50 protein-coding genes (1 of these 50 running past the window's edge) are annotated in these 57,671 nt (G+C 43.1%); 39 read left to right on the top strand and 11 right to left on the bottom strand.

Annotated features, from left to right (window positions below; translation table 11 throughout):
* Nucleotides 1–260: the 3' portion of a UTP--glucose-1-phosphate uridylyltransferase GalU gene (gene galU, locus ABGU93_RS08890; protein ID WP_347413113.1), read on the top strand. Its footprint begins 616 nt before the window's first position; 260 of the gene's 876 nt are visible here — the last part of the coding sequence; the start codon falls outside the window, past its left edge; it ends in the stop codon at nucleotides 258–260.
* 74 nt (nucleotides 261–334) lie between these two features.
* Nucleotides 335–2,032 carry a phospho-sugar mutase gene (locus ABGU93_RS08885; RefSeq protein WP_347413112.1) on the top strand — a complete coding sequence of 566 codons (1,698 nt, stop codon included), beginning with the start codon at nucleotides 335–337 and terminating at the stop codon, nucleotides 2,030–2,032.
* A gap of 112 nt (nucleotides 2,033–2,144) precedes the next feature.
* Here ABGU93_RS08885 and ABGU93_RS08880 read toward each other — a convergent pair whose 3' ends face one another.
* Entirely contained in the window at nucleotides 2,145–3,656 is a 1,512-nt protein-coding gene (locus ABGU93_RS08880) for an LCP family protein (RefSeq protein ID WP_347413111.1), read from the bottom strand.
* Nucleotides 3,657–3,937: 281 nt separating this feature from the next.
* Between ABGU93_RS08880 and rfbD the strand changes: the two genes are divergently transcribed.
* The 20 genes from rfbD to ABGU93_RS08780 all read left to right on the top strand — a co-directional run bounded on the left by rfbD (nucleotide 3,938) and on the right by ABGU93_RS08780 (nucleotide 30,098).
* On the top strand, nucleotides 3,938–4,795 hold the full coding sequence (rfbD, locus tag ABGU93_RS08875; protein WP_347413110.1) for a dTDP-4-dehydrorhamnose reductase: 858 nt from the start codon (nucleotides 3,938–3,940) through the stop codon (nucleotides 4,793–4,795).
* Nucleotides 4,796–4,903: 108 nt separating this feature from the next.
* Nucleotides 4,904–5,773: a glucose-1-phosphate thymidylyltransferase RfbA gene (gene rfbA, locus ABGU93_RS08870; RefSeq protein WP_347413109.1), complete on the top strand. Its 870-nt coding sequence runs from the start codon at nucleotides 4,904–4,906 to the stop codon at nucleotides 5,771–5,773.
* A gap of 8 nt (nucleotides 5,774–5,781) precedes the next feature.
* On the top strand, nucleotides 5,782–6,348 hold the full coding sequence (gene rfbC / locus ABGU93_RS08865; RefSeq protein ID WP_347413108.1) for a dTDP-4-dehydrorhamnose 3,5-epimerase: 567 nt from the start codon (nucleotides 5,782–5,784) through the stop codon (nucleotides 6,346–6,348).
* Nucleotides 6,349–6,377: 29 nt separating this feature from the next.
* Entirely contained in the window at nucleotides 6,378–7,481 is a 1,104-nt protein-coding gene (gene rfbB, locus ABGU93_RS08860; RefSeq protein WP_347413107.1) for a dTDP-glucose 4,6-dehydratase, read from the top strand.
* Between the two features lie 106 nt (nucleotides 7,482–7,587).
* The gene (locus ABGU93_RS08855) at nucleotides 7,588–8,376 is read left to right on the top strand and encodes an ABC transporter permease (RefSeq protein WP_347413106.1); all 789 of its coding nucleotides are present in this window, start codon (nucleotides 7,588–7,590) and stop codon (nucleotides 8,374–8,376) included.
* A 33-nt stretch (nucleotides 8,377–8,409) separates the two neighbouring features.
* Complete coding sequence (locus tag ABGU93_RS08850; protein WP_347413105.1) at nucleotides 8,410–9,606, top strand: ABC transporter ATP-binding protein; 1,197 nt, start codon at nucleotides 8,410–8,412, stop codon at nucleotides 9,604–9,606.
* Nucleotides 9,607–9,630: 24 nt separating this feature from the next.
* Nucleotides 9,631–11,841 carry a glycosyltransferase family 2 protein gene (locus ABGU93_RS08845; RefSeq protein WP_347413104.1) on the top strand — a complete coding sequence of 737 codons (2,211 nt, stop codon included), beginning with the start codon at nucleotides 9,631–9,633 and terminating at the stop codon, nucleotides 11,839–11,841.
* 117 nt (nucleotides 11,842–11,958) lie between these two features.
* Nucleotides 11,959–14,781: a GBS Bsp-like repeat-containing protein gene (locus tag ABGU93_RS08840; protein WP_347413103.1), complete on the top strand. Its 2,823-nt coding sequence runs from the start codon at nucleotides 11,959–11,961 to the stop codon at nucleotides 14,779–14,781.
* A 121-nt stretch (nucleotides 14,782–14,902) separates the two neighbouring features.
* Complete coding sequence (locus ABGU93_RS08835) at nucleotides 14,903–16,909, top strand: GBS Bsp-like repeat-containing protein (protein WP_347413102.1); 2,007 nt, start codon at nucleotides 14,903–14,905, stop codon at nucleotides 16,907–16,909.
* A gap of 114 nt (nucleotides 16,910–17,023) precedes the next feature.
* Nucleotides 17,024–18,007, top strand: coding sequence for a glycosyltransferase family 2 protein (locus tag ABGU93_RS08830; protein WP_347413101.1), 984 nt, complete (start codon nucleotides 17,024–17,026; stop codon nucleotides 18,005–18,007).
* Between the two features lie 93 nt (nucleotides 18,008–18,100).
* Nucleotides 18,101–18,967, top strand: coding sequence for a glycosyltransferase family 2 protein (locus ABGU93_RS08825; RefSeq protein ID WP_347413100.1), 867 nt, complete (start codon nucleotides 18,101–18,103; stop codon nucleotides 18,965–18,967).
* A gap of 23 nt (nucleotides 18,968–18,990) precedes the next feature.
* Nucleotides 18,991–20,388, top strand: coding sequence for an undecaprenyl-phosphate glucose phosphotransferase (locus tag ABGU93_RS08820; protein ID WP_347413099.1), 1,398 nt, complete (start codon nucleotides 18,991–18,993; stop codon nucleotides 20,386–20,388).
* A 95-nt stretch (nucleotides 20,389–20,483) separates the two neighbouring features.
* Nucleotides 20,484–22,556, top strand: coding sequence for a hypothetical protein (locus tag ABGU93_RS08815; RefSeq protein ID WP_347413098.1), 2,073 nt, complete (start codon nucleotides 20,484–20,486; stop codon nucleotides 22,554–22,556).
* A 10-nt stretch (nucleotides 22,557–22,566) separates the two neighbouring features.
* On the top strand, nucleotides 22,567–23,511 hold the full coding sequence (locus ABGU93_RS08810) for a glycosyltransferase family 2 protein (protein WP_347413097.1): 945 nt from the start codon (nucleotides 22,567–22,569) through the stop codon (nucleotides 23,509–23,511).
* A 72-nt stretch (nucleotides 23,512–23,583) separates the two neighbouring features.
* Entirely contained in the window at nucleotides 23,584–24,744 is a 1,161-nt protein-coding gene (locus tag ABGU93_RS08805) for a glycosyltransferase family 2 protein (protein WP_347413096.1), read from the top strand.
* 78 nt (nucleotides 24,745–24,822) lie between these two features.
* Nucleotides 24,823–26,529, top strand: coding sequence for a hypothetical protein (locus ABGU93_RS08800; RefSeq protein WP_347413095.1), 1,707 nt, complete (start codon nucleotides 24,823–24,825; stop codon nucleotides 26,527–26,529).
* A gap of 26 nt (nucleotides 26,530–26,555) precedes the next feature.
* The gene (locus ABGU93_RS08795; RefSeq protein WP_347413094.1) at nucleotides 26,556–26,894 is read left to right on the top strand and encodes a transporter; all 339 of its coding nucleotides are present in this window, start codon (nucleotides 26,556–26,558) and stop codon (nucleotides 26,892–26,894) included.
* On the top strand, nucleotides 26,884–27,234 hold the full coding sequence (locus tag ABGU93_RS08790; protein ID WP_347413093.1) for an EamA family transporter: 351 nt from the start codon (nucleotides 26,884–26,886) through the stop codon (nucleotides 27,232–27,234). The genes ABGU93_RS08795 and ABGU93_RS08790 overlap by 11 nt, the downstream gene beginning before the upstream one ends.
* Nucleotides 27,235–27,306: 72 nt before the next feature.
* Nucleotides 27,307–28,716, top strand: a complete 1,410-nt coding sequence (locus tag ABGU93_RS08785) for a DUF6056 family protein (protein ID WP_347413092.1) — start codon at nucleotides 27,307–27,309, stop codon at nucleotides 28,714–28,716.
* 17 nt (nucleotides 28,717–28,733) lie between these two features.
* Nucleotides 28,734–30,098, top strand: a complete 1,365-nt coding sequence (locus ABGU93_RS08780; RefSeq protein ID WP_347413091.1) for a DUF6056 family protein — start codon at nucleotides 28,734–28,736, stop codon at nucleotides 30,096–30,098.
* A gap of 47 nt (nucleotides 30,099–30,145) precedes the next feature.
* Here the strand turns inward: ABGU93_RS08780 and ABGU93_RS08775 are convergent, their stop codons facing one another.
* On the bottom strand, nucleotides 30,146–31,198 hold the full coding sequence (locus ABGU93_RS08775) for an LCP family protein (RefSeq protein WP_347413090.1): 1,053 nt from the start codon (nucleotides 31,196–31,198) through the stop codon (nucleotides 30,146–30,148).
* A gap of 484 nt (nucleotides 31,199–31,682) precedes the next feature.
* On the opposite strand from ABGU93_RS08775, the gene ABGU93_RS08770 reads away from it, so the two are divergent.
* The 6 genes from ABGU93_RS08770 (at nucleotide 31,683) to ABGU93_RS08745 (ending at nucleotide 37,649) form a co-directional block, all read left to right on the top strand.
* Nucleotides 31,683–32,249 carry a hypothetical protein gene (locus ABGU93_RS08770; protein ID WP_347413089.1) on the top strand — a complete coding sequence of 189 codons (567 nt, stop codon included), beginning with the start codon at nucleotides 31,683–31,685 and terminating at the stop codon, nucleotides 32,247–32,249.
* A gap of 4 nt (nucleotides 32,250–32,253) precedes the next feature.
* A complete protein-coding gene (locus ABGU93_RS08765; RefSeq protein WP_347413088.1) occupies nucleotides 32,254–33,840 on the top strand; it encodes a hypothetical protein in 1,587 nt (528 codons plus the stop codon).
* Between the two features lie 256 nt (nucleotides 33,841–34,096).
* Nucleotides 34,097–34,870 (top strand): transporter substrate-binding domain-containing protein, encoded by a 774-nt coding sequence (locus ABGU93_RS08760; RefSeq protein WP_347413087.1) that lies wholly within the window; start codon nucleotides 34,097–34,099, stop codon nucleotides 34,868–34,870.
* A 164-nt stretch (nucleotides 34,871–35,034) separates the two neighbouring features.
* Nucleotides 35,035–35,700 carry an amino acid ABC transporter permease gene (locus tag ABGU93_RS08755; RefSeq protein WP_347413086.1) on the top strand — a complete coding sequence of 222 codons (666 nt, stop codon included), beginning with the start codon at nucleotides 35,035–35,037 and terminating at the stop codon, nucleotides 35,698–35,700.
* Entirely contained in the window at nucleotides 35,681–36,409 is a 729-nt protein-coding gene (locus ABGU93_RS08750) for an amino acid ABC transporter ATP-binding protein (protein WP_026393444.1), read from the top strand. Before ABGU93_RS08755 ends, ABGU93_RS08750 begins: the two co-directional genes overlap by 20 nt.
* A 193-nt stretch (nucleotides 36,410–36,602) precedes the next feature.
* A complete protein-coding gene (locus ABGU93_RS08745) occupies nucleotides 36,603–37,649 on the top strand; it encodes a hypothetical protein (protein WP_347413085.1) in 1,047 nt (348 codons plus the stop codon).
* Between the two features lie 82 nt (nucleotides 37,650–37,731).
* Here ABGU93_RS08745 and ABGU93_RS08740 read toward each other — a convergent pair whose 3' ends face one another.
* Nucleotides 37,732–38,970 (bottom strand): glycosyltransferase family 2 protein, encoded by a 1,239-nt coding sequence (locus ABGU93_RS08740; RefSeq protein WP_347413084.1) that lies wholly within the window; start codon nucleotides 38,968–38,970, stop codon nucleotides 37,732–37,734.
* Between the two features lie 290 nt (nucleotides 38,971–39,260).
* Complete coding sequence (locus ABGU93_RS08735) at nucleotides 39,261–39,473, bottom strand: hypothetical protein (RefSeq protein WP_347413083.1); 213 nt, start codon at nucleotides 39,471–39,473, stop codon at nucleotides 39,261–39,263.
* Between the two features lie 160 nt (nucleotides 39,474–39,633).
* Here ABGU93_RS08735 and ABGU93_RS08730 point away from each other — a divergent pair, with 160 nt between their 5' ends.
* Genes ABGU93_RS08730 through ABGU93_RS08710 form a run of 5 tightly spaced genes read left to right on the top strand, consistent with a single transcriptional unit; the run spans nucleotide 39,634 to nucleotide 44,388 of the window.
* The gene (locus ABGU93_RS08730; RefSeq protein WP_347413082.1) at nucleotides 39,634–40,509 is read left to right on the top strand and encodes an HlyD family efflux transporter periplasmic adaptor subunit; all 876 of its coding nucleotides are present in this window, start codon (nucleotides 39,634–39,636) and stop codon (nucleotides 40,507–40,509) included.
* Nucleotides 40,509–41,198 (top strand): ABC transporter ATP-binding protein, encoded by a 690-nt coding sequence (locus tag ABGU93_RS08725; RefSeq protein ID WP_347413081.1) that lies wholly within the window; start codon nucleotides 40,509–40,511, stop codon nucleotides 41,196–41,198. The genes ABGU93_RS08730 and ABGU93_RS08725 overlap by 1 nt, the downstream gene beginning before the upstream one ends.
* The gene (locus ABGU93_RS08720) at nucleotides 41,191–42,363 is read left to right on the top strand and encodes an ABC transporter permease (protein WP_347413080.1); all 1,173 of its coding nucleotides are present in this window, start codon (nucleotides 41,191–41,193) and stop codon (nucleotides 42,361–42,363) included. Before ABGU93_RS08725 ends, ABGU93_RS08720 begins: the two co-directional genes overlap by 8 nt.
* Nucleotides 42,364–42,384: 21 nt before the next feature.
* Nucleotides 42,385–43,056 (top strand): response regulator transcription factor, encoded by a 672-nt coding sequence (locus ABGU93_RS08715; RefSeq protein WP_347413079.1) that lies wholly within the window; start codon nucleotides 42,385–42,387, stop codon nucleotides 43,054–43,056.
* Between the two features lie 18 nt (nucleotides 43,057–43,074).
* Complete coding sequence (locus ABGU93_RS08710) at nucleotides 43,075–44,388, top strand: HAMP domain-containing sensor histidine kinase (protein WP_347413078.1); 1,314 nt, start codon at nucleotides 43,075–43,077, stop codon at nucleotides 44,386–44,388.
* 132 nt (nucleotides 44,389–44,520) lie between these two features.
* Here the strand turns inward: ABGU93_RS08710 and ABGU93_RS08705 are convergent, their stop codons facing one another.
* The 3 genes from ABGU93_RS08705 to ABGU93_RS08695 are packed head-to-tail and all read right to left on the bottom strand — an operon-like array spanning nucleotide 44,521 to nucleotide 49,159.
* Entirely contained in the window at nucleotides 44,521–46,404 is a 1,884-nt protein-coding gene (locus ABGU93_RS08705; RefSeq protein WP_347413077.1) for an ABC transporter ATP-binding protein, read from the bottom strand.
* Nucleotides 46,401–48,635: an ABC transporter ATP-binding protein gene (locus ABGU93_RS08700; protein WP_347413076.1), complete on the bottom strand. Its 2,235-nt coding sequence runs from the start codon at nucleotides 48,633–48,635 to the stop codon at nucleotides 46,401–46,403. The genes ABGU93_RS08705 and ABGU93_RS08700 overlap by 4 nt, the downstream gene beginning before the upstream one ends.
* Nucleotides 48,632–49,159: a MarR family winged helix-turn-helix transcriptional regulator gene (locus tag ABGU93_RS08695; RefSeq protein ID WP_347413075.1), complete on the bottom strand. Its 528-nt coding sequence runs from the start codon at nucleotides 49,157–49,159 to the stop codon at nucleotides 48,632–48,634. The genes ABGU93_RS08700 and ABGU93_RS08695 overlap by 4 nt, the downstream gene beginning before the upstream one ends.
* A 202-nt stretch (nucleotides 49,160–49,361) precedes the next feature.
* On the opposite strand from ABGU93_RS08695, the gene ABGU93_RS08690 reads away from it, so the two are divergent.
* The 3 genes from ABGU93_RS08690 to ABGU93_RS08680 are packed head-to-tail and all read left to right on the top strand — an operon-like array spanning nucleotide 49,362 to nucleotide 51,288.
* Nucleotides 49,362–50,084 carry an AzlC family ABC transporter permease gene (locus tag ABGU93_RS08690; RefSeq protein WP_347413074.1) on the top strand — a complete coding sequence of 241 codons (723 nt, stop codon included), beginning with the start codon at nucleotides 49,362–49,364 and terminating at the stop codon, nucleotides 50,082–50,084.
* Nucleotides 50,081–50,416 (top strand): AzlD domain-containing protein, encoded by a 336-nt coding sequence (locus tag ABGU93_RS08685; RefSeq protein WP_347413073.1) that lies wholly within the window; start codon nucleotides 50,081–50,083, stop codon nucleotides 50,414–50,416. The genes ABGU93_RS08690 and ABGU93_RS08685 overlap by 4 nt, the downstream gene beginning before the upstream one ends.
* A gap of 38 nt (nucleotides 50,417–50,454) precedes the next feature.
* The gene (locus ABGU93_RS08680) at nucleotides 50,455–51,288 is read left to right on the top strand and encodes a MerR family transcriptional regulator (protein WP_347413072.1); all 834 of its coding nucleotides are present in this window, start codon (nucleotides 50,455–50,457) and stop codon (nucleotides 51,286–51,288) included.
* Nucleotides 51,289–51,317: 29 nt separating this feature from the next.
* On the opposite strand, the gene ABGU93_RS08675 is transcribed toward ABGU93_RS08680, so the two are convergent.
* Nucleotides 51,318–51,674: a helix-turn-helix domain-containing protein gene (locus tag ABGU93_RS08675; protein ID WP_347413071.1), complete on the bottom strand. Its 357-nt coding sequence runs from the start codon at nucleotides 51,672–51,674 to the stop codon at nucleotides 51,318–51,320.
* 137 nt (nucleotides 51,675–51,811) lie between these two features.
* On the opposite strand from ABGU93_RS08675, the gene ABGU93_RS08670 reads away from it, so the two are divergent.
* Together ABGU93_RS08670 and tsaA are read left to right on the top strand one after the other, a co-directional pair.
* A complete protein-coding gene (locus ABGU93_RS08670) occupies nucleotides 51,812–52,120 on the top strand; it encodes a pyridoxamine 5'-phosphate oxidase family protein (protein ID WP_347413070.1) in 309 nt (102 codons plus the stop codon).
* 237 nt (nucleotides 52,121–52,357) lie between these two features.
* Nucleotides 52,358–52,834 carry a tRNA (N6-threonylcarbamoyladenosine(37)-N6)-methyltransferase TrmO gene (gene tsaA / locus ABGU93_RS08665; RefSeq protein ID WP_347413069.1) on the top strand — a complete coding sequence of 159 codons (477 nt, stop codon included), beginning with the start codon at nucleotides 52,358–52,360 and terminating at the stop codon, nucleotides 52,832–52,834.
* On the opposite strand, the gene trmB is transcribed toward tsaA, so the two are convergent.
* From trmB to ABGU93_RS08650, 3 genes are all read right to left on the bottom strand, one after another.
* Nucleotides 52,831–53,499: a tRNA (guanosine(46)-N7)-methyltransferase TrmB gene (trmB, locus tag ABGU93_RS08660; protein WP_347413068.1), complete on the bottom strand. Its 669-nt coding sequence runs from the start codon at nucleotides 53,497–53,499 to the stop codon at nucleotides 52,831–52,833. The genes tsaA and trmB overlap by 4 nt on opposite strands.
* 29 nt (nucleotides 53,500–53,528) lie before the next feature.
* A complete protein-coding gene (gene abc-f, locus ABGU93_RS08655; protein WP_347413067.1) occupies nucleotides 53,529–55,007 on the bottom strand; it encodes a ribosomal protection-like ABC-F family protein in 1,479 nt (492 codons plus the stop codon).
* A gap of 309 nt (nucleotides 55,008–55,316) precedes the next feature.
* A complete protein-coding gene (locus ABGU93_RS08650) occupies nucleotides 55,317–56,231 on the bottom strand; it encodes a radical SAM protein (RefSeq protein ID WP_347413066.1) in 915 nt (304 codons plus the stop codon).
* A 177-nt stretch (nucleotides 56,232–56,408) separates the two neighbouring features.
* On the opposite strand from ABGU93_RS08650, the gene ABGU93_RS08645 reads away from it, so the two are divergent.
* Nucleotides 56,409–57,554 carry a transglutaminase domain-containing protein gene (locus tag ABGU93_RS08645; protein WP_347413065.1) on the top strand — a complete coding sequence of 382 codons (1,146 nt, stop codon included), beginning with the start codon at nucleotides 56,409–56,411 and terminating at the stop codon, nucleotides 57,552–57,554.
* Nucleotides 57,555–57,671: the final 117 nt, after the last annotated feature.

Below are 57,671 nucleotides of genomic sequence, written 5' to 3'. Positions count from 1 at the left end.
GGCGATATATCATCACCCCGGGAATATTTGAGGTGCTTGAGCATACCGGCAAGGGTGCCGGCGGTGAAATTCAACTCACCGATGGCCTTAAAACCCTGGCGGCGATGGAAAAGATGGTTGCCTATGACTTTGTCGGTAAACGTTATGATGTCGGAGACAAGCTGGGCTTTCTTCAGGCTACCGTAGAATATGGCTTAAGGGACAATAAACTGGGCGCCGATTTTAAAAAATATTTAGAAACCTTATTGAATAATAAATAGATAAATCTGATTGATTTGAGCAAGGGACTAACAAGCCTGTGTGATCACCCGAAAGGATTGGAGAAAGGAATACAATGGACTATAAAAAAGCTTATCAAAACTGGTTAAATCAGCCGGAACTGGACGCCGAACTACGGCAGGAGCTGGTAGCCATCACTGACGAAAAAGAAATTGAAGACCGCTTTTATACCGACCTTGAGTTTGGCACCGGGGGCATGCGGGGGAAAATGGGCGCCGGTAACAACCGGATGAACATTTACACCGTGGCTAAGGTAACCTATGGCTTGGGAAAATACCTGCTGCGGCAGGATATTCAGAACTGGGAAAAGGGTGTGGTCATTGCTTATGACTCCCGCCATAACTCCAGAAAATTTGCTGAAACCGCGGCTGGGGTGCTGGGGAAAATGGGGGTTGCGGCCTACCTGTTTGAAGAGCTGCGGCCAACACCGGAACTGTCTTTTGCGGTGCGGGAGCTGAAAGCTGCCGGTGGTATTGTTATTACGGCATCCCACAATCCCAAAGAATACAATGGCTACAAGGTCTATGGACCGGATGGCGGCCAGATGGTGACGGCCGCGGCCGATGCCTTAATTGCCGAAATTGCCAAAATTCAGGATGTTTTTGATATCCCGATTATGACAGTAGCGGAAGGCCGCAATCAGAAAATCATTAAGACGGTCGGCGAAAAAATGGATAATGCCTTTACGGCGGCCGTAACAGCCATTTGCCTGCCCAATCCCAACAGTGACTTGAAAGTGGTTTATACGCCACTGCATGGTTCGGGTAATCAACCGGTGCGCCGGGTCCTGGCAGAATTGGGTTATCAGGATGTAATTGTGGTACCGGAGCAGGAGTTGCCGGATGGTGATTTTACCACAGCGCCCTATCCCAACCCGGAAGATCGTTCGGTCTTTACTCTGGCTATGACTCTGGCTGATGAATGCGGCGCCGATATTATTATTGGCACCGATCCGGATTGCGATCGGGTTGGGGTGGTTGGCCGCAATCAAACCGGTGAGTTTGAAGTCTTTACCGGCAATCAAACCGGTGCCTTGCTGGTTGATTATTACCTGAAAACCCGAACTGACCTGCCGGATAATAAGGTGGTTATCAAAACAATCGTCACCAGCGAACTGGGGGGGATTGTGGCCAAATCACATGGTGCGGCTGTGTTGGATGTGCTGACCGGTTTTAAATACATCGGCGAATGCATGACGGATTTTGAGCAAAGCGGCGATTATACCTTTGCCTTTGGCTACGAAGAGAGTTATGGTTACCTGGCGGGAAACTACGCCCGGGATAAGGATGCCGTCGTCGCATCAGCCCTGGTTTGTGAGATGACCGACTATTATAAAAAACAGGGGCTGAGTCTTTATGAAGCTCTGCTTGGCCTGTATGAAAAGCATGGTTATTTTATTGAAGACGTGGTCGCCTTGACCCTTGAAGGCATTGCGGGAAAAACCAAAATCACGGCCATTATGGAGAAATTCAGAACGGTCAGCTTCCCTGGTTTTGCCGATGCCAAACTGATTGGATTTAATGACTATGAAGCGGGTATCAGCAATGACATGGTTTCCGGAGCGAAATCAGAGATTGATCTGCCCAAATCAAATGTCCTGAAATTTATTTTTGATGACTATTCCTGGTTTGCCTTGCGTCCCTCCGGGACAGAACCCAAACTAAAGATTTATTTCTCGGTAACCGGAAAAACCCAGGCAGAAGCTACGGCGAAAAAAGAACTGCTGAAAAAGCAGGTAACAGATTTAATCTAGGCTTTGATTATGTTAAGATAGTTGCCAAAAAATAAAAAAAGCATTAATAAAAGGCGTTATCCCAATTCGCGGGATAACGCCTTTTGCTTGAATTGATTCGTAAAAGTAAAAACTAGTTAACCGTTTCTGTGGATGTACTGTCGCCGGAGCTGCTTTCTCCGGTCGAATCCGAATCAGTTGAGCCGGAATCAGATCCGGAACTGGAGTCAGAACCAGTATCTGAGTCAGTTGAGCCCGAACCGGAGTCAGAATCGGAAGAACTCCCGCCCGAACTGGAGGAATCTGAGTCTGACGAGCTGGAGCTATCAGAAGAATCCGATCCTGAAGATTCCGGGTTTGAATAGGTCGATCCCGAATTGCTGGAGTCGGAATAATCGCTGCTGCTGTCACTGTCGCTGGATTCGCTATATGAAGTGGATGAACCGGTGCCGGCGTAGTAGGCGATGGCATCACTGATTTCCTTGACTCGAGCTGAAGGGACATAAGCGGTATAGGTGCTTGAACCGGCAGTCGTTCCCGATGATACACTGGTGTTGGAACTGGTGGTCGGGCTGTTGACATTGGTGCGGTTGCCCGTGCTGGCAGAGGTGTTGTCGGTACTACTACTATCCGTTGCAGTTGATGAACTACCGCTGGCAGTGGTGGTATCGGTCGTGGTGGTCGTCTGGGCAGGCCCGTAGATAAAGGCATGAAGGGCAATCACATTATTGACCAGATTGTTCGGCACGACATAAGAAACGCTGTTGATCATGGCAGTGGTCGCGTAGGCATCGGTGGGCAGTCGGAACTCCATAAACTGTTTATCCGGCGATTCTAAAAACGCCTTGGCATAGGTGGTCAGCTCACTGATTGAAAGGGTGGTTTTGATGTAGGGATAAACCTTGCCCAACAGGCTAATGCCGGTGGCCATATCAATATTGAAGGCTTTATCGGCAATTTGACCGACAACCTCCCGCTGGCGTTCGGTACGATAGAAGTCGTCATCACTAAAACGGTTTCTGGCATAGGCCAGAGCCTGAACGCCAGTGATGGTTTGCACCCCGGTTGTTTGCAGATAAGGGTCAGATTTACCAACCTTGTCGTTGACATCATCAATATACTTATTGGTCCATTCCAGAACATCTTCATTTTTCACATTGACTTCAACCCCGCCCAGAGCGTCAACGGTATCGACCATAGCATCAAAATTGACGATCACATAATCTTTGATATTTAAATCGAAATTCTCATTCAGGGTTTTAACCGCCAGTTCAGGTCCGCCATAGGCATAGGCAGCATTTATTTTATCAAGACTTTCATAAGTGTCTTTGGTTTCGGGTATTTGTACCAGTAAGTCACGCATGACCGAGGTAACCTTGATGTTTCCATTTCTGAAATCCATCGAGACAATCATAATCGTATCGGTACGATCACCCTCAATGTCGCTACGTCCGTCCACTCCAAAAACGGCAATATTGATGGTATCAATATCCAGATCATTATTAACTTTTAAATCAGCCTCATCCATTTTTGGTTCGGCAACCATTTGATTTATCTGGCTGATGGTATTAAAGCCATATACTAGTCCGGTGCCTATTAGTGAGACGATCAGAAATAGGATGACTAAAATTATTTTCTTTTTCATAAAGGTTCCTTTCGATTTAACGAGCTATAATCATATCAACCAATAATAACATAAATATGCTTAAAAAAACATTGAATTATCGTTTATGATCAAATATTAAACTGAAAAAGACTTTTTTTGGTGTAGTCTATTATCTTAAAAACCTGAAAGAATCTAGAAAAAAATAGACTTTTTTAAGGATATACAGTATAATGACAATGAATTTTTATGGCTTGACAGCTTAAAAACAGCGAAAAACCAGAAAAGATAAACACAACAAGAACGATGAAATAAGGTGAAATATGAAAGTTTTATTAACCGGTTCAAACGGTCAGCTGGGTCGGGAATTAACCCGGCAACTGCAGAAAAAAAAGATTGACCATGTTGGATATGATATTCCCGAATTTGACATTACCGATAAAGACAAAATGACGGCAATTATTGCCAAAGAGCAACCAACCGTGATTATCAATTGCGGCGCTTTGACCAATGTCGATGGATGCGAAACCCAAAAAGATCTGGCCATGGCGATAAATGCCGCCGGTCCCAGATATTTAGCGGAAATCGCCCGCGATCAGGATATTGTTTTAGTTCAGGTATCCACTGATTATGTGTTTGATGGTGCGGGGATTACAATGGATGGCGCGTTGCGGCCTTATCTGGAAACTGATCCCATCGACCCCAAAACAGTATACGGGGAAAGCAAAGCCGCGGGAGAAAAAGCTGTTTCCGAAACGGCACCCAAGTATTTTATTGTCCGGACTGCCTGGCTGTATGGGGACGGTAATAACTTTGTTAAAACCATGCTGGAGCTGGCCTCAAAAAATCCCAAACTGACGGTTGTCAATGACCAGGTGGGTTCGCCAACCAGTACCGTTGACCTGGCAGCAGCGATTATTGATTTGATCCATACCGATCATTACGGACTTTACCACGGCACCTGTGAAGGACAATGCAGCTGGTATGATTTTGCCGTCGAAATTTTCAGACTATCAGGAATTGATATCCAGGTGGAACCGGTAACCTCAGAGCAATTTGTCCGACCGGCACCGCGCCCCAAATACTCAGTGCTTGAAAACAAAGCGTTAAATGATTTGCAGATGAACCATTTCAGACCCTGGCAGGCTTCCCTGGTAGAATATCTGGAAAATTTAAAATAAACAATGCAGGATTCGCAAGCGTGCCTGATTTAGCTGTCGCTGTAAATCGGCCTCAAAGCGGATGGCACGCCGGGAATGCGTAAACAATTTACAAGAGAAGAGGCAATTATGAAAGGTATTATATTAGCCGGAGGTTCCGGCACCCGACTTTATCCGATCACCCGGGCAGTGTCCAAACAATTACTGCCCATTTACGACAAACCGATGATTTACTACCCGCTGGCAACCTTGATGCTGGCCGGGATTAAAGATATTTTAATCATTTCCACACCCCACGATCTCCCCATGTTCGAACGACTATTTGGTTCCGGGGAAGAATTGGGGTTGAATTTTGTGTATGAGGTACAGGATGCCCCTAATGGTCTGGCAGAGGCATTCATTATTGGCGAGAAATTCATTGGCGATGACAATGTGGCTCTGGTATTGGGTGACAATATTTTTTATGGTCATGGTTTTACCGAGACCATCAGAAAAGCTGCTAAACTGCAAAGTGGGGCGGTGATCTTCGGATATCCGGTAACCGATCCGGAACGTTATGGGGTGGTTGAGTTCGCCAAAGATGGCACCGTGCTCTCCATTGAAGAAAAACCCGAAAATCCAAAATCCAACTTTGCGGTACCAGGACTGTATTTTTATGATAATGCGGTGGTGGAGATTGCCAAAAACATTAAACCTTCTGAACGCGGGGAACTGGAAATTACCACCGTTAATGAAACCTATCTGAAACAGGGGAATTTAAAGGTTGAATTATTCGGCCGGGGAATGGCCTGGCTTGATACCGGAACCCATGACAGCTTAATTGAAGCCTCCAATTTTGTGGAGACGATCCAAAAAAGACAGGGGCTTTATGTGTGCTGCGTCGAAGAAATTGCCTATTTGCGGGGTTTTATCGACAAAGATCAGCTTTTGAAACTAGCGGAACCGTTGAAGAAAACAGCTTATGGTCAGTATCTGATCCAATGTTCTAAAGGCAAGTAGGTGGTATTATGGCAAAGATAAATGTAATCAAAACGAAAATCGACGGCTTGGTGATAATTGAACCATCCGTTTTTGGCGATCATCGCGGCTATTTTATGGAAACCTACAACGAGGAAGAATTCCACAAAGCGGGTTTAACGATGCGCTTTGTGCAGGATAATGAGTCCAAATCCTGCAAGGGCGTTTTACGAGGGCTTCATTTCCAGACTAAGTTTTCCCAGGGAAAACTGGTTCGGGTGACCAAGGGCGAGGTTTATGATGTTGCCGTGGATCTGCGAAACGGCTCGCCCACCTACGGACAATGGGCCGGGGTGCTGTTAACCGAAGCCAACAAGACCATGTTTTATATTCCGGAAGGTTTTGCCCATGGCTTTTTAGTCGTTTCCGAGGAAGCGGTATTTAACTACAAATGTACTAATTTATATGCCCCGGAATATGATGGCGGGATTCGCTGGAATGACCCGGAAGTCGGGATCCAGTGGCCTCTCGAGACAATCGATGAAATGTTGCTTTCGGAAAAAGACGGCCAACTGCCCTTTTTAAGGGAGATCAGCGAGTCCTTAAGATTTGAATAGATCGTATTTATAGGATAGAAGGAGTAATCATGAAAACAGTATTAGTCACCGGTGGTGCCGGATTTATTGGCTCTAACTTTGTAAAATATATGCTAAATCAGCACCCGGATTATAAAATAGTCAATTTAGATGTGTTGACCTATGCCGGAAATCTGGAAAATTTAACGGATATTGAAGACAACCCCAATTATGTGTTTGCCAAAGGGGATATTGTGGACCGTCCGTTTGTCAAAAATCTTTTTGATCAATACAATTTTGATACGGTAGTGAACTTTGCTGCCGAATCTCACGTCGATCGCAGCATTGAAGATCCGGAGATTTTTGTCCAAACCAATGTGATGGGAACCCTGGTTCTTTTGGATGAGGCGAAAAATCACTGGCAAACCGGAAAAGATGAAAATGGCTATCCGACCTATCGGGCTGGTGTTCGCTATCATCAGGTATCTACCGATGAGGTTTATGGGGCCCTGGGAAAAACAGGACTGTTTACCGAAGCGACACCGATCGCTCCCAACAGCCCTTACTCGGCATCCAAGGCCAGTGCCGACCTGGTAGTCCGGTCTTATGGTCAGACCTTCAAGTTGCCGGTAACCATCAGCCGCTGTTCCAATAATTACGGACCCTATCATTTCCCGGAAAAACTGATTCCGTTGATGATCTCCAATGTGGTGGCCTTAAAAAGCCTGCCGGTTTATGGCGATGGGATGCAGATCAGAGACTGGCTGCATGTCAAAGATCATTGTAGCGGCATTGATACCATCCTTGAACAAGGGGTAGCCGGCGAAGTCTACAATATTGGCGGCAATAACGAGAAAGCGAATATTGAAATTGTCCATTTAATTATCGAGGATGTCGGCAAGATGCTCCGCTCCGGTAAATATAAAATTGATAATGATGGTTCAAAAATCAACAAAGATCTGATCACCTATGTTGAAGATCGACTGGGACATGACCGTCGTTATGCCATTGATAATACCAAAATAACCACCGAGCTGGGATGGGAACCATCCTACACCTTTGAACAGGGGATTGCCGAAACCATTGAATGGTATTTAAACAATCAGGACTGGCTGGAACAGGTGAAGTCTGGCGGCTATCAGCAGTATTATGAAAATATGTACGGAAAAAAATAAAAAAAACAGAAAAAGTAGAATAGATGTAAATGAAAAAGCACAGTTTTTGTGCTTTTTCATTTAAGAATAAGAATGAGGTGTCAGTTTGTACTTGTTTAAAGATTTAATGGATTATATCAGAGATTTGTATGCAAATCGGAAACTGATCCAGAAATTTTCGATCAATGATTTTAAATCCCGGTACGCCGGATCATTTTTGGGGATTATGTGGGCGTTTATTCAGCCGACGGTAACCATAGCGGTGTATTGGTTTGTGTTTGATGTTGGCTTGAAGTCGGCTCCCACCGGCGGGATGCCCTTTATTCTGTTTTTGATAACCGGTATTATTGTCTGGTTTTTCTTTTCGGAGTGTCTGGTGAATGGAACGAATTGTTTTCGGGAATATAGCTACCTGGTTAAAAAGGTAACCTTTAATATTAAAATTCTGCCGACGGTAAAAATCATCTCTTCGTTGTATACCCATATCTTTTTTATTGCTTTCACAGTGGTGATGATGTTGTTGTACAGTCAGCCAATCACACCGCATTTAGTCCAGATTGTTTATTATCTGATCTGTTTGATAGTCTTTTTAACCGGTTTGACCTGGATAACGGCTTCGCTTCAACCTTTTTTCACGGATATCCTGCAATTCATCAATGTCGGTATGCAAGTACTTTTCTGGGGAACCCCGATTCTTTGGGATATAAATATATTTCCGGCAAATTTACTCTGGATTTTGAAATTAAATCCCTTATATTACATTGTCCAGGGATATCGGGAAAGCTTTTTTGGCACCGGCTGGTTTTGGGAACATCCCGTCATGACAGCGTACTTCTGGGGATTTTCATTTGTATTGCTGCTAATCGGAATTGCGGTGTATCGAAAATTAAGACCGCATTTTGCTGATGTCTTATAGAAAAATGTTGATCACGGATCAGTGGAGGAAATTATGTCAGATGTGGCAATAAAAATAGAAGACGTTACAAAAATCTACCAATTATATCAACGGCCGATGGATCGCTTAAAAGAATCCATGAGCTTTATCCGAAAAAGAGAATATCATCATAAATTTTATGCCCTCAATAACATCAATCTGGAAATTAAAAAAGGTGAATCGATTGGCATTGTGGGTAAAAACGGATCAGGGAAGTCAACCCTACTCAAAATAATTTCCGGCGTGCTGACCCAAAGCAAAGGCGATGTTTATGTCGATGGGAAGGTATCGGCGCTGTTGGAACTGGGAACTGGGTTTAATCCGGAGTATACGGGAATCGAAAATATTTATTCCAATGGTCTGATTATGGGCTACAGTAAGGAAGAAATGGACGAAAAATTAGATGACATTGTCAATTTTGCCCAGATTGGTGAATATATTTATCAGCCGGTCAAAACCTATTCCAGCGGAATGTTTGCCCGGCTGGCATTTGCGACGGCCATTAATGTAGATCCGGAAATACTCATTGTCGATGAGGTGCTGGCCGTTGGTGATGCAAAATTCCAGATAAAATGTATCAATAAGATGGAAGAATTTAAAGCTTCAGGAAAAACGGTACTTTTTGTCTCCCATACGCTGGAACAAATCAAACGCTTTTGCACCAAAGCGGTATGGATCGATCATGGCGAGATGCGGATGTTTGATGAGGTCACCCATGTTATTGATATGTATGAAAGCGAAATGCTTAAAGAATCCATGGAACAGAAAGCACTGGAAAAGGGCAATCCACTGGCTGAAAAAATGGAGTTTGAAGCAAGTCTGGGAAAAATTATTTCAGTGAGCTGTAATACGGAAACCCTGAATACCTTTGATGATTTCAGTGTCGATATTGAGTATGAGCTGTATGATGATCTTTCCAGTGAACCCCTGGTAGGAGTGGCTTTTTATACCATTGACCGACAATATATTTTTGGCCCGAACACTCATTTAGATGGGGTGACGATTCCCAAAACAAAAGGAATCCATCATGTCCGTTATGTGGTGCCCAAGCTACCGTTGCTGGGTGGAAAATATGAAGTGGATATCGGGCTTTTTGCAAATAAAAGCATTGTCAACCTGGATTATGAAACCGCGGCCTTTGTGATCTCGGTTGTAGCCGATTATTTTACCGAAGGTCTGGTTCATATGGAACATCAATGGGAAATAATTTAATAATGATAGAGGAAGGTTATTGGTATGGAAAAGAAATCAGTTATTGAACAGGAAGAAATAAAATATTTCATCGACAAAATTGTAAAAGATGAAGCGAGTCGATGTGCCACTGTCCAGGGATGGGCCTTTAACACTAAAACCAAAGAACCGGTCGAATTGTATTTGTTAGGAAGAGAAGCAGTTGGGATTCAATTCAAACGGGATTTCAGAATTGACGTCAACAACAAGTACTCACTGCCAGATGATGCCAAGGTTGGCTTTATTATAGAGTTTGACGAGAAAACATATGGCGAAAAGTTGAAACTCAAATTAAAAGATGAAAATAATGTTCGCATTGTCCCGATTAATTTGAAAAAAAACTATGATTATTTAAAAAAACCGAATCTCTTTAATGCCAAACGACTGGTGGGAGTTACTACTCGAACGGTGGGATATCTCAGTCGCAATGGACTAAAAAATACAATCCGAAAAATAAAGTTTGAATTGAAGTATAAAAATCAGGAAAATTATGATTTCTGGATTGAAGTCCATGAAGATTATGATAAAAAAGTGGTCTTGGAAGAAATAAGCGGTTTTGCTTATAAACCTAAGGTTTCTATCGTCATGCCGGTGTATAATGTTGAAGAACAATGGCTCAGAGCCTGCGTTGATTCGGTTCGCAATCAGTACTACGAAAACTGGGAATTGTGCATCGCCGATGACAATTCTACGGATGCCCATATTAAACCATTGCTGGAAGAATTCAAAATGCTGGATTCCCGAATCAAGGTGGTTTACCGGGAAGAGAACGGTCATATTTCGGAGGCGTCAAACTCGGCCCTGGCGATTGCCACTGGTGAGTTTATAGGGCTGTTGGATAATGACGATACGTTGGCCGAATTTGCATTATTCGAAGTGGTTAAATTATTAAACGAACATCCCGAAGCCGATCTTATCTACAGCGATGAAGACAAGTTAAGCGAGGATAATAAACGAAGCCAGCCATTTTTCAAAACGAACTGGGCGCCGGACATTCTCCTGGCGACCAATTATATTTGCCATTTTGGTGTTTACCGTAAAACCATTATCGACGAAATCGGTGGCTTCAGAAAAGGTTATGAAGGGGCTCAGGATTATGATCTGGTGCTTCGCTTCACTGAGAAAACAGATCAGATTTTCCATATCCAGAAGATCTTGTATCACTGGCGGATGATCAGTAATTCTACCGCAGTCAATCCGGATTCAAAAGGTTATGCCTTCGAAGCGGGTTTAAAGTCTCTTGAAGATGCTCTGGAAAGACGGCAGATTAAGGGCACGGTTAGCCATGGGGCTTTTCCCGGCGTTTATAATATTGAGTATGAAATTGTAAACAATGGTTTAGTATCGGTGATTATCCCAACCCGGGACAATGCGGCAGATTTAAAAGCTTGTATTGATTCGATTTATGAGAAAACTATTTACGAAAATTTTGAAATCATCGTTGTCGATAATGGCAGTGAAAAAGAAGAAACTTTCAAGCTTTTTGAATACTATACAAAAAAATACCCGGATCAATTTAAAGTGGTGCGGATTGATATCCCCTTCAACTTTTCAAAAATAAATAATCTGGCAGTACAGGAGTCAAAAGGTGAGTATCTGCTGTTCCTGAATAATGATATCACCGTTATTACCAACGGCTGGATGAAACGGATGGTCAGCTATGCTCAGCAGGAACATGTTGGCGCAGTCGGAGCAAAACTATATTATCCCGACAATACCATTCAGCATGCCGGCGTCTTATTGGGAATGGGCGGCGTTGCCGGACATGGACATGTGGGCTATCCCCGGGGTGATTATGGTTACTTTGGAAAACTCGTTACGACGAATAACTACACTTCAGTGACGGCGGCCTGTATGATGGTGAAACGGGAAGATTTTGATCGGGTTAATGGATTTGAAGAAAAACTGACAGTAGCCTTTAATGATGTCGATTTCTGTCTCAAGCTTTACGAGGCGGGAAAATACAATGTCTGGCTTCACAATGTGGAACTCTATCACTATGAATCAAAATCCCGAGGCGCGGAGGATACCTATTCCAAATACAAGCGTTTCAACAGTGAAATTAAATATATGAAGGATCATTGGTTAAAATACATCAAGAACGATCCCTACTATAACCGGAACTTGACTCGAGTTGATGGAAATTACGCAATTTGTGTGGATATCGTGGGTTATGTAAGAGGAAAATCTGAAGAAGATGAAAAGAATGAGATTTAACTTAAGCATCCATTAGATGTAACGAATAAATTGACGATGTAAAATATTTGTGATATTATCGTTACAACTATAAGTGTAATGACATCGGGCGAAAATTTTAAAGAAAGGAGGAAAATGATGGAGAGTATTAGAAACAGAAGAAAGCAGATCGCCTTGGGGGTGATCGTCATCCTCACGCTATTTACTTTCTTTTCGTATTTCAGTACGACGGTTAATGCCGCAAGCACCACGATCGTGATTAATCCGGGGCATCAATCTGGAACCGATACAGGCGCTGTTAACAAAACAACGGGCATTACGGAAGTGGATCTTAATAATGCATTAGCCATTAAAATTGTCACAACCTTACGAAATAGCGGCTATAATGCCATGCTGAGTCATCAGATTCCAGGAAACCCCGGCTTGCCAACCATGCTGGCGACAACAACAAATAATTCAACAACGGTATGCAATGCCGCCAACAGTTTAGGGGCTGATTTGTTCATCAGTGTTCACCATAATTCCGGTTCGGCGACAGCCAGCGGTTATGAATTTTACTGGAGCAGTTATCATCCAACGGTTGATAATAATGGAATCTATCAAAAAACCGGGCTCTGGTCTGATGGATCGACTGCTGATCTGGATGCGACACCACCAACCATTGCCTTAAAATCGAAGGAATTGGCAAATCTGCTCAATGAGAATTTCAAGCAGAATTTAACCTATGTTCCCAGTCGAGACAAGATTGTTGAGCGGGATGACGCCTACACGCGAAAAACAAGCATGCCTTCAGTGCTGATTGAAGCAGGGTTTGTATCTAATAATGCAGAATCACTGAAATTGGCCGATGGGACTAATCAGCAGAAAATGGCTGACCAGGTTTTGGCAAGTGTCAGCGAGCTTTTTGGAGCCGCAACATCACCAATGACAGCATCAGGATTTGCGGCCACGGTTAGCGGCGATAAAATTACGGCTACTGTTAAAGGTGTTTCAGCCCCCAATGGATTACAGGTCATTTATATCCCAACCTGGAGTGATGAGGGTGGCCAGGACGACTTGAAATGGTATACTGCGACCAAACAAAGTGATGGCAGCTACAGTGTGACCCTGGATGTTAAAGATCATGGTTATACCAGTGGCGATTACCAATTGCATTGTTATGGTGTAGATTCTTACGGTAAATATACCTTATTAGGGAATACCACTGCAAATGTAACCTCATCGGTGCAGGAAAAAATGTCGGCAACCAGTGTAACAAGCGGAGTAGTCGGCAGCACCATTACGGCAACGGTAAAAGGAATAACCGCGCCGAATGGTATCACATCGATGTCAATACCAATCTGGAGTGAAAGCGGCGGTCAGGATGATCTTAAGTGGTACACGGCAACTAAACAGACGGATGGCAGCTACAAGGTAATCATCGACATCAAGGATCATAATTATGATGGCGGCAGCTATAATATTCATGCCTATGGAACCGACAGTAACAATAAAATGACATTTTTGGGTAGTACAACGGCAACCGTTAAAGTTAATACAATGACCGCGACCAGTGTAACCGGAAGTGTCTCCGGGAGCAAAATCACAGCAGTCGTCAAAGGGATCACGGCACCGAATGGCATTACTGAAATGGCAATACCAATTTGGAGTGAAACTGGTGGTCAGGATGATATCAAATGGTATACGGCAACGAAGCAGACTGATGGCAGTTATAAAATAACCATCGACATCAAAGATCATAACTACGATGGCGGAACCTATAATATTCACGCCTATGGTAAAGATAGTAACAATAGAATGACCTTTGTTGGTAGTGCAGTTGTAAAAGTTATAGTCGAACCGATGACGGCAACCAGTGTGACGGCAAGCGTATCAGGCAACAAGATTACGACAACAGTAAAAGGAATCACTGCGCCAAGTGGCGTCGCTTCTATCACGGTACCAATCTGGAGTGACAATAATGGGCAGGACGATCTGAAGTGGTATACGGCCACCAAACAAAGTGATGGCAGTTATAATGTGACCATTGATATCAAAGATCATAATTACTCCGGTGGGAGCTACAGTATCCATGTTTATGGAACAGATACCAACGGAAAAATGACATTTTTAGGGAATTCTTCAGTCAGTGTGGCAACAACACCAATGTCAGCAACAACAGTAAAAGCGACCGTGACTGAAAATATTATTACCGCAACAGTAAGTGGTATTACCGCGCCAAACGGAATCAAAAACATTCTGATTCCAGCCTGGAGCGATGAGAATGGTCAGGATGACATTAAATGGTATACGGCCACCAAACAAAGTGATGGCAGCTACCAGGTGACAATTGACGCTAAAAACCATAATGGGGACAGTGGTACCTATTCGATTCACGCTTATGGCGTGGAAACGGATGGGCGGTCAGTATTCCTGGGCAATACCTCAGTCAGTGTTCGATATGTGGAAACCCCGATTATGGGTGCAACAACCGTAACGGCGGCTCAATTAGTGGCCTATTATAAGGGGACGGGAAAAGTCTATCCCCAGATTTACAATGATCTCGGGGTCAATCTGGAAACCTTTGTTGAGCTTTATATCAGTGAGTGTAATGCCGAAGGCGTTCGCGCCGAGGTTGCCTTTGCACAGGCAATGCTGGAAACCGGAAGTCTTCAGTTTGGCGGCGACGTCAAGCCGGCACAATTTAATTTCGCCGGCTTGGGTGCCACCGGAGGCGTGCCAGGTTATGATTTCGCAACGGTGTATGGGTATAACAAGGTAGGTCTTCAAACCGGAATCAGAGGACATGTACAACACTTAAAATGTTATGCCAGCAGTGCTGCTTTGAATCAAACGAAAGTTGATCCACGATGGAATGATTCCCTTCGGTTAAGAGCGGTTTCCGTTGAAGAACTGGCGGGAACCTGGGCAGCCGATACGACCTACGCAGGTAAGGTTAAAACGATTATGAAAAAGTTTTAGTTATTTAAGAGACAGAGCTGAAAAAATTCAGCTCTGTTTTTTTTACTTCTATGTCTTGACGTCGGGAATGGTTCAATGATAGTGTAGGGATAAAGGGAAAGATTATTAAAGGGGCAAAAAAATGATAAAAAGCACAGCTAAGAAAAGCTGGATAAAACCATTGACCATTTGTTGGATATTGATCATGTTTTTTTCATCGGGTCAAATGATGGCCCAGGAATCAACGGACTCTGTTGATCAGGGGAATATGATATCAGAAGAAACAGTAATATTAGCAGACCCCGCACAGACGCAATTAAAAGAAAATGTTAAAGATACCGAAGATAGCCCTGATAGTAACATTTTGGACTCACAGACAAAAGAAACGGAAAAATTAACCACTGATGAAGCAAAGCCAGTTGAGGACGCATCAGAAATATTAGCGACGGCTCTCGATGTTAATAATTTAAAAGTAAATGTTTCACAAACAGCTGAAAATATAACGCGGTTTACAGTAAACACTGTTGGGTACGCAGGAAAAACAGGGATCAGTAAGGTTTTGTTTCCGGTCTGGTCTGAACGAAATGGTCAGGACGATATCCATTGGTATGAAGGCACGCTCAATAGTAGTGGTGAATACAGCTTTACAGTGGATATTAAAGACCATGGATTTGAAACTGGTGATTATCATGTCCATAGCTATATCTATGGATTGCAGGGAGAGGTGGCTAAAACCTTTGCCAATACAATCGGCTTAGGAACGTCCAACCCATCAATCTCCCTAGGAGAGGTAGTAAACAGCACGTATAAAGTTAGAATAAGTGGGGTGAGTAATCCTTATGGCGTCACGGGAGTGAGTTTTCCCACCTGGAGTCAGGCAGATGGACATGATGATTTACGGTGGGAAACAGGTATCTATGTGGGAAATGATACTTGGGAAGCCACCATTTCAATCGATGACTATAAACGGAGTTATGATACATTTATTACCCATGTTTATGTGACAAATAAAGATGGGCAGCAAAAATACAGTGGCGCGATGGAACAGGTCATTAGTAACCCGTTCTTGAAGGAACCCTTGGAATTGAAAGTTCAGCATGACAGCGATATATCAAAATTTTCAATCAGTACACAAAACTGTTCGGCTAAGACTGGGGTTAAGGGCGTAATCTTTGCAGTGTGGTCAAATCGAAATGGCCAAGATGAATTAAAATGGTACGAGGGGGCCTTAGGTCCCGATGGTGAGTTTTACGCTTATGTTAACATAGAAAATCATGGGTTTGAAACCGGGGTCTATGTTATTCATGCCTACCTCTGGGGAACGGCGGGCGGGAACATTGCTTTTGCCAACGCTGAATTTACCATGGCAAATATTAACCCGACTATTGAATATGACAATGCGGTGCTCAACAATATTTACAAAGTGCGAATAAAAAATGTGGCAAATGAAAACGGGGTAACAGGCATCATGTTCCCAACCTGGAGCTGTTCTAATGGACAGGATGATCTACGCTGGGAACAGGCAACCTACATTGGCAATCATACTTGGGAAGCTACCATTAATTTGCGAGCTTACAATATTATTGTTGATGAGTTTATTTCTCACGCTTATCTGGTTGACAAAAACGGAAAAACTGTTTTTGTAAAAGACGCAAGTAAAAAGATTTTGCAGAATACTGCCACTGTTTATGGTTTTTTCTACTATCCGATGGATAAGAATTACAAACCAAATGCCAGTGATCCCACCGATTGGTTTGGACCGCGATGGGACGATATCCACGAAGGGGTTGATATCCCGGCTCCCTATTATGCACCTTGTTATGCGGTTGGGAATGGTGTGGTAGAAAAGGCGGGCTATTTTATGGGTTATGGGCGCTATGTCAGAATCCGAACGACGGATCGCTATGGGGAAAGCGTTTCGTTCTTTTATGGACACCTGCAGGAGATCAACGTGAGTGTGGGACAAGCAGTTGGTAAGGGCCAAAAGATTGGATCAGTCGGAGGATCTGGCTATAATGCCCAGGGCAAATATATTGACAACGCCTATGGTCCCCATCTTCATTTTGGCGCCATAGTCAATGCAGATTATGCCTGTGTTGATCCGGAAATATGGATTGATTTTCACAACCCTTACAGTAACGCAAATTAAAGGATTGATCGTAAAAGAGACTGGGAACAGGTAGCCCTGGTCTCTTTTTGTTTAGTAAAGGAAGATCCTGTGTTATAATGAAACGGACTATTTATAGAGATAAAGGAAGATTTTATGAAGTGTGACGTTTCAGTTATTATACCAAACTACAATGGGGAGAATTTTATCGCCAACTGCCTGGATAGTATGATGATTCAAAGTTTTAGTGAGTTTGGACAGATGGAAATTATCGTCGTGGACGATTGTTCGACAGACACCAGTGTCAATATCATAAAGGCGTATAAAAATGTAACCTTATTGGAAAATCCGGTTAATTCGGGTTTCGACAAGTCCGTTAATCAGGGGATTCTGGCGAGCCAGGGAAAATACTGTTTGCTCTTAAATAATGATGTGGTAGCTGATCCGGATTTTGTGAAATATCTATATCTGCATATTGATGACAACCCCCGGGTATTTTCAGTGAGCTCAAAAATGATCCGTTATTATGAACGAGATAAGCTGGATGATACCGGTGATTTCTATAACATACTCGGTTGGGGGTATAAACGGGGCGATGGGCAATCAGTGAATTCCCATAATAAGCCAACAGCAATTTTTAGCACCTGTGCCGGGGCCGGGATTTATCGCCGAGCGGTCTTAAATGAGATCGGCTTATTTGATGAGGCGTTCTTTGCCTATATGGAAGATGTGGATATTTCATATCGGGGTTTAATAAACGGGTATAAAAATCGCTACGAACCTAAAGCCATTTGTTATCATATTGGCAGCGCAACGACCGCAGAAGGACAAAAGTACAGCCCGTTTAAAGTGCAAATTTCGGCACGCAACAATATTTATGTGGCCTATAAAAACATGCCCCTGATGCAGTTGCTTGTAAATAGCCCGTTTTTGTTGTTGGGATTTTTAGTTAAATATGTACTTTTTTTAAAGAGGGGCTTTGGCAGAGATTATGCAACGGGAATTAAGGAAGGCTTGAAAAACCACAAAAAAATTGAAAAGATTCCTTTTCAACTGAAAAATCTGGGGCATTATTTTTTAATCGAAGCACAATTGATATTAAATGTATTTCGGTTTATTGAAAATAAAATTAGGAAGTAAATACAGTTTCCATTTCGGCCCTTCCATATTTATAGGCTGTATGGTAAAATATAATGTCTTTTGAAAGACAAAAAGGCTTAAGAAAGGCTAAAAATGGATTTATCGATTATTATTGTTAATTATAAAACAGAAGAATTGACATCAAATTGTATTGACTCAATCATCAAAAGCAATACCAAAGGTTTAAACTATGAAATCATCCTGGTGGATAATGCTTCGAAAGATGGCAGCGTCGAAGCCATAGAAAAGCAGTTTCCAGCCATAACAATCATAAAAAACACGGAAAACCTGGGCTTTTCAAAGGCCAATAACATCGGGATGGAAGCGTCGCAGGGTGATTATGTCCTCTTGTTGAATTCCGATACGATTGTTGATCTGAATACGTTAAAAGGTGCCGTGGCATTTATCAAAGATCATAAACATATTGGCGCTCTCGGTTGTAAGGTGCTGCTGCCTTCAGGGAAGTTGGATCCAGCCTGTAAACGAAGCTTTCCCACACCATTGAATGGGCTTTATCACAGTCTTAATCTGGATACCGCATTTCCTGAAAGCACCCGTTTTGGTGCCTATAATCTGACCTATGTGGATGAAAACAAAACATGCTCCATCGATTGTATTATGGGCGCTTTTATGCTGGTACCGCGGGTTGTCATCGATCAGGTCGGGATGCTGGATGAGGATTTTTTTATGTACGGAGAAGATGTCGATTGGTGTTATCGCATCAAACAGGCCGGGTATCAGATCATGTACTACCCGGAAATTCGCATTTTTCATCATAAGAAAGCCAGTGGCATTGGAAAACGGAACCCCAAAGTTATTGCCGCATTTTATGATTCCATGACAATTTTTTACAATAAGCATTATCAGGATAAGTATAATGGTCTTACTCGGTGGTGCGTAATCACGGGAACGACGATCATGAAAAAAATAGCACTGGCTAAAAATACTCGTAGGAAATAAAAATCGGGAAAGGGAGACTAGGAATGATAAAAAGTAATCAGCGTTTCTTTAACTTTATATTGGTATTGTTTGATATGTGTGTGGTGACGGCTTCGCTATTATTTGCCTGGTATATTCGCTTTGTCTCGCCATTTTTTGACGATGGCGTGAGAACCATGAATTTACGGGCGTATATCGACTTGTTGGCGATTATTATTCCGCTCTATCTGATCCTTTTTCTTTTCTTCGGTCTCTACCAACCCTATCGCAAACAACGTTTTTTTAAAGAATGCCGAGAAATTGTCTTTGCCAATATCATTGGGATAGCGATTTTAATGTCGGCCTTGTTTACCATGAAAAGCATCCATTTTTCCCGCTACATGTTGGGTATTTTCTTTATTACCTCCACCGTGCTGATGATTCTGGAGCGGGGCTCGATTCGAAAGATTCTGAGAATGGCCCGGGAGCGAGGCTTTAATATTAAGTATATTATTATTGTGGGAGCCGGCAGTATCGGCCAGACTTTTGCCGCCAAAGTTGCCGGAGATCGGCAGCTGGGCTATAAGGTCACCGGGTATGTCGACGATTACTACCATAAGAGCGATAAAGATGGGATTCCGATCCTCGGGAAAACCCGGGAAATGAATGAAATACTTGAAGAATATCAGGTTGATGAGGTCATTATTGCGTTGCCTAATACCAGCTATAAGCGCATCGATGAAGTCATCGATATTTGCGAATACCAGGGGATTAAAACCCAGATTATCCCGGATTATTTTCATTTGATTCAGGGAACAACAGCTTATTTTGATGAACTGGATGGGATTCCCCTGATAAATACCCGCTATATTCCACTGGATCAGCCGTTGAATAAATGGATCAAGCGCGTGATTGATATTATTCTTTCAATTCTGATTATGATACTGGTTTCACCGATCATGCTGGTGACGGCTATTCTAGTTAAGCTGACATCACCAGGACCGATTATTTACAAGCAGATTCGGGTCGGAATGGGACGAAAAGAATTCTGGATTTACAAATTCAGATCGATGCGCTGTGATACAGCCATTCCCGGTGAATTGGGATGGACCACTGAAGACGATCCAAGAAAAACGAAATTTGGAGCGTTTATCAGAAAAACCAGTATTGATGAATTGCCACAGTTTTTCAATGTGCTCAAAGGGGATATGAGTATCGTTGGACCCCGCCCCGAGCGGCCTCACTATGTTACCCAGTTTCAACACGAGATTCCCAAATATATGATTAAACATCATGTCCGCCCGGGAATCACCGGTTGGGCTCAGGTACAGGGATGGCGGGGCGATACATCGATTCATAAACGGATCGAGTGTGATATCGAGTATATCGAAAAATGGACCCTGTGGTTTGACATCAAAGTCTTTTTTATGACATTTAAAGCGGTGTTTGAGAGTGGGTATTAATATTGAGTGAAATAGTAAGAAATAGAAAAATAAAGATAGCTATCTTAATCATTTTGTCACTGATATTAGCTGGTTTTAGTGAATTATATTTTTTAATGATTGAAAATAAAATCGCCATTGGATTTTTTCAATCCTGGGCAGGAATCAGTCAGATTATTCATGCGGTTCATTATCTCAGACTGTTCTTTTTTATGGGTTTGGGTATTGGCTTAAGTATTTTTGTGAATAACTATGGGGTTGAAAAACTGACTGACTTTATTTATCAATATCGTTTCTGGATTTCGGGAATACTGCTGATTGTGCTTGTCTTTTTTGAAATTCATGGTTCATCGATTTTGTATTGGCAGAATTATTTAAGCAACCTGACCAGTGTATATGAACCATTAATTGGCATATCGAGAGGTATCCGCAGTGACGAGTGGGCGGTCAATACGCCAATGATGTTGTCGCAGTATTATAATAATTCCGGTTTATTCCCCTATTTCAGCGAAACCATCCGGGGGACATTGACCGACACCTTTATTATTTATGGCCAGCCGGTGAGAGATATTGCCATATTTTTCCGTCCCTTTCATTGGGGTTATCTATTGCTGGCTCCAGCAAAAGGGTTGTCTTTTTTTTGGATCGGCCGGGTCATTGCCTTATTCCTGGTCTCTTTTGAGTTTGGGATGATCCTCACCCAAAAGAGTAAATTGCTCTCACTGATTTATGCGCTGCTGATCACCTGGTCTCCGGTTGTTCAGTGGTGGTTTGCCATCAATGGACTAGTTGAAATGCTGGTTTTTGGTCAATTAGCTTTGATTATGATCACATTATATATGAATAATCAGAATTATTTTAAGCGATCTCTTTATGCCCTGGTGGTGTTGATTTGTGCAGGCGGATACATTTTAACCTTTTATCCAGCCTGGCAAGTTCCGCTGGCCTATGTATTTATGGCACTGTTCATTGGTGTGGTTCTGGAAAATCAGAAACACTTTATTTGGAATAAAAAAGATGTGGGTATTGGCATCGGGTTAATTTTATTTTTAAGCCTTGGTATGATTTATATTTTATCTAAATCCGGGGGAACGATCAGTTCGGTAATGAATACCGTTTATCCGGGAGGGAGTGCTGAGACAGGGGGAAACCAGGTTTCGCGATTGTTTTTATATCCGGGGAATCTCTTTTTCACTTTTTCCCGGGAATTGACATATGCAAATCTTTGTGAATTGGCAGTTTATTTTGATTTCTTCCCGATGGGAATAATTCTGACAGCTTGGGTCCTGTTCAAACAAAAGAAAGCCGATAAATTATTAATCTTGATGCTTGCAGCAAATGCCGCGCTGATATTATGGTGCTTGTTTCCGTGGCCGGAATGGCTGGCAAAAGCCACACTATTAAGTTACTCAAAACCGGTCCGGGCTTTTCTGGCCGTTGGGTTCTTAAATATACTGTTGCTGATTCGAGCCCTGGCTTTATTTGAAGGTGCGTTTTCAAAATGGGTAAAAGCGGGCAGTGCCATGATCATGAGTGTGGTGATCACACTATTATCACTGAAAATATATGAAGGCTATCTTGATTTAAAGATGAGTATTCTGATTTTGTTTTTTTTGTTTGGATCTTTTTATGTCATCTTAAGTGGAAACAAGAATTGGGCTCGAAAGGCGCTGTTCGTGATCTCACTCGTAATTGTTTTTATAGCAGGATTATTTGTTAATCCGGTTGTCAGTGGATTGGATGGGATTTATCAATTGAGTTTAATCAAAAAGATTCAACAGATAAATACGGCGGAAAATGGATTGTGGATTGTGGACTCGGGAACGGAAATCGGTTTTCCCGTTATTAACTTACCGCTAATGGCCGGCGCACCAACAATTAACTCCACTAATGTTTATCCCACGCTGGAAAGATGGCATTTGTTGGATCCTGATGGATCAGAGGAGAAGATATATAACCGTTATGCTCATATTAGTATCAATCTGACCAATACAAATAATGAAACAAACTTTGTTTTAAAATCGCCAGATCTTTTCGAAGTCAACTTAAATATTAATGATTTAGAAAAAATGGAAGTGGCATATGTTTTCTCAAAACGTGATTTATCATTGCTTTCAAATGAGAAAGTAAGTTTTAATGAACTGGCAGATGAAAATGGATTTAAACTATATTCAATAAATTATAATTAAAGGAGTAGTGATGGAAAAGGGAAAAAAGACGGCGATATTAATACCCTGTTATAACGAATCAAAAACCATCGAAAAAGTAATTAAAGATCATCAGGTAGTGATGCCTCATGCAGATATTTATGTATATGACAACAATTCCAGTGATGGGACTGATGAAATTGCCCGAAACGCCGGAGCGATTGTACGGTACGAATATCGGCAGGGAAAGGGGAACGTGGTCAGATCGATGTTTCGCGACATTGATGCAGACTGTTATATAATGACTGATGGAGACGATACCTATCCCGCCGAGTTTGCTCTGGAATTGGAAAAACAAATTTATCAAAAACGGGCAGATATGGCCATTGGCGATCGACTGTCATCGACCTATTTTACGGAGAATAAACGCCCTTTTCATAATATCGGAAATGTGCTGGTTCGAAAATTGATTAATGTTTTGTTTAAAGCAGAAGTAAAAGATATTATGACCGGTGCTCGGGGATTCACCAGAGAATTCATCAAATCATTTCCGGTAACATCAAAGGGATTCGAAATTGAAACAGAAATGACAATTTTCGCGCTGGATAATAATTTTAAAATCGTTGAGGTACCAATTGACTATCGGGATCGCCCAGAAGGCAGTGAGTCCAAACTCAATACTTACTCAGATGGCTACAAGGTTTTAATGACCATCGGAACCCTATTCAGAGATACGAAGCCCTATCTGTTTTTCTCTATGATTTCATTAGTTTTGTTGATCATCAGCGGGGTCTTTTTTACGCCTATTTTGATGAACTACTTTGAAACGGGCATGGTAGCAAAATATCCGACTCTGATTGTTATCACTGCCTTATGGATTATTGCCATCATCAGTTTTTTCAGTGGGGTCATCTTGCAAGTGTTAAAAAAACAACACCGACATAACTTTGAAAGACATCTGAACATGCTAAATGAGATTTGGAGAAAAGAAGCCTGATTAATTAAATACAGGTTGTTTATATAGTTGAAAAAGCAGATAAAAAATATAAGATATAAAGAGGATAAACAATTGGAAGAAAGAGAAATCGAGTTAACGATATTAATGCCTTGTCTGAATGAAGCTGAGACATTGGAAATTTGCATCAAGAAGGCAATGTCTTTCTTAAAAGATAACCATGTGAACGGGGAGGTGTTGATTGCTGATAACGGCAGTACGGACGGGTCTCAGGAGATCGCAACAAGAAACGGTGCTCGCGTTGTTAATATCGAACAAAAGGGATATGGAAGTGCGCTGCGAGGCGGCAGTGAAAACGCCAGAGGTAGATATGTCATCATGGGAGATGCGGATGATAGCTATAACTTTTTGAACCTGATGCCTTTTCTGGAAAAACTCAGAGATGGCTATGAATTGGTGATGGGTAACCGATTTAAAGGCGGAATTGAAAAAGGGGCGATGCCACCACTGCATAAGTATCTGGGAAACCCGGTGCTGTCGTTTATTGGGCGGATTTTTTACCCCAGCGATATTAAAGATTTTCATTGTGGGCTAAGAGGATATAATCGAGCCGCGATTCAGAGCCTTCAGTTGCAAACAACGGGTATGGAATATGCCAGTGAAATGGTTGTCCAGGCAACCTTGCATAAACTGAGAATGATCGAAGTACCAACAACCTTATCTCCGGATGGTCGGTCACGCCCCCCTCACTTGAGAAGTTGGCGGGATGGTTGGCGGCATCTGAAATTTCTGATGATGTACAGTCCCAACTGGACATTCTTGTATCCAGGTCTGATTCTATCAGTCGTCGGACTGCTGATGATGGTTATCATCGGGGTGGGGCCAACAAAAATCGGAAATGTTAACTTTGGTATTAATACAATGATGTATGGATCGGCAAGTTTGTTGGTGGGTGTCAATATCAGCTTGTTTTCAATGTTTACCAAAGCCTATGCATTAAGCTCAGGATTTATCCCGAATAGCCCTAAAACCGTTGGTATTCTGGAGAAATTTACTGTCGAAAAGGGTGTCGTGATTGGCGTTATTTTAACTTTATTAGGCATTGTTGCGACCATTTTTGCTTTTGTAATCTGGGGCAACAACTCTTTTGGTAACCTACAACCAGAATCGATCATGAAAATAACGATACCGGCAACGACATTGATTGCCATCGGAATCGAATTGATTTTTGCCAGTTTCTTTTTGGGAATTTTGGAAATCGAACGAAAAAAATAGCGGCATTTCAGGCAAGCTAGAGAAAATTTAGGTTGCCTGTTATTTTGCCAGAAGAATAAACCGGGAAAGGGTAATAAGATGGTATTGACAGGTTCTGGAACAGAAAAGAATCGGTTGCGGATATATATTAGTAAATATCGGTTAGTTATTTTCATGATTAGTTTTATTTTGATCAAACAATTATTGGTCATTAACATGCCTCTATTTGCCCATGCCGGAGCAGGACATGATGATCGCTTAATGATCAATATGGCAGATTCGTTAATTAACGGAGAGTGGTTAGGTGAATATTCGGAAAAAACGCTGGTAAAAGGCTTGTTCTTTCCCCTTTTTTTGGTGGTTAATGATTTTTTAAGGATACCATATTCAATGTCGATTCCGGGAATTTATTCTCTTGGTTGCATGATTTTTGTCTTCGGGATAAAAAGATTATTTCAGACAGAGTTTCCGCTCTTTATTATTTTTTTGGCACTGCTATTCAATCCGATTTCATTCGCAGATGAAACATTTCTCCGGGTCTACCGAAATAGTTTGACGGCTACCCAGGCATTAATTATCAGTGGAAGCATGTTTGCAGTTTACCTGAATCGATTTGAAAAAAAATGGATTCAAATCCTCTGGGCTATAAGTGCAGGGCTTGGATTGGCTTCGCTCTGGCATACCCGGGAAGATGGAATCTGGATTATTCCCTTGGTGGTGGGAGTAATCGTCATTACAGGGATTTCGATAATCTTAAAAAAAGAACTGCTGAAAAAGGATAAGGTGAAAAAAAGCATCATCACGGTCATACCGGTGATGCTACTGATATTGTCCACCATCATTATTTCCAGTATAAACTACAGCCATTATGGAATCTATACCACCAATGAGCTGAATAAAAGCAATTTTACAAATGCGATAAAGCTGATCTATTCCGTGGCAGCAAATGAAGAGATTGAGCGGGCATCCGTCCCCCGTAGCACAATCACAAAAATCTATGAGGTATCACCGACACTTAATGCGGTTAAACAAGAACTGGAAGCAAGTTTAGATCGGTGGTCGTGGTATGAAAAAGATGCTGAGGTAAGACAAGTCGAAGATGGGTTTTTCTTCTGGGCCTTGAGGGAAGCTGTCGCCAATGCCGGTTATTACGAAAATGCAATTAAAGCCGATGATTTTTATAAAAATGTAGCCGCAGAACTGGAAGCAGGTTTTGAAAGCGGTGAGCTGAAACGCAGACCAACAATGCCATCGGCACTAATGTCTCCCTGGCGGGCTGGATATGGGGAAGAACTGCCAATTGCCTTGTTAGAAACGATAAACTATGTTGTCAGGTTTGAAGCGATTAAAACCAGTATGACGGAAAGCATCGATGATGGTAAGGATGGGATTTTACTTTTTGAAGAAATTGCAAACAACCCCGCTCGTATCAAAGGGGAACCAATTCCGCTGGGGCTTCAAGTCAGACTAGCTCTTTTAAATGGGATCACCGGAATTTATCGAATGATAGGATTCTTTGCTTTTATTGCGGCTATTTTAGTTTACGGACTGATGACAGTTTTGATATTCATGAAAAAACTGCGAGATAAATACGGGTTAATGGATTGCTGGTTGGTTTTATCCGCCTTGCTATTCAGTGTATTTGTTTTAGCAGGGGGTGTTGCATATACAGATATTTCTGCTTATGTGGCTATTTCGTATTGGTATCTGGCAGGGGCATATCCATTGATCATTGCATTTAACGTCATAGCGCTTTATAAAATAACAGAAGTAATGGTTAAGATGATTTATGCGAAAACAAAATGACAAAATCAAATAAGATTGAGGAAACAATGAAACTAAAAAACTATTTATTTTTACATGCAAGTTTATTATTATATTCATTCGGCTCGGTTTTATCAAAGATGGCCAGTGCGGAAAAATTTCTTTCGTTTGGGTTTATTCTTTATTACGGTCTGTTTTTGGGGGTATTGTTTGTTTATGCCCTGCTGTGGCAGCAAATTTTAAAACGCTTTCCTTTAACGGTGGCATTTGCAAATAAAGCGATTACCATTTTGTGGGGAATTGTATGGGGAGTCCTATTTTTCGGAGAAGCATTGCGCTGGGGAATGTTGTTGGGTTCAGTCATTATTGTTTCAGGAATATATTTGGTGGTGAGTGATGATAAATAACGAATGGGTTTATTTTGTACTGTATTTGTTTTCAGTTTTAGTGGCATCACTTTCACAGGTCATTCTGAAAAAAAGTGCCATGATTCATTATGAAAGTCGTATTAGAGAATACCTCAATCCCTATGTGATAGGGGCGTATTTTTTCTTTTTTGGGTCAGCCCTGTTAACAACTTTCGCTTATCGCGGGGTGCCACTGACCTTGGGGCCGGTTTTAGAATCAACGGGATACATATATGTTGGTATTCTGGGGATGTTTATTTTAAAAGAAAAGCTAAGCCGACGTAAAATCATTGGTAATCTATTAATTGTTGGCGGTATATTTATCTATGCTTTTATTTAATAAAACAAGAGTAGAATGATTACAAGTGTTCTACTTGGCTAAGTCATCAGTGTATAATTTGGGGAGGTTAGTGTGAGATTAGAGATGGATAATAATCATGTTCAAAAGAAAAGCATAAATCAGATGGATGAAAACTGGTTGGTATCTAAAAAAACTAACCAGATTCTTTTTGCCGCTTTATTAGTGGCGACATTTTTTTATGTGGTGTTTTTAAATATCAAAACGCCCTTGATCGCCGATGATTTTGTGTATACCTTTATCTTTGGGACATCAATGCCAGTGATGAATATTGGTGATATCATTAATTCGCAGATTTCTTACTATACAACCTGGGGTGGTCGAGTTGTGGCTGAAACATTGACCCAGCTTTTTATGTTTTTGGGAAAAGATGTTTTTAATATTGCCAATAGTCTTTGCTATCTTGTGTTTTGCCTGGCTGTTTATTTTTTAGCCGTGGGCCGAAGGATCCGCTTTGAGTTGCTATTGCTAACCACTGTTTTAATCTGGTTTTTCACTCCGATGTTTGGGCAGACGGTGATGTGGTTAACCGGCTCCTGCAATTATTTATGGTGCGGAACCATCATATTACTAGCCATTCTTCCATTTCGTCTGTATGAAGAAAAACAGACGAAGTTATTAAATAGCATCTGGTTTGCCGTGGTGATGATTCCCCTGTTTTTCATCAGTGGTATTACCAATGAAAATACGGCCGGGGCGATGATTCTGATCATGCTCATGTTCGGTGTTGTTTATTTCAAGCGTAAAATTCGGATTCCGGCATTTGCATATACTGGCCTATTTTTCTCAATCTGCGGATTTTTATGTATGATCTTCGCGCCAGGGAACAGTATGCGGGTAGAAAATGAATCGGCTGTAGCTGAGGTAACCATGATGGTGGGCTCAAATCCGATCATCACCAGGCTCTCATATTTTGCTTACAATCTATATGCCCTGATGCCGCTGGTGATTTTAGCGGCCATAGCCTTTGTCTTATTGAAAAATGAAATAGATCGGAATGGAAAAGACCGAAAAGAATTGGTGAATTTTGGAATATTTACTGTGGCTGCGGTTGCCGCGATGGTTGTGATGTTGGCACCGCCGAAATTCCCACCGCGGGCGATGTTTGGTCTGGCCGCATTTTTAATTATTGCAGTGGTTTATGCATTAGGTCAACTAAAATTAACGGGAGAACGGATCAGGAAATTTGTAATGATTCCGGGCATTGCGGTTTTGTTATTTTATATCATGTCCTGGGGATATGTGGGAATCGACGCGATCACGGTCAACAAGCAGTATATTGCCCGGGTTCAGATTATTCAGGAGCATAAAAATGAAGCCCCGATTCATGTGCCGGAAATTGTGCCCTTATCCAGCCACAATGGTATGTATGGGCTAAAAGATGTCCAATTGGATCCCAACCATTGGGTAAATCGTGCCCTGGCAGATTATTTCGGAGTTCCGAATATCGTCTTGTTACCTTAGAGCGGAGGAGATCAGCGGTGGAGATATTTAAATTAAAGATTAGTAGAATAGTGCATTGGGATTATTTTCCAATGCTGATTTTTGGGTTGCTTATTTTGATTTTTCATTTTTTTGTCAGACCCTCAGGGGATGATATTGTATATGGAACCGTTTTTTATAACGAACCGGTTTTGACCTTTATCCATGATGCTTATTATAGTTGGAGTTCGCGAATTGTAATTATGCCTGTCGCGGCTTTTTTTGCGGGGAATGCATTCAGTTTTTTTTCGATCATAAATATCTTAGTTTATCTATTGTTGTTTTTCATAATTTCTAAACTTTTTGTTTATGAAAACAAACGCAAAACAAATTGGGTGCTGGCCTTTCTTTTGGTTTGCGTACCTTTTGTTTCAATGATGACAACGGCAGGATGGGTCGTGACAAGCATTCATTATCTATGGCCCTTGACGTTTGGTCTCGTCGCGATTTATCCGATCAAGAAACTTTGCCTGGGGGAAGTCATACAATGGTATGAATATCCTTTATATTTTCTTGCGGCTATATTTGGTATGAATATGGAAATTGTAGCCGCTATTTTAATGTCAGTTTATCTTGCTTTCAGTTTCTATTTTATTTATAAAAAAAAGATTTCTGGCTTTGTAATCCTGATGACAATCATTTTCGTGGGGAATATCGGTTTTGTTTTTTTATGTCCGGGAAATGGGATCAGGGAAGCATCAGAAATTGTGGCTAACTTTCCCGAATATGTGACATTTGGATTCTTACAGAAGCTAACGATTTCAGCGACATCTCATATGTTCAGTATTGATCAGAATTATATTTTACTTGCTGTAACAGCGATGGCCGCGGTTTTTTCCTGGCAAAAATATAAATCCTGGTTGCCCAGAGTAATCGGGATCAGTCCGTTTATTTTTTGTGTGTTGATAAATATATTTCGTGTGATCATTTTAAGTCCGAAATTTAGTTTTCTCTTTTATAAAGTGACCGGAAATACCATCGATAGTTGGGTCACATTTACGGGAATTACAACTGGATACCTGGGTTTTTATCATTATCTGGTATTTATTTTTATGAGCATCTTTGTCATCATTCTTTTATTGATGACGTATATTCTGTTTAAAGATTCAGATAAGTTAGGAATTGCGGTACTGGTGATGGGCGCTTCAATTATGTCCCGGGTCGTTATGGGATTCTCACCTACTGTTTACGAATCTGGCGCGAGAACGTTTCTATTTCAGTATATTGCCATCGTGATCTTTGGAATACTGATGTATAGTGAATTTAAGCCATTGATGACAGGTAATGAGCAGAAAAGACTATTTCAATTGCTTGGGTTCATAGGAGTGTTTGGATATCTGGAATCGTTTTTAAAGTTGATATAAATAAAGAGCCACTCTCGCCGAAGTGATGAGAGTGGCTTTTCTTATCGCTATTTTAAATTTTCACCGAAGGAGCCATTATCGTCGGAGGTTCCGTTGACGGTGTTTTCAATTTCATCACTAATATCTGTTGCGGTATCGGAGGGCGTGTAGGTAGTTTCATACACAAATTGGTAAAGTGCTTCAATGTTTTCAACCAAAGTATTGGGAACAACGTATGATACCCCATCCAGCGTATCAAGTGAAATTAGCTCATCGGTGGGGAAGCGACTTTGTTCAATGTCTTTTGAAGGCATCAAGGCCAGGTTTGCACCATACTTGATCATTTCCAAGGTGCTCAGGGAAGTTTCCACATAAGGCAATGTCGCCATTACCAGATTATATTGTGCCTGGAGATCCAGATCAAGGGCTTTTGATAATACTTGCTCAAAAACAACTCGCTGCCGCAGGGTTCGATCAAAGTCACCATCACCCACATAACGGACGCGACAATAGGCCAGGGCCTGGGACCCATCAACAAGCTGGGAACCGGTTTCTTCCAGAAAGGGGGAACCGGTTTCTACTTTTTCATTGACGTCCATCAGATATTCATTGACCCAGTCGAGCTCTTCTTCGGTTTCAATATCGATGGTGACACCGCCGACAGCATTGACCATCGAGACCATGGCATTGAAATCGATGGTGACATAATCGGTAATGGTGGTATCAAAATTCTGATTGATGGTTTGCAGCGCCAATTCCGGGCCACCATAGGCGTAGGCAGCGTTCAGTTTGTCATACCCGTATTTTTTGTCGATATAAACATAGGTGTCACGCATCAGCGATGCCACCTTGACCTTGCTGTGTTCGTAATCAGCGGTTGCCACCATGATGGTATCAGTCCGGTCACCCTCAACATCATCCCGCCCATCGACGCCGAAAACAGCAACATTGACAATCTTGTGTTGTTTTGCAAAGCTGGCTGCTTCATCACTAATTCCATATTTGCTTAAATTTCCGCTCAGATCGCTGGTGACGTTACCGAGGAAAAAGGCGTTAACTGCAAAAGCTGTGGCGATTAGAAAAATAATAATCAGAAAGATGGTTCGCAGGAATTTTTTCATAAAACCATTGGACTTTTTCTTTTTCTTCGGGAGCCGATCAGGAAGGATTACCGGCTTTGTTTTTTCCTGGCGTGAATTCTGTTTTGACTTGGTTTCAGATTTTATTGTTTTTAGGGGGCGTGTATCTTGCTTTAAGTTTTTATTAGATGTTTTTTTTGATGATGGATTTCGTTTATTTTCAATGACACTCTTTTTTCGTTTATTCAAATTTTTACCTCATTTGGAAATCATTCTATCTGCACAAAAATGCAAATATACAGCAGAGACGTGGTTAGTAAAGTTTTTTCACGTCTTTAATTTGGAAATGAGTCCGAATTACTCAATTTTTATACTTCTGGTAGGCTATTATATCATATTTGTAAATATTTGTAAAAATAATATGAATAGAAAAAGCAAATGAGCTGTAAATCTTGTTATACATTTCAGGAAAACTTTGTTATAATAGAAATCAAAGACTGATAGTGAATATAGGAGTGGGGTTAAAATGACAAATGAACAGGAACTCAATGAAAAAAATGAGTACTTTGAATATGTTGAATCACGCATTGAAAATTTAGAAAAACTGATTTTGAAAAAGGACGAAGAATTAAAATCACTGATCCTCAGAACCGTTCAAAACAGCACATCGCAGCCGGATAAAAATCAGAGCGAGAAATCACCGCGACCCGATCAGGGGAATTTTGAGCGTGTGTTTGAAGATCTCAAGGAAGAAGAAACCAGGTTTTTAAAAAACGAAGGTGAGAGTCCGAACTATAATACGGAGGAGCTCAATAGCCAACTGGTCAATATCGAAAAAAGGGAAAAGATGGTCCAGGATATGCTGGATTCATTGGGAACAGCTCTTGCTATCTTGAAAAAACGTCACGAAGAAGTGAATCGAAAAGAAGAAACGTTGAATCGTGAGTATCAAAAGCTTCAAGAAATTGAAGCGCTGTACCGGAGTGCAGAAGGTTTGGACGCCTTGACTTCAACCTTTGGGCAGATATCAAGCGATGGAGAAAGTTTGCGCGAAAGCAACAGAACCTCTCTGAATAATGACAGCAAGGAGTGATTTGATGAAATTAAGTTTTGGTAAATGCTGGGGTTTGTTAATTTTTGATATTATCGGCTTAGCGATCTCTGGTTATGCTTTTTTACTGGGTTATCAGGTAATAGCGACACTTGCCAACGCAAATGCGTATATTATTCTGATGGGCTTTTTTGTGGGGATCAAAACAATTGTTTTGGCCCTATATGATTTAAACAGAAATATGCTGCGCAAGAATATTCCCTTTATCGGCGGGGCGATTGCAATTCTGGGCAATGGCATTATTTTTGCGATGTGCTTCTTTTTGATACCAGATGTGCCACTGACATTTTTTATTGGTTTAGCCGTTGCAGACTTCCTGATGATCACCCTGTGCCACTTGCTATGGTGGGTACTTATTGGTAAGGATGATAATTATTCGAAGAATCGGAAAGCATCGGCAAAAGAAGAACGAGGATCTAAGCAGGAAAGCAAAAAGACTGCAAAAAAAGACCTGAAGAATGAACAAAAACAAGAATCGGAAAAAGCGAATAAAAAGTCAGGGAAAAAAGTAAAAAGCGAGAAAAGAACCTGGCTGTCCCGAGATGATGAGGAAGAATCCGAGTATGACAGCATCTTTACCAGCCTGCTGGAAAATGAAAAACGAGGCCAGCAACGCTATGTGGAATCCCCCAAAGCCGATGAACCCCGAGTTATTGAAGAAGAAAAACGTTATCAAACCAGTGACTTTCTCAATGAGATCAAGGAAAATTTAAAAAAAGAAAACAAAACCCAATTGAATAAGGCTGAAGTTCAGGGTGAATCCAAAATGAAACCGGCGAACCAGGAATTAAATCTTTCACGTGCAAAAACGCCAGTAGGATTACCCACAATGGATTCAGCTCAGAAAAAAGAAGCTCCGTTCGAGCCAGCCCGCGTAATGAATACCCAGGCAGTTGCGGAAACTGTTATTTTACCTGGGCAGGTGCCAATACCGCAAGCTACCAATCCAATTCCGCTACAGAATAGTACTGATTTTTTTGGTGAATTGCCAACGATCAAAGAGAAAAAACCGGATCTTCAAACAATGGAGACCTTGAATTTAAATACACTGGAAATCGATGAAGCCGGTATGGCTGATAATGAAGAAGGTTTTCTTTCGATTGAGCGGCGACTGGGCTATCTTTTTCATGAAATCGAAAAATCCATGAAAGAAACCCAATATCTGCAAGGGGCAATCAGTAATTTTCAGAAGGAAGTGGAAAACTATCAACCCATTGCCGGGGATGAAAAGATTGTGGCCGCCGGAAATTTGATTCGTGAAAAGCTGAAAATGATTATCGATAAACAATTTGTGGTAGATGAGGTTCTGGATGATCTGATTCGCCTTTCCAAATTGATCAATAAACGGATCAATGATTTAGATATTATTGAAGCGGGACTGAATCAGCGCAAGATCGCTTTGGATCAAAAAGATCTGCTGTTGGTTGAAGCTCAAAAGCGAAACATCGTCGAGAAAGAAGTAGAAATTCGGCCGGAAGAAGTGGTGCTGGAAAATTTGGATTCCGAGTTCATCGTTGCCGAAGGTGACTATGAATCGATCCGTAAATATCTGACCGAAAATCCGGTAGAATAACCTGGTTTAGTCCAGCAGAAACCAAAAGATATAACATAGATGTGTGCGCTGAGCTTGTATGAGGTTGGCGCACACCTGGGAATGGATAAGGATTAACCCGAACAATTATTCGGGAAACAATAACCATCTATTGTGATAATCGGTGGTTATTTTTTTATTGCGGATTTTTAATATAAATGATATACTGCTACCTGTATAAAAGTGGGTGTATTGGCTAAAGATGCATCAAAACTTATTATTATTAGGAGGAAAAGAAATGAAAAAAATCGCAAAGCTCAGTGTTTTGGTAATGGTAGCCGTTATGGTTTTATCACTTGCAGCTTGTTCCGGCGGAACAACAAAAACTAGCGGTGATACAAAGAAATATGTAATCGCAACAGATACAACATTCAAACCATTTGAGTATGAAAATGAAAAAGGTGAACGAGTTGGAATTGATATTGATCTTTTAGCAGCCATTGCAAAAGACCAGGGTTTTGAATATGAATTGAAGGCAGTTGGTTTTGATGCCGCACTGGGTGAAGTATCAACCGGCCAATCTGACGGGATGATCGCTGGTATGAGTATTACCGACGAACGTAAAAAAACCTTCGACTTTTCTGATCCTTACTTTGATTCCGGCGTCGTTATGGCGGTTTCAGCATCAAACAATACCATCAAAACCTATGCTGATTTAAAAGGACAAAAAGTTGCGGTTAAAACAGGAACCGAAGGTGCAACCTTTGCCGAATCCATTAAAGATCAATATGGTTTTACGACGGTCTCTTTCCCAGATTCAGCTAATATGTACGAAGATGTAAAAGCCGGAAATTCGGTAGCTCTATTTGAAGACTATCCCGTAGTTGGTGATGCAATCGCCAGCGGCGTGCCACTTAAAATGGTTACTGAGATGGAAAAAGGTAGTTCTTACGGCTTCGCAGTAAAATTAGGTCAAAATCCTGAGTTGATTGAAATGTTTAATACCGGTTTAGCCAACTTAAAAGCCAATGGCGAATATCAAAAAATTCTGGATACATATATCAAAAAATAATCTGTTAGAAAAAATATAACACGTTATTGATTTTGAAATCATCTGTCAGCAGATTATGCCGCTGGCAGATGATTTCTCTAAGTTATCTAAAAGTGTTTACTCGTGTGATCGTTTGTGTGTGAGTAAAGACTGTTGGACAACTGGAACCATAGAAGGAGGTTGACGTGAGTATACCAGCATTAATTGTACAGTATTGGCCCCGCCTGATCGCAGGACTGGGCTTGACGGTTGAAATTACAATCATTTCCCTTATTTTAGCAGGTATTTTAGGGATGGTTTTCGGGCTCTTGTCGGTATCGAAGCGGAAAAGTTTAAGAGCAATTGCGCTTGTTTATGTTGATATTGTTCGGGGCACCCCATTATTGGTCCAGGCATTCTTCATCTACTTTGGTATTCCGGCGGCCCTGGGAATCCAATCAGATCCGGTTGTTTCCGGCGTTATTACCTTGAGCCTGAATGCTGGTGGTTATCTGGCCGAGATCGTCCGCGGTGGGATTGAGTCCATCAGCAGAGGTCAGATGGAAGCCGCCAGAAGCTTGGGCTTACCGTATGGGATGGCGATGCGGAGTGTCATTTTACCCCAGGCGATCCGAACGATGACCCCAGCTTTGATCAATCAGTGTATTATTACCCTAAAGGATACATCCCTGCTTTCTGTTATTGGTGTGACTGAGTTAACCCAGACCGGACGACTGATTATTGCCAATAATTACCAATCCTTCGAGGTATGGGCGATTGTGGCGATGATGTACTTTATTATTATTATGATTTTATCGAAGATCTCAAAACGAATTGAAAGGAAAATGTCTTATGGGAAAAGTAAAAATTAAAAACCTCAAAAAGAATTTTGGTGATTTAGAAGTCCTGAAAGATATTAACCTGGAAGTTAAAGAACGAGAAGTAATCTGTATTATTGGCGCTTCCGGTTCGGGTAAGAGTACCTTATTGCGCTGTATCAACGCCCTGGAAGATGCCAGCAGCGGTACCATTGAAGTGGATGGCAATGATATCACCCGGGCAGATGGTAATATCAACAAATATCGACAGGATATTGGGATGGTTTTTCAGCAGTTTAATCTTTTCCCGCATATGACGGTCTTGAAAAATATCTCTTTCGCGCCAGTAGCACTTAAGCTTAAGACAAAAGAGGAAGCTGAAGAAACGGCGCTGAAACTGTTAAGAAGCGTCGATCTGGAAGAAAAAGCCAATGTTTATCCGGAGCAGTTATCCGGGGGACAACAGCAACGGGTAGCCATTGCCCGAGCGCTGGCGATGAATCCCGATGTGATGCTTTTCGATGAACCCACTTCAGCGCTGGATCCTGAAATGGTCGGAGAAGTCTTGAATGTTATGAAGCAGCTGGCCAAAGATGGCATGACCATGATTGTCGTTACCCACGAAATGGGGTTTGCCAGAGAAGTTGCTGATCGGGTGATCTTTATTGACGAAGGTTTTATCGTCGAAGAAGGTCCGCCGAGTGAAATATTCGGCAATCCCAAAAACCAGAGAACCATCAATTTCCTGAATAAGGTCTTATAATATTAACCCGGAATCAGGGTGTTAATCAATCAGTGAATTTTAAACCATCTCGTAAGAGGTGGTTTTTTTCTGTCCGGTGGTATTGGTATGATATTCAGGGTATATTGGGAGTAGAATGCCAGAGAGGGGATCGAAAGCGATGATGATTAAAGAGTGGTTAATTGATTGGTATGAGTGGATTAAAACACGGGTAATGGCAAACAAACAGAGGACCGGCGCCCTGCTGTGCGTCCTGCTTGTGCTGATTGGATTCTTTATGCCATTTATGAGTGCCAGGGCTGATGTATCGGTAGTGGGAATCAGGAACGATACCCTGGAGCTGATTAGTCCCGAGTATGACATGATCAATTTTTCTTTAAGCGATTTTGTCTGGCAGGAACCGATTGACGAGCTTGAAATCTATGGGGTTCCGCTTGGCAATATCAAAATAATGGATCAGTCGGTGCTGGAAATGCTAAGAAACCCGTTGCCGGATAAGGGCTATGTCAGCAGTGTGAATGACGCTTTATCAAGCCCGGCGCTGGATTATCTGGTCGATCCCAAGGTTCAGGAAATTGTCGCCACCCGTTTGAGTAACGGGACGAACATCAATGCCATTCTCAGTGACCTATGGACGATTATTCAAAGTGCTAGAAGTATTGCCGGTAAGGTCAATGATGTGACGATTCAAGCCCATCAGTCGATGGATCAGGTTAACGCGACGATGGCGACCATCGACAGTTATAAAGCTACCGCCAATGGTTCAATACTAATCCTATTTCTAGTAGTCTTTTGTCTGGTGGTGCTCATTTTATATAAACGGGCCAGTATCAAACTGTCTATTTTCATTTCGGGATTGTTATCGGCGCTGTTTTTGGCAGTTGGTGTCGGCACTGCGGTGGTCAATAATAGCATTAATGAGCAGCTTGCCAGTTTGGCAAATCAGGTTAATAATGGCATTGTGGACGCATTGAGAGCCATCTTAACCGGAACATTGGGAGAGGTGGGGACATTTATTGCCAATTATATCAGCGGCCAGGCCAATTTTCTGGTCATGTCATTTGCGCTCCAGTTGGAAGCCGGGTATTGGATTATTCTGTTGGGTTTGTTGGGGACCTTGATACTGCTGATATTAACAGCCCGAAAAGAGCAACGAACCGCAGACGAAGCGGAAATACAAACCGAGTTGGACGAATCAGCGTTAGCTGAAGAAATCGATGAAGCGATAGAAGCGCAGAAGAATGAGCAAGCTAAGGCCTGATTAAACGAAGTCAGTGAAGAAATCAAAATACAGCTCAAGCAAGAAAAAAGCAAGGATGATCGGCGGATCATCCTTGCTTTGCTTATTCGACTAATTGAGAGATCTTGATACTTTTGGTATGCTCGATGGGTTCCCAGATTTCAATCGGTTTGATGAAACACAACACATTAATGGGAATCCAGGAGGCCAGATAAAACCAGAAAGAAAAAACCGAAATATTGTTGATCTGACGGATTTTTTTACCTTCCAGCCATAACACCATGGCGGTAAAGACCACGCTGAAGAGAACCCCACCTATGGAAAAGAGAATGGCAAAGCTTAATGCGTTGGACCAGACACTGGTGGTGATAAACAGCATCCCCAAAATGATAAAGGAACAAATGGTATAAATACAGGTTAGCACTTGCATAAAGGGGGAAACCAGAAACATCAGCATATCCATGGCACAACGATTTTTATCCTTGACGACCGCGTCGATGAGCTGGGGCGAGTACTGATTAAAACATTGAATGGTACCTGTTGACCAACGTTTGCGTTGCGACCAGGATTGATCAAAGGTAATTGGGTGTTCATCATAGGTAACCGCCTCGGGAACCCAGGCGACCCGGTAACCCTTGATGATACACTGGGTAGTAAATTCGATATCTTCAGTCAGGCTGAAAGTTTTGAACCCTTCTTTTTTGATGACATCGGCATGCATCATGAATCCGGTTCCGTTTAAAGTAGCAGACCAGCCCAGTTTATGGCGGGCCAGATTCATAAAACGATTCAAGGTCCAGTAAAATACCGATTGGCAGCCGGAAATCCAGGAATCATCAGGATTTTTACTGTCCCGGTAACCTTGGGCAATTTTTTCACCCGATTCAAGAACGTTATTCATCGAGGTGATAAAATGCTTATCAACCAGGTTATCGGCATCAAAAACGCAGAAGGCATCGTAAACATCATTTTCTTCAAAAATATAATCAAAGAATTGCGAAAGGGCTGCGCCCTTGGATTTAACCTCAGCCGTACAGGTCATAATCTTGGCACCGTGCTGAAGGGCTACTTCTTTGGTATCATCAGTACAATTATTGGGAATAACATAGACATCCATCAGTTCTTCCGGATAATCCTGTTGGTGAAGACTTTCGATCAGATTACCAATAACCGCCGCTTCATTTCGTGCGGCAACTACCACAGCAATGCGGTTTTTGGGAGGGGAGAGTACATATTTATTGTGTTTGGTATACCCAAATACTCCGATACCTAAGTAATAGATACCATAAATAAAAAACGGGATGCCTAAAATAAATAACAGAGTAAAAATTTGTGAAACCATCTCTATTTAATTTCTCCTTCATATTAAGTTATATCAATCGTTTTGAAAGCCGGAAACAAATTGTGTGCTGCGGTTCCAATCACTACCGGATATAGTATAAATGCTTTTTCTTCATGACACAACCACCATGAATTGTCATTCGTGGTGGTTGTGTGAGTTTATGTACGTCGCATTTAAGTTGTTTCATTTTAACACGAAACAGAGTATTTATCAAGGATATGGGGTGTTTCCTGAAAACGAGATCATCGAAATTTTAAGGTTATTCAAAGGTTTGTATTGCGTATGCCAATTTATAAGTCCTTTAAATTATCTTTAATCAGGCGGGTCCGTGGCATTTCGGTTTTGTGCATGTTGGCAAAATAGCCCCAGAGCATAATCAATCCGATTGGCCAAATCAGCAGACTCCAAACGACCAGCCACCATTTGGAATAGTAAAACGGTTTTTTTTCGGTGCGATCGATTACTTCAGTTTCTTCCATCATATCTAATTTATCTTCTAACATTGTCACATCCTCCTTAATTTGTTTGTTGCACTATAGATACCCCGAAACTAGGAAAAACAACAAAATGGGAAAATCTTAAAAAACTAAAGGGTTCATTTTCAATTCATATTGAATGTTTAGAATATGGCTACGAAATAAAATCAATGGTTGGAGGATCGACGTGAAAAAAGGAAAAACTAAAAAGATTATTATTGGCTGTGTGGTTGGGATGTTAGTAATTGTGGGCGGATTGTGGGGATATCAGGTTTTTGCAAAGTCGGCGAAAGATCAGTTTACTGAGACCCCGGCAACGATGGGAAATATTGTCAATGACAACCGTTTTTCAGGGGTAATTGAGAGTCAGTCCCGGGAAGATGTCATGGCCGCCAGTGCCCTGGAAATAAGTGAGCTCTATGTCAGTGAAGGAGAACTAATTGCTGAAGAGACTGATCTTTATGAACCGGTCTCGGGGGATATTGTCACCTCAACTGTTGCCGGAGAAGTTGCCGAGATTTATTATGATGAAGATGAAACCGTGGCAGCCGGTGGCAAAATTATGGAGATTGTCGATTTTACTAATCTTCAGGTTAGTATCAAGGTGGATGAATATCAATTGTCAACACTGGCAGTGGGGTCACCGGTTACCATCAATATAGACAGTATTGGGCGCAGTGTCCAGGGATCGGTCAGTGAAATCAGTCGGGAAGCTAAAAACGAAAATGGGGTCGCTTATTTTACCGCCATCGTTGATTTTCAGGGCGATGCACAGATTCGCATCGGGATGAATGCCGAAGTGGTTATCGTTAAGGAACAAGTTGAAAATGCAGTGACGGTTCCGGTGGACGCCATACAATTTGGGGCTGACAACGAAAGCTATGTCCTGATCAAAGGCGAGTCGGAAAATCCTGAGCAGCGTCTGGTAATCACCGGAATAACCGATGGCATCAATATCCAAATAACAGAAGGTCTCACCGAGAATGAGGTGGTTTTAATACCCGTGATGACAACCACGGAGACTTCAACCTTCCAGCGACCGGAAACCGGTAGTGAACTCTAATGCCTGAAAAAATATTAGAAATGCAGAGTCTCGTCAAGACCTATATCATGGGTGAGGAGGAGCAGGTGGTTTTAAAAGGCATTGATCTGGAGATCAATCGGGGCGATTTTCTTTCAGTGTTGGGACCGTCCGGTTCGGGAAAATCCACCTTGATGAACATTATTGGCTGCCTGGATGTCCCCACCAGTGGGACCTACTATCTGTCCGGGGAATTGATTCGCGATCTGGCTGAGGTCGATCTTTCCCGTATCCGTAACCGCGAAATCGGTTTTATCTTTCAGCAGTTTCAACTGCTGCCACGGTTATCAGCCCAGAAAAATGTCGAGCTGCCACTTATTTATGCCGGAGTGCCCGAAAAAGAACGGCAGGCCCGCAGTGCCCATATTCTGGAACGGGTGGGGCTGGCCGATAAAATGAATAACCGCCCCAATCAGTTATCGGGCGGCCAGCAACAGCGGGTGGCGATTGCCAGAGCGCTGGTCACCGAGCCAACCATTCTGCTGGCTGATGAACCGACCGGAGCCCTGGATCAACAGACCGGGCATCAGATCATGGCGCTCTTTAAAGAACTTTATCAGGAAGGAAAAACCATCGTGATGATCACTCATGATGCAGATGTGGCTAAAAACGGCATCCGGATTGTCCGGATTGTCGATGGGAATCTCAGTGAGGGGGTGTACAATGCTTAAGGAAAGTATTAAAATGGCTTTAGAAAATATCGTCAGTAATAAAATGCGCTCCTTTCTCACCATGCTCGGTATTATTATCGGGGTAGGATCGGTGATTGCGCTGATCACCATTGTTTCCGGAGCGACCAGCACCGTTACCGATCAGGTGGCTTCCATGGGGGCCAATACGGTAACCGTTCAGGTCCAGGGAACGCCCCTGAAACAGGGGCTGACCCAGGGCGATGTCAACAAGATATCCGAACTGTCAAACATCGAAGGGATTGCCCCAACTATTTCCGGTCAAACCACAGTGGCCTTTGACGGAAACACCATGGATGAAATTACCCTCCAGGGCAAGAATGACGTCTATTTTGAAAATACCGAAGATGTCATCTCATCCGGTCGAATCATTAAGTCCATTGACACCGAAAACAAAAGCCGGGTGGCACTGATTGGAAGCGACATCGCCAATGAACTCTATGTGGGCAAAAATCCCATTGGCCAGGAAATTAAAATCGGCGGCATTACCTATAACGTTATTGGGATCTTACAGAAATCAGACAGCTTTGCCTCCACCGATGCCAACAGCTCGGTGATCATCCCCTATACCACCGCCATGGGCGTGGTCGGGGCCAAGTACATTAACAGTATGACCGTCTATATTGCTGACGAGGCGCTGGCCGATACCACCACCCGGCAAATTGAAGGGGTTTTAACAAAAGCTTTTAATGGTGACGAAGATGGTTACTCGATTGTCAATATGCAGAGTATCCTCGAGACCATTGAAGAAATGACCAGTATTCTGTCGATGATGCTGGCGGGGATCGCCTCGATCTCACTGGTAGTCGGGGGCATTGGCATCATGAACATGATGCTGGTTTCGGTCACCGAACGGACCAGCGAAATCGGCTTGCGCAAGGCCTTAGGAGCCGAGCCCAAACAGATTCAGCTCCAGTTTCTGATTGAATCGGTGGTGCTCTGCCTGATTGGCGGCATCATTGGTTTTATCCTCGGGGTCAGCCTGGCCTGGGTGGTTGCCAATCTGATCGGAACCAGTTTTGCCCTGACGGCCTCCACCGTTTTATTAGCGATTGGCTTTTCCGCCGCCATCGGCGTGGTTTTTGGTTTTATGCCGGCCCGCAAGGCTTCCCGGCTCAATCCTATTGACGCGCTGCGAAGTATTTAGGAGAGAAAACAGGAGAATGAAATGTTCAGTATTTTAATTTGCGAGGATGACAATCACATTCGCCGACTGTTTCGGGATACCCTGGAAAAAGAAGGTTACTCGGTTTTTGAAGCAATCGACGGCGTCATGGCGCTGGACGAGCTGGGGAAAAATCATATTGATCTGTTAATCACCGATGTGATGATGCCCCATATGGATGGCCATGTATTAACCAAAACCCTACGGGATGGGGGCTTAGAGCTCCCAATCCTGATGATCACCGCCAGAGAAAGCATCGATGATAAAAAAACCGGTTTTAAAGCCGGGACGGATGATTATATGGTTAAGCCGGTGGATATGGATGAGATGTTGCTGCGGGTCTTTGCTTTATTGCGGCGGGCCAAAATCGCCAATGAACAGCGACTGGTGGTAGGAAAAACGATTCTGGATTATGAAGCCTTGACCTTAAGCATTGGTGATGAAAAGACTACCCTGCCCAAAAAAGAGTTTCTGTTGCTGTTTAAACTGTTATCAGCACCCAACCGGATTTTTACCCGGGCGCAACTAATGGATGAGATCTGGGGCTACGAAAGTGAAAGTGATCACCGCACTGTGGATGTCCATATCAAACGGTTACGGGAAAAACTGGAAAACAATCGCGATTTCGAAATCATCACCGTTAAAGGTCTGGGCTATAAAGCCCGGGTTTTATAGTCCGGCATAAGGAGTCTTATGAAAAATAAAATTCTTCATTCAATTTACACAAAATTTCTGGTGACCTTTTTAGGGGCGCTTTTTTTCTCATCCACCTTAACCTTCGGGGTTGTTTATTGGTCACAATTGGGCAGTATTCTCGATCAGATCCGGGTGGAGCTGGTCAACCAGGCCCAGGCGGTTCAGACCCTGAATCAGGAGCAGTTGAGTGATGAAGCAATCACGGATTTATATGCCCAGGGCATCGTGGTGTCCCGGATTGTTGCCAATCTGGATGAAGTCGGGGCAGTGCTGTCTGAGGAGGAACAGGCGAAACTTGAACGGGGCGAGATTGTCTACCAGGTGGCCTATCAATCCCACGATTTACCGATGGCCCTGGGCAAACTGGCCGATGGTTATGTCGTTACCATGCCAAATCTGGAGAAAAATCAAATCGCCGGCTTTATGAACCTCCAGCGCACGACCATGCTGGTCACCCTGTTAATCGGATCAGTGCTGATTGTCATTGCCGTAGCGATGATTGCCAAGCCGATCAAAGCCGTTTCCGAAGCCACCAAAAAAGTCGCCGAGGGTGATTTTGATATCAGGCTGAAGGTGCGGGGAAAGGATGAGCTGGCGGTGTTGGCGCAAAATTTCAATATCATGACTGCAGCGCTTTCTCGCAATGACTATATCCATCGGGATTTTGTCAGCAATGTGTCCCATGAATTTAAAACCCCGATCGCCTCGATTAAAGGTTTTGGCAAGTTCTTGAAAGATCCAGAACTATCAGAAACCCAGCGGCAGGAATACATCGATATTATTGTCGATGAAAGCGACCGGCTGTGGAAGCTGTCGGCCAATGTCTTAAAACTGTCGGAATTGGAAAATGGCGTTTTGGGGTTGAAGAAAGAAGCCTTTGCGCTGGATGAATCAATCCGGCGGGTGGTGTTGTTGCTGCAGGAAAAGTGGGAAGCTAAAAATATCGATCTGGATATCCAGTTGGATGAAATTACCTACCAGGGTGATCAGGAACTGATGGCCCAGGTTATTATCAATCTGTTGACCAATGCCATTCACCATACCCCGGTCGATGGCGAAATCAGGATTGATCTCCATGCAACAGCCAAAGAAATTACAATAACAATAACCGATAGCGGAAAGGGAATCAGCGGGGAGGATCAGGAAAAAATATTTGATCGTTTCTACAAGGCCGATCAATCCCGCAGTACCCCTGGTACCGGGTTGGGACTCACCATTTCTCAGCGTATCGTTGGCCTTCACGGTGGCACCATTACTGTGGAAAGTACGCTGGAAAAGGGCAGCACCTTTGCGGTCAGACTACCTCAATAAAAAAACAGGGAGCTCTCTGATAGTTTGCGACTATCAGAAAGCTCCCTGTTTTGATTGACTGGCGGTATTAACTAGCGTTATGAATTAGTATTATAAGGGCTCAATCGGTTGCAAGTCCTGAGCCAATTCGTATTACAGCTCCTCCGCTTTCTCAAACTGCGAGTTGTAAAGTTTGGCATAAAAACCATTGGCAGCCAGCAGATCAAAATGATTGCCCTGTTCGACAATGTCGCCTTCATTCATAACCAGAATCAGGTCGGCATTTTTAATGGTGGATAAGCGGTGGGCGATGACAAAGCTGGTTCGCCCTTCCATCAGGTTGTCCATGGCTTTCTGGATCAGTACCTCGGTACGGGTATCCACTGAGCTGGTGGCTTCATCGAGAATCAGAATTTTAGGATCAGCCAAAATGGCCCGGGCAATGGTCAGCAGCTGTTTCTGTCCCTGGGACACATTACTGGCCTCTTCATTTAAGAACATGTTGTAGCCATCCGGCAGGGTGTGGACAAAATAGTCCACCTGGGCGGCGACAGCCGCTGCTTCCACCTCGGCATCAGTAGCATCAAGACGGCCATATTTGATATTGTCGCGGATACTGGCATTGTATAGCCAGGTATCCTGGAGTACCATTCCAAAGAGACTGCGCAGATCGCCGCGGCTGAAATCCTTGATATTATGACCATCCACCAGGATCGCCCCGGAGTCCACGTCATAAAAACGCATCAACAGCTTGACGATGGTGGTTTTGCCGGCTCCGGTGGGGCCAACAATGGCAATTTTCTGTCCTTCTTCGATGTGGGCGGAAAAGTCTTTAATAACGGTTTTGTCAGGATTATACCCAAAGTTCACGTGGTCAAAATCAACACTGCCAGAAACCTTGGTGAGATCAAAAGCGGTGGTGCTTTCGGAAACCTCTTCCTCTTCATCGAGAAAGGTGAAGACCCGTTCAGCGGCGGCTGTGGTTTGCTGCAGAATGTTAGAGATGTTGGCAATCTGCATAATCGGCTGGGTAAACTGGCGGACATATTGGATAAAGGCCTGAATATCCCCAACGCTTAAGCGACCATTCACGGCCAGATAACCGCCGAGAATACAAACCGCTACATAGCCAAGGTTGCCAATAAAGTTCATCATTGGCATCATCAGTCCGGACAGGAATTGTGATTTCCAGGCTGAGCTGTAAAGGGTGGTGTTATAGTGGTCAAAGGTTTCAAAAGAAGATGCTTCACCGTTGAAGGCCTTGACCACGTTGTGCCCGCTGTACATTTCTTCCACATGGCCGTTAATATGACCCAGATAGGTTTGCTGTTCGCTAAAATGGGGCTGGGACTTTTTAACAATATTTACCACAATCACAAACGAGATGGGCACAATCAACAGCGCCACAATCGTCATTTGCCAACTAATCGAAAACATCATAATCAGAATACCCACCAGGGTAGCCACCGAGGTGATAATCTGGGTGACGCTCTGGTTCAGGGTCTGATTGACTGTTTCAATATCATTGGTCAGAAAGGAAAGAACCTCGCCATAGCTGGTTTTGTCAAAATATTTAAAGGGCAGCCGATTGATTTTGGCAAAAATATTTCGTCGCAGTTGATAGGTTACCTTCATCGAAATACCAGTCATAATATAGCCTTGAATATAAGAAAACAGCGCGGCGATGACGTAGAGGCCAAGGAGCAGGAGCAGGATCTGACCGATATAGTCAAAATCGATGCCTTTGCCATTATCGGCAATCATATTCATAACCCCTTCAAACAGGGCCGTGGTGGCATTACCAAGGATTTTGGGACCGACAATCATAAAGACGGTGGAGGCAACCGCAAAGATCAGCACGAAAAAGAGACTGATTTTATAGGCTGATAGATAACGGGCCAGTTTTTTAAGGCTGCCCTTGAAATCTTTGGGCTTTTCGCCGGGCATCATACCGGCGGGTCCCCCGGGGCCCCGGCCCATTCCGCCGCCGCCCATGTTGCCGCGTTTTGGTGATTTGATATTATTTTGTTCGCTCATATGTTTAATTCCTCCTCTGATAATTGTGAGGATGCAATTTCCTGGTAGGTGGCACAGGTTTTTAATAATTCATTGTGGGTTCCTTTGCCAACCACCCGGCCGTGATCCAGAACGATGATCTGTTCAGCATGCATAATCGTGTTGATCCGCTGGGCGACGATGAGCACCGTACTATTGCCGGTGTACTCTTTTAACGCCCGTCGCAGCGCCACATCGGTTTTGTAATCCAATGCCGAAAAGCTGTCATCAAAAATGTAAATGTCCGGTTTTCGCACCAGGGCCCGGGCAATTGACAGACGTTGTTTCTGCCCCCCGGAAACATTGCTGCCGCCTTGGGCGATTTCCCGTTCAAAACCGTCCTGACTGCTTTCAATAAAGTCAGTAGCCTGAGCGACTTGGGCGGCAATGGCCAGATCGGCTTCATTGGCCTGGGAATCGCCATATTTAAGATTAGAAGCGATGGTGCCGGAAAACAGCACCCCTTTTTGAGGAATATAACCAATTTTTTCGCGCAGATCGTGCTGGGTGACCTCGCGGATGTCAATGCCGTCAATTTTAACGGTACCGGAGGTGACATCAAAAAACCGCGGAATCAGGTTAATCAGAGTTGACTTACCCGAACCGGTGGAGCCAATGAAAGCGGTCGTTTCGCCGGGATTGGCCACGAAGTTGATATCATGAAGGACATCCTCCTCAGCTCCTTCATAACGGAAGGAGACGTGGTCAAAAGCCAGGGTGGTCTGGGCATTCATCGGCAATTTTTTTGGTGCGACGGGATCGACAATGCTGGGTTTAATCGCCAGCACTTCCTGGATCCGATCACCGGAAACAGAGGCCCGGGGAATCATGATAAACATCATCGACATCATCAGGAAGGAGAAAATAATTTGCATGGCATATTGCATAAAGGCCATCATATCACCAACCTGCATGGCTGAAGTGGCAATTTGCTGAGCCCCGACCCAAACAACCAGGAGGGTGACGCCATTCATGATAAACATCATGGTTGGCATCATAAAGACCATCACCCGGTTAACAAAGAGATTATTGGCAGTGGTGTCCTGATTGACCGCATCAAAACGATTTTCTTCAAATTTCTGGTTCCCGAAAGCCCGGACCACCATCAAGCCAGTCAGGCTTTCCCGGGTGACCAGGTTCAGTTTATCAACCAGTTTCTGGATCAGCTTAAAGCGGGGCATGGCAACAGCAAAAACGACACCAATAATCAGCATCACCGCAATAACCGCGACGACGATAATCCAACCCATCGAGGTAGTCCGTCGCAGCGCCATAATAATCCCGCCAATGGCCAGAATCGGAGAATAGATGAGAATCCGAATGCCCATAATCAGCATCGTCTGGATTTGGGTGATATCATTGGTGTTCCGGGTAATCAGTGAAGCGGTTGAGAACTTATCAAATTCGGTATTGGAGAAGCATTGTACTTTGCGAAAAACATCCCGACGCAGACTTTGGGAAACCCCGGCAGCAATGCGGGCCGAAAAAAAGCCAACCCCGATAGCAGCTAAAATAGCGATTAACGAAAGCAGTAGCATCATTGCGCCAATTTTCAAAATGTAAAGATTTTGAATCGCGCCGACGTCAACTCCCAGTTCGGTATAGAATTGTTTGGTGAACTGGACGGCAGTCTGAGCCTGCATCGATTCCGGGGTCTGGATGGCCTGCTCCCGGGCCTCGTCAAAGGTGGTCGGGGGCAGCTGCGCGAGCATGGGCAGGGCCGCGTAAATTTGGGTAAAATCGAGATCGGTCATGCTTTCGGTAGCGCTGGCATCGGTGGCGCCGGTATCCAGAGAACGCATATAATTGATAAATGTCCAGGTGGCCGCTCCGAAGATCGGATCCAGGGTATCGAAGGTTTCGGTACTGGCATCGGTCAGGACATAAATCGACTCGGTTTCCAGTGCCGGGAATTTTTCCAGCGTGGCTTGATAGTCTGGATTAGTAGTGTCGGCCGGACTCATCAGCAGATAGTTATCCGTTACGGTTTGTTGATCGGCGGAGTTCATAAAGGTCGTCATCAGGGTATAGCCGTCTTCACTGATGGCTTCCGGCGTTGCGTGTTCGATCCCGTTCTGCTGAATCCCCACGTTGACAATGTCAGACATGTAGTTGGGCAGGTTCAGGTCGGAAATGGCCTGCACGAATAGCAGCGCCAGGGTGATGAAAAGGACCCCGAGATAGGGTTTTAAATAGCGTGAAAGCTTGATCATGTTGTTTTCCTTTCTGCTTTTTCTGGTTGTTCCAGGTCGCATTGTTGTCGATCAATCTGATCAAAGGCACCGGCTAATTTGTCTAATAAGCGGACCAGGGCCTGGGTATCTTCTTGACCCAGAAGGGTCGCCGCTTCGTCATAGATTTGGAAGCAGGACTTTGATACATCGGTTTCCAGTTGTCGACCAGTCTCGGTGAGGTTAACGTAAACCAGGCGGCGATCCTTGCTGGAAGCAATCCGTTCGACATAGCCATGCTTTTCTAAAGTTGAGATCGTTTGAGAAACACCGGGCATGGAAATTGCGGTTTCCCGGCTGAGTTGAGAAATTTTCACGCCGGGAGCCAGCGGGAGATTGTTAGTCTGGGCTTCTTGCTGTTCTTGTTCATACATTTTTTTAAGGGTTTTTAACATAAAAAATTCATGGGGTTTGAGGTTTTGCATAAATTCTTTATGAATCCGCCCCATGCTTGATTTTTTGATGCGATGAAAAGCCTTAAACAGTTCATGTCCATTAAAATTCAATTCGAGCTCCTTTCACAGATTAATGATTAACTGAGATAATAGTTAATTATCATAATAGTTAATTTACTTAAGTAAATCCATTATAAACAAAGCTTGAAATTATGCAAGGCAAAATAATTTTGAAAAGCATTACCATCAAGATTTATGCTATAATATTTTCGTAACTTAAGAAAAATTAAGCATAAGGAGCAAAAGTTAGAGTATGACCAAGAAAAAAGAAGCCTTTAAAGAGACCTTAAAATATGCATTTATGCAAACCCTGCCGGTTCTTTTCGGCTATGTGTTCATGGGGATGGCCTTTGGCATTCTACTGGAAAAAGCGGGCTATAATTTTATTTGGGCATTTTTCATCAGTCTGATTATATACGCCGGTTCGATGCAATTTGTGTTGATCGGGATGCTGGGTGGCGGCATGGGCTTGTTGTCGATGATCGTCCTGACCCTGTCGGTGCAGAGCCGTCATATCTTTTACGGACTATCCTTTATCGAGAAATTTAAAGCGATGGGAAAATGGGGCTGGTATATGATTTTTTCGCTAACCGACGAGACCTATTCGCTGCTGTGTGGGATGAATATCCCCAAAGAACTCAATCAGAAACAGGTGTTTTTTGCCGTGGCAGCCCTGGATCAAAGTTACTGGATTATTGGCTGCACCCTGGGTGCAGTTATCGGCAGTTTCATCGGCTTTGATACCACCGGTATCGATTTTGCCATGGCCGCCCTGTTTGTGGTTATTTTCATTGAGCAGTGGTATAGTTATCAATCCCATTTGCCGGCTCTGGTGGGGACGGTTTGCGGGGTGGCATCACTGGTCATATTTGGCGCCGGTGCTTTTATTTTACCAGCCCTGATCGCTTCGGTGTGTTTGCTGCTGGTCTTTAAGAACAGTATTAAACAAGGGGAGAATCAGGAGGTGTGTCAATGAGTGCTGAATTTATCATTCCGTTTTACGTAATTCTCGTGGTTGCAGCCTGTACCTTTCTGACTCGTTTTCTGCCCTTCGCCCTTTTTGGCGGAGGTAAGGAAGTGCCAGCCCTGGTTAAAACCCTGGGCGATTTGTTGCCGCCGGCGGTTATTGCCATTCTGGTAGTATACTGTTTAAAGGGAGTCGATTTGATGGTGGCACCCCATGGTTTTCCCGAGTTTATTGCGGTTGCCATTGTGGCGCTGCTGCATATCTGGAAGCGTAACAATCTGTTGAGTATTGGTGGCGGGACGCTATTGTACATGGTGCTGATCCAAATGGTCTTTATCTAGTTGAAAACCAGAACTGCGACAGATGAAAAGAGGTAGTGATGTTTAAAATCGGTGAGTTTTCCAAATTAACCCAGGTTTCGATTCGGATGCTCCGTTATTATGATGAGAATAACTTGTTAAAACCGGCTCAGACGGACCCGTTTAGTGGCTATCGCCTTTATTCGGTGGAACAAATTCCGCGGCTGCAAAAAATTATCTTTTTGAGAGATGTCGGCTATACGGTTGCGGAGATCAGGCTTGCGCTGGATCATTGGAGTGGGAATTTTATAGCTGATCAATTGAGGAACAAAAAAATCGAAGTACGGCGATTGTTTGAACAAGAACGGGAAAAGCTGAGTAAAATAGAAACAGCTTTGGAAAGCATCAAAAAAGATGAAATTGATATTCGTTATAACTTTATCATTAAGCAGATTCCTTCATACCTGGTTATTTCACTGCGGCGCGTGATACCAAATTATTTTTGTGAGGAAATGCTTTGGCAAGAGCTGACCGAACGAATAGAATTAACAAACAAAAGTAAAATTGAGCTACCAATAACCGACCAGTGCTTTGCTGTTTATCACGACAAAGAATTTAAGGAAGCCGATGTGGATGTAGAGGTCTGTGCAGTAGTCGCAAAAGCTGTGTATCCGGACGAACCGCTGTGCTTTAGAAGAATAGAACCGGTGGCGATGATGGCCAGCACGATGGTTTATGGTCCCTACGAAAATATTGCCGGGGTCTATCGTTCACTGGCCTATTGGCTGACTGAGCATGGTGGGTTTAGAATGAAAGGAAAAAACCGACAGATCTGTCACCGGGGGCCCTGGAATGAGGAAAACCCGGCTCATTACCTGACCGAAATTCAGATTGAATTGGAAAAAGTAAATTGAAACAGGGGGGATAGTTTTTAGATTATTAATCAGTTTTTTATTTCCTTGCCCCATGCAGAAAGACTTCCCAAAATCGGAATAAGACGATTCGTGTTTTTGGTTAATTCATACTCAACTCTTAAGGGCATTTCGTTGTATTGTGTGCGGAGGATGAGACCATCCGCTTCGAGTTCCTTCAGTGAGGAAGCGAGCATGGTGTTGGTTACGCCTTTAATTTTTTTTCTTAACGCATTATAACGTGTCGGCCCGTCGTTATACAGTGCACACAGGATGGGAATCTTCCATTTACCGCCAATGATTTCAAGGGCAGCTGAAAGTGGGCATTTTTCTTGGCATGGGCAGATGTTCCCGGAACATAAGGAAGTTGTGTTTTCAGAGGTAGTCATTTTTTTCTTATCTACTTTCTATTTTCGTATTTGATCATATTTTTTTGCGTAGTTTACAAGCATTTAAGTTGGTACTATAATTGTATCAGGTAGTAATTACGGAGTCAATTGCTATAGTAAACTTTGGAGGGATTAAAATGGTTATTAATGAAGAAATGAAAAGTGTTATCGAAAACTCGGCGTTCCTGACAATTGTAACAATGTGTCCCGATGGTAGCCCACACCCAATTATTGTTGGTAGTGGCACAGTTGAAGGGGACAATGTTTCGGTCGGAGTCTATGCAATGAAGGTTACGCAGGAAAATATCAAGAAAAACGACTGTGCGATGTTGTTAGCAGCTCAAAAATTTGAGGGTGGAGCCAAAGGTTGTCGTTTTACCGGCAGTGCAAAAGTTATTGACAGGAAATTTGTATTTACGGCAACAAAGGCAGAAGCCCTTATTTAAATCAATGAGAATAAAACCGTTATTAAAAAACCACTGATTATGTGAGACCTTGATAGTCTTGTAATCAGTGGTTTTTAATTGGGCACTAATATGTTAATGCAATTTTCAAGATGAAAGAGATTTTGATTAAGTTTAGCAGAGGTGCTTTCTTCCAATTATAAAATTATGATTTTTATTGACTCTCACATGGTGTCAGGGTCTAGAATGAGGATATAATAAAATTATGGAGGTAAGCAAATGGAAAAAGGTTACGTAAAACCAATTGGCACAATTCATGTTCAGGGTGAGAACATCTTTATTGAATTGGAAGAAGCCTATCGTGAAGGGCTGCAAGGACTGGCTGGATTCTCGCACATCAATGTTTTCTGGTGGTTCAGTGAGTTTGATAGTGAAGACGCCCGTCAGGTTCTTTCCGGGCCGCAGCCCTATAAGCAGTCCCCGGAGGTGATGGGGGTATTTGCTACCCGATCACCGCTTCGGCCCAATCCCATTGCCTTTACCCCGGTTTCGGTGCTGGAGATCGACTATCAAAAAGGGTTTATCAGGATTCCCTACATTGATGCCAATGATGGCACCCCGGTGCTTGATATCAAACCTTATACTCCTAGTCTGGATCGGGTAGAAAATCCCCAAGTGCCGAGCTGGTGCGATCATTGGCCTAAAAGTGTTGAAGAGTCTGGAAATTTTAATTGGGAAGAAGAGTTTAACTTTTAAAGCTTCTGTTTATTAATGGTGGCAATCAGAAATTTAATCTTAATCCCCTGTTCGGCATACATTTTTTCGTGCTCGGTTTCAATATTGCCCGGGTAGTCGGCAGCATGAAGATCGGGGATCAGGGTTGTGATGGCAAAACCGGTTTCCTCGAAATATTTAATAGAGTCGGCAAACAGGTCATCATTGTCGGTCTTAAAATAGATTTCGCCGTTTTCGGATAAGAGCTGCTTATATTTTTCCAGATGTTTGCTATGAGTCAGACGTTTTTTCTGGTAGCGGCGGCGCGGCCAGGGATTACAGAAATTAATGTAAATCCGCTCGACACCATCCTCTGAGGAGAGGATGGTGTCAATGCGTTCAATGTCCCAGGACATGATTTGGACATTATCAATGGCTCGATTCTTGTCAGTATAGGCCGCTTCAATATTGCGCTTGGTCAAACCTAGCACCGCATCAATCAGATCAATGGCCAGATAGTTGATCTCTGGATGGCGGCTGCCCAACGCCGCAATAAAGGTTCCTTTACCGCAGCCCAATTCAATATGAAGGGGCTGCTTTTTTTTAAATAACGGTTGCCATTGCCCGCGATGATCCCGGGGATCGGCCTGGAAAAATCCGCAGGCCTCCAGTTCTGGGCGAGCCCAGGGTTTTGGTCGTATATGCATGGTATCACTCCTTTTAAAAATCGTTCTTTTTAAAGTTTTATAATTTTTGTCGCCACATGGTCAATGAAGGACCGGTCATGCTCCACAAAAATCATGGTTGGCGGGGTCTGTAGCAAAAGCTCTTCAATCTGCACCCGCGAGAGCACGTCGATATAATTTAGCGGTTCGTCCCACAAATATAAGTGAGCCGACTGACAAAGACTACGGGCTAAATAGACCTTCTTTTTTTGTCCCTCGCTGAAGCTTCCCAGATTTTTTTCAAACTGTTCCCGGTTGAATCCCAGCTTTCGCAAAATGGTTTTAAACAGACTTTCGTCAATCCCTTCGCAGCGGGAATAATCACGGAGATCCCCGGTCAGTAAGTGAGTATCTTGAGGAATATGCGAAAGCAGTAGCTTGCTTCCCAGGTTCAGGCTGCCGGTAAAGCTGATCGGTTCGCCCAGTAGCAGTTTAAGCAGACTGGATTTACCAGAGCCGTTCGGGCCGACTATGGCAATGCGGTCGCCCTGATTGATCTCAAAGCTTAAATCTTCAAGAATGGGTCGATCACCATAGCTAAGGGACAGGTTATTTGCCGAAATCAGCCGGTCTTTTTGATAAGATCGGGGTCGGATCTGGAGCGCGTCGGCCCAGTCAATGTTCTTAAGCAGTTTTTCTTTTGACTCAATACTTTTATGCTGGCGTTTTTCCAGCGATTTGGATCGTTTCATCATTTTGGCCGATTGATGGCCAATGTGGCCGCGGTCGGGACGAAGACCCGAAACCCGTTGGCCGTTTTTAGACTTCTCAATGGCATTAGACCAATTTTCGGTGCGCTTGGCGGCAGTTTTCAATTGAACGATTTCCTGTTTTAGTTTTTTATTTTGATTGAGTTCAAACTGATCCTGACGTTGTTTGTTAAAGAGCCAGGTGGAATAGTTGCCTTTCTGAATTTCAATGTTCATTTTATTAATCGACAAGACGTGATCCACGCAGTTATCCAGAAAGGTGCGGTCGTGGGAAACCAGGATAAAACCCTGCTTTTTATTCAAATATTCGCTGACAACAAGACGGCCTTCCAGATCCAGATGATTGGTAGGCTCATCGATTAACAAAAATTGATTGGGCTTTAAAAACAAGGCCGCCAGCAATGTCTTGGTTTGCTCACCCCGGCTCAGAGTTTCAAAAGGCCGCTCCAGCAATTCGGGATCTAGGTTCAGCAGTGATAGTTCCCGCTGCAATTCCCACAGCGGATAGTCATCATGAATGGCGTTGACAATGGCACTGGTTAGTTGGGAAGGATCCTGAATCGCAAAGGGGAAATACTCAAAATCGACAGATGCGGCGATCACGCCGGCATAGTCATAAAGACCCATCAGAAGTTTTAGAAAGGTCGTTTTGCCGCGGCCATTTCGGCCGATAAAGCCCAGCTTCCAATTTGTGTCTATGGTAAAGGAAACATCTTCAAAAATATTTTCGTAACTGCTTTCGTAGTTAAAGCTTAAGTGTGATATGGAAATTTGTGACATCATTGTACCTCCGTTGCCAAGCCTGATGAGAGGCATTGACAAATAAAAAACCGCAAGAAAATTATCCTGCGGCTCAATGATTGACAGCCCAAAAAATCCATAACAAAGGAGTTGATGGTGCTAAAGAGGCAGTGCTTTTCTTGTAATTTTCTTGCTTAAGCGCACCAAAACAAGAGGTTTAACCTCAGGTTTTGAAAACACTTTCCAATTGTTGGTTAGCAAGATAAATTACGCATCCTCTTTACTCCTTTTCGTATTTTTATTACAGTCTAACATTTTTCTAAAAAGAATTCAATCCCAAAACGTAGTTTAAGGGCTTAATGAAGGATTTATAAACGAAACCTGTTCTTCTGACGGCTCGTAGACCTTCAGCTTTTCCTTAATCGGCTTGCTGTAGCTGTTGGACAGGCCAAAGGACTGGCGCAGGGGATTGAGTCTGCCGTAGAGCTCGTCCTTATATTCTTTGGGAGCACCGCCTTTTTTGTACAGGTTCCAGAGGGTGTCATATTTTTCGGGATAGCTGGTTTTAATAAAGTCAAAAAATGCTGGTTTGGTGGCTCCGCGCAGATATAGAGCGCCGGGCAGCACATAATCGATACCGGCATCCAAGCCGGCGGCGAACAAGGCCGTCAAGGTTTCGGAGTCATCGGTCAGGGTGGGAATAATCGGCATCAGATGGTGACCGATGGAGGCATTGGTTTTTCTGAAAGCTTTAAGCATCGCAAAGCGGGCCTGGCCAGATACGGCGCCGGGCTCGATTTTTTTTCGTATCGCTTCATCTAAAGTCGTCACCGTGGCCGCCACATTGATATAAGTAATTCGGGACAATTCGTCAATCAGGTCATAATCCCGGAGCACCAGATCCGACTTGGTGGAGATAATCGCCGGCGTCTTATATTTGATCAGTAGCTTTAATATTTCCGGCATCAGCTGATACTGGGCTTCCGCTGGCTGATAGCTGTCCGTGACACCGCCAATATTGACAATTTCCCGTTTCCAGTTTGGTGAGGAGAGCTGTTTTTCCAGAATTTCGATAATATTGGTCTTGACTGAAATATGGGTCGTGAAATCAGCAAGGCCGGTAAAACCATGGGTTCCCATGGCATAGCAGTAACGGCAGCCATGGCTGCAACCTCGATAAATATTTAAATCCCAGCCATAGGGAATTTTTCGCTTCAATTCATGCAGGGCTGTTGTACAGTTGATTGGGAGATATTCAGGCATGTCAGCCTCCTTAAGATTTCTTTATCATTACTTAAGTATATGTCATAAAAGTTTAGGGTGCCACAAGAATTTGTGGTAAAATTATTTACTGTTTCGCAAAATCTCTGGACAAAAAATACGGATGTTTATAATAAAGGGTAATAATATAAAAGAGACCACACAAGGGGGACAACAGACGTGAGCAATCATAACGGAAGAAAAGTAGTCGCAGTCATCATTATTTCAATGCTCATCATTCTACTGGTAGCAGCCGGGGCATTTTTGGCCCTGGAAGATCTGGTCGGGAGCATGGATATCCAGTCGTTTTTTGATGATACCGAAGCTCAGCAGAATGAAGAAATTGCGGCAAGTCAGCAGCAGGCTTTTGATGGTTATGCCTTTCTTGAGGATAATGAAAAGCAGGCCTATGCCAGGGTGGTTGGAATGCTGACGGATTTTGATGCCGAGGTAAAGGTCAGTGGGGTCAACACTGAAGAAATCGAGCGGGTCCTGGCGGCCATTGATTACGACTATCCGGAAATATTCTGGGCCGGCGAATTTTCTTATTATTTTGACGAAGGGGATCAGAAAGTCAGCAAGGTAATGGTTGAGTATCCCTATGACGAAGCCGAAAAAGATCGCCGACAGGCCGAAATTGAAGCGGCTTTTCAGGAATACAGTAAAGGTATATCAAAGGGAATGAGCGACTATGACAAAGTCAGATATGCCTACGAATATGTAATTAAAAACACTGTCTATCAGGAAGATCTTCAGGATGATCAGAACATTTACAGTGTCTTCGGGAAAAAAGGCTCGGTCTGTGCCGGTTATTCCAAGGCCATTCAATATCTGCTGAAACGGACCGGGATTGAGTGTTCCTATGTGGCAGGCGAGGCCATCGGTCAGGGCGCCCATGCCTGGAATATTGTCCGGGTTGATGGGGATTATTATTATCTGGATGCCACGTGGGGAGAATTTAACATCGAAGATAACAGCGAGCCGGAAAAGAGCATCTTCTATGACTATTTCTGTGTCACCACGGCGGAGCTGCTTAAATCACACCAGCCCGATCAGACCCTGATTGCCTACCCGGAGTTTACCGCTACGGCAGCCAATTATTTTGTCAAAGAGAATAAGCTCTATGACCTTAACAAAAAAAGTGAGGAAAACCGCTTTGTCGGCGATCTGGAAGTAGCCCTGAATACCGGAGAAAAGTATTTTCATTATGCCATAACCGATGCCAATACCATCGACGTTGCCGAAGATCTGATGGATGATGTGCTGGGATCTTATTACTGGTTTTCCAGTGAGGACAATTTGTCGAATACGATTGAGCTATATTAGAATAAAAATAAGAAGTTGAATGCCAAGAATCCCCATTCTGAAAGATCAGAATGGGGATTCTGTTTTATGTGCGCCCGGCATGGGCGCAATCTAACGGGTGAAAGTCCCGAGCACGGG

Source organism: Acetobacterium sp., from assembly GCF_039830195.1.
Taxonomy (GTDB): Bacteria; Bacillota; Clostridia; order Eubacteriales; family Eubacteriaceae; genus Acetobacterium.
This window is presented reverse-complemented; position numbering and strand designations above follow the sequence as displayed.

Excerpts from the sequence above, each read along its gene's own strand:
- ABGU93_RS08675 (WP_347413071.1), bottom strand. The coding sequence starts at position 51,674 with ATGACTACCTCTGAAAACACAACTTCCTTATGTTCCGGGAACATCTGC.
- ABGU93_RS08650 (WP_347413066.1), bottom strand. The coding sequence starts at position 56,231 with ATGCCTGAATATCTCCCAATCAACTGTACAACAGCCCTGCATGAATTG.
- trmB (WP_347413068.1), bottom strand. The coding sequence starts at position 53,499 with ATGCATATACGACCAAAACCCTGGGCTCGCCCAGAACTGGAGGCCTGC.
- ABGU93_RS08885 (WP_347413112.1), top strand. The coding sequence starts at position 335 with ATGGACTATAAAAAAGCTTATCAAAACTGGTTAAATCAGCCGGAACTG.
- rfbA (WP_347413109.1), top strand. The coding sequence starts at position 4,904 with ATGAAAGGTATTATATTAGCCGGAGGTTCCGGCACCCGACTTTATCCG.
- ABGU93_RS08680 (WP_347413072.1), top strand. The coding sequence starts at position 50,455 with ATGTTTAAAATCGGTGAGTTTTCCAAATTAACCCAGGTTTCGATTCGG.
- ABGU93_RS08700 (WP_347413076.1), bottom strand. The coding sequence starts at position 48,635 with ATGATCAAGCTTTCACGCTATTTAAAACCCTATCTCGGGGTCCTTTTC.
- ABGU93_RS08855 (WP_347413106.1), top strand. The coding sequence starts at position 7,588 with ATGGATTATATCAGAGATTTGTATGCAAATCGGAAACTGATCCAGAAA.
- ABGU93_RS08820 (WP_347413099.1), top strand. The coding sequence starts at position 18,991 with ATGATAAAAAGTAATCAGCGTTTCTTTAACTTTATATTGGTATTGTTT.
- ABGU93_RS08840 (WP_347413103.1), top strand. The coding sequence starts at position 11,959 with ATGGAGAGTATTAGAAACAGAAGAAAGCAGATCGCCTTGGGGGTGATC.
- ABGU93_RS08710 (WP_347413078.1), top strand. The coding sequence starts at position 43,075 with ATGAAAAATAAAATTCTTCATTCAATTTACACAAAATTTCTGGTGACC.
- ABGU93_RS08720 (WP_347413080.1), top strand. The coding sequence starts at position 41,191 with ATGCTTAAGGAAAGTATTAAAATGGCTTTAGAAAATATCGTCAGTAAT.
- ABGU93_RS08815 (WP_347413098.1), top strand. The coding sequence starts at position 20,484 with ATGATTGAAAATAAAATCGCCATTGGATTTTTTCAATCCTGGGCAGGA.
- ABGU93_RS08810 (WP_347413097.1), top strand. The coding sequence starts at position 22,567 with ATGGAAAAGGGAAAAAAGACGGCGATATTAATACCCTGTTATAACGAA.
- ABGU93_RS08845 (WP_347413104.1), top strand. The coding sequence starts at position 9,631 with ATGGAAAAGAAATCAGTTATTGAACAGGAAGAAATAAAATATTTCATC.
- ABGU93_RS08775 (WP_347413090.1), bottom strand. The coding sequence starts at position 31,198 with ATGAAAAAATTCCTGCGAACCATCTTTCTGATTATTATTTTTCTAATC.
- ABGU93_RS08685 (WP_347413073.1), top strand. The coding sequence starts at position 50,081 with ATGAGTGCTGAATTTATCATTCCGTTTTACGTAATTCTCGTGGTTGCA.
- ABGU93_RS08760 (WP_347413087.1), top strand. The coding sequence starts at position 34,097 with ATGAAAAAAATCGCAAAGCTCAGTGTTTTGGTAATGGTAGCCGTTATG.
- ABGU93_RS08740 (WP_347413084.1), bottom strand. The coding sequence starts at position 38,970 with ATGGTTTCACAAATTTTTACTCTGTTATTTATTTTAGGCATCCCGTTT.
- ABGU93_RS08735 (WP_347413083.1), bottom strand. The coding sequence starts at position 39,473 with ATGTTAGAAGATAAATTAGATATGATGGAAGAAACTGAAGTAATCGAT.
- ABGU93_RS08835 (WP_347413102.1), top strand. The coding sequence starts at position 14,903 with ATGATAAAAAGCACAGCTAAGAAAAGCTGGATAAAACCATTGACCATT.
- abc-f (WP_347413067.1), bottom strand. The coding sequence starts at position 55,007 with ATGTCACAAATTTCCATATCACACTTAAGCTTTAACTACGAAAGCAGT.
- ABGU93_RS08745 (WP_347413085.1), top strand. The coding sequence starts at position 36,603 with ATGGCAAACAAACAGAGGACCGGCGCCCTGCTGTGCGTCCTGCTTGTG.
- ABGU93_RS08705 (WP_347413077.1), bottom strand. The coding sequence starts at position 46,404 with ATGAGCGAACAAAATAATATCAAATCACCAAAACGCGGCAACATGGGC.
- ABGU93_RS08750 (WP_026393444.1), top strand. The coding sequence starts at position 35,681 with ATGGGAAAAGTAAAAATTAAAAACCTCAAAAAGAATTTTGGTGATTTA.
- tsaA (WP_347413069.1), top strand. The coding sequence starts at position 52,358 with ATGGAAAAAGGTTACGTAAAACCAATTGGCACAATTCATGTTCAGGGT.
- ABGU93_RS08830 (WP_347413101.1), top strand. The coding sequence starts at position 17,024 with ATGAAGTGTGACGTTTCAGTTATTATACCAAACTACAATGGGGAGAAT.
- ABGU93_RS08690 (WP_347413074.1), top strand. The coding sequence starts at position 49,362 with ATGACCAAGAAAAAAGAAGCCTTTAAAGAGACCTTAAAATATGCATTT.
- rfbC (WP_347413108.1), top strand. The coding sequence starts at position 5,782 with ATGGCAAAGATAAATGTAATCAAAACGAAAATCGACGGCTTGGTGATA.
- ABGU93_RS08725 (WP_347413081.1), top strand. The coding sequence starts at position 40,509 with ATGCCTGAAAAAATATTAGAAATGCAGAGTCTCGTCAAGACCTATATC.
- ABGU93_RS08800 (WP_347413095.1), top strand. The coding sequence starts at position 24,823 with ATGGTATTGACAGGTTCTGGAACAGAAAAGAATCGGTTGCGGATATAT.
- rfbD (WP_347413110.1), top strand. The coding sequence starts at position 3,938 with ATGAAAGTTTTATTAACCGGTTCAAACGGTCAGCTGGGTCGGGAATTA.
- rfbB (WP_347413107.1), top strand. The coding sequence starts at position 6,378 with ATGAAAACAGTATTAGTCACCGGTGGTGCCGGATTTATTGGCTCTAAC.
- ABGU93_RS08825 (WP_347413100.1), top strand. The coding sequence starts at position 18,101 with ATGGATTTATCGATTATTATTGTTAATTATAAAACAGAAGAATTGACA.
- ABGU93_RS08880 (WP_347413111.1), bottom strand. The coding sequence starts at position 3,656 with ATGAAAAAGAAAATAATTTTAGTCATCCTATTTCTGATCGTCTCACTA.
- ABGU93_RS08715 (WP_347413079.1), top strand. The coding sequence starts at position 42,385 with ATGTTCAGTATTTTAATTTGCGAGGATGACAATCACATTCGCCGACTG.
- ABGU93_RS08850 (WP_347413105.1), top strand. The coding sequence starts at position 8,410 with ATGTCAGATGTGGCAATAAAAATAGAAGACGTTACAAAAATCTACCAA.
- ABGU93_RS08765 (WP_347413088.1), top strand. The coding sequence starts at position 32,254 with ATGAAATTAAGTTTTGGTAAATGCTGGGGTTTGTTAATTTTTGATATT.
- ABGU93_RS08670 (WP_347413070.1), top strand. The coding sequence starts at position 51,812 with ATGGTTATTAATGAAGAAATGAAAAGTGTTATCGAAAACTCGGCGTTC.
- ABGU93_RS08770 (WP_347413089.1), top strand. The coding sequence starts at position 31,683 with ATGACAAATGAACAGGAACTCAATGAAAAAAATGAGTACTTTGAATAT.
- ABGU93_RS08795 (WP_347413094.1), top strand. The coding sequence starts at position 26,556 with ATGAAACTAAAAAACTATTTATTTTTACATGCAAGTTTATTATTATAT.
- ABGU93_RS08790 (WP_347413093.1), top strand. The coding sequence starts at position 26,884 with ATGATAAATAACGAATGGGTTTATTTTGTACTGTATTTGTTTTCAGTT.